The organism is Massilia sp. TSP1-1-2, assembly GCF_049896185.1.
In the GTDB taxonomy this organism is placed as follows: Bacteria; Pseudomonadota; Gammaproteobacteria; order Burkholderiales; family Burkholderiaceae_D; genus Telluria_A.
Genome location: NZ_JAFCTU010000002.1, coordinates 169984 through 227654, shown reverse-complemented (window position 1 = coordinate 227654; position 57671 = coordinate 169984). Strand labels below are relative to the sequence as shown.

The following is a 57671-nucleotide window of genomic DNA, read 5'->3' as shown; positions in this document are numbered from 1 at the left end:
CCAACGATCACCCGCATTTCCAGCGGCGGCGGTCCGTTGGTGTCGCCGTTGTTGATGGCCCACAGGCGAAACGCCGGCAGGTTGACGGCAACGATGGGGCCATTCGAAAAATCCGGCAGCCAACGCAGGCGCTCAAGCGTCAATTCCAACTGGCGCACGCGCTGGCTCAGTGGCGTATTCATCGCGGCAACGGTGTCGGGACCGAGGATGCCGTCGTCCAGCAGGCCGTGGCGTGCCTGGAAACGCTTGACTGCGGCGGCCAGGTCGGCGCCGTATTTGTCGTCCGGCGCGCTGGCCGCTCCCGGCTCGTCGCCCACCAGCAGCAACAAGGCGCGCAAGGCCGGGGCTGCCGGATAGGATGCGCCGACTTCGATCTTGTCGCCCTTGGCAATCGGCGGCAGGCTGGTGACGGGCGCCTTGGCCAATTGACGGTAATGGGCCAGCGTGTGCTTCATGTATTTGTAGAGCGCAATGCGCGGCTCGGCCTTGGCGACGGCGGCGGCCAGCGTATTTTGTTCGACCGCGCCGCGCAGTTGCTCGACCGGATCAAACGCGGTCAGGCGCGGATCGGGCGTGGCGCTGTGGTATTCGGAACGCACGCGCCCTACGCGCAGGTCGGCCATGTATTGCAGCATTGCGCGCGTCAGGGCGACGTCGAGCGCGGCGTCGTCCAGGCTGGCGCTGCGCACTTTTGCGGCCAGTCCGTCGGCATCGTAGTCGGCCGGCGACAGGCCGTGCACGGCCGCTTCCTGCAGCAGCACCACGGCGGCGGCGGCTTTTGAGAGGTTAGCGCCCAGCCACACCGGAGCGTAGGCGCGCGGCGCGTAGAAGCGTTCCAGCCAGTCGCGTTGGTCATAGGTGAGCTGGCCGCTTTTCTGGGCCTGCTTGGCCGTTGCGGCCAGCACGCGGATGTCGTCCGGCGTCCCGGCGTGGACGGTGATGCTTGCAAGCGAGAACAGCACTGCCAGTGCCAGGGACGCGAAGGGCTTGGAGGAGGGTGTCATGCGTGTTTCTTAAGGGAAAAACAAGATTGTAGGCCATACCGTCCGGCTGCGCTACGCCCATTGCGCACGAGGTCGTAAAATGGGCGCCGCTTGTGCCGAATGGAGACAGCGTGGCGGCCGTACTGAATGATTGCCTCGGGTGCAGGGCGGTTTGCCCCATGTTATTCTGTTGCGGCAAGCTTCACTCAAGAACGCAAAGGATAGTATGCAGGGCAAAATAGCAGTTGTGTTGGCGGTCGCTACGGCGGCCTGGGGTTCGGTCGCGCAGGCGCAGGACGTGATCCGGATCGGCCATGTGGCCGCCACCTCGGGCGCCATCGCGCACTTAGGCAAGGACAATGAAAACGGCGCGCGCATGGCGGTCGACGAGTTAAATGCCAAGGGCGTGCTGATTGGCGGCAAGCGCTACAAGATCGTGCTGCAGGCCGAAGACGACGCCGCCGATCCCAAACAGGGCACCACGGTCGCGCAAAAGCTGGTCGACGCCGGCGTCAATGGCGTCATCGGGCACGAAACGTCGGGCACGACGATACCGGCCTCGCGCATTTATTTCAATGCCGGCATTCCCCAGATTTCGCCCTCCGCCAGCAACCCCGCGTACACGCGGCAAGGTTTTGGCACGGCGTTTCGCAATGTTGCCAACGATGAGCAGCTCGGCGCCGCGCTCGCCCGTTACGCCGTGCAAAACGGCAAGGCGCGCCAGATTGCCGTCATTGACGACCGCAGCGCCTACGGCAAGGGCTTGAGCGACGAATTCATCAAGAACGTCAAGAAGTCGGGTGTGGCGCGCATCGTGTCGCAGCAATACACGACCGACAAGGCGAGTGAATTTAGCGCCATCCTCACTGCCATCAAGGGCAAGCAGCCAGACCTGGTGTTCTTTGGCGGCATGGATGCGGTGGCGGGGCCGATGCTGCAGCAAATGAAAAAACTGGGCATCAAGGCCAGCTTCATGGGCGGTGACGGCCTGTGTTCGGATTCGATGGCCAGGCTCTCGGGTGACGCCATGGCGGACGGCCAGGTAATTTGCGCGGAAGCGGGCGGTATTGAAGCGGCGCAGCAAAAGGGCATGGATGACTTCAGGGCCGCCTACCGGAAAAGATTCGGCATCGACGTGCTGACGTACGCGCCATACGCCTATGACGCCTTGTTGACAATGGTCGACGCGATGCGCCAGGCCGGTTCGCCCGATCCGTCGAAATATCTGCCTGTGCTGGCCAAGATCCGCCACCAGGGGGTGACCGGCACCGTCGCCTTTGATGCGCGCGGCGACGTGCAAAATGGCGTGCTGACGATTTATACCTTCAAGGGCGGGAAGCGCCAGCGCGTCGCTGTCATGAAATAGCGCGCGAGAAGGAAAACGCAGCGCTCGCGTGTGAGCGAGCGGAACTTATAATGTTCGCCACGGTCTAACCTTGTTATTCGAGGGGGTGACTGTATGGACGACGTACCGCGCTCTAGTAAATGTAAGCTTCCAGCGTTCATCCGCGACAATATTGAGTCGATTCTCGTCGAATGGGAGGCGTTCGCCAAGGGCATACTTTCGGCGCGCCACATGGACGAGGCCGCATTGCGGGACGACGCCGGCGCCATGCTGCGGGCAATCGCCGATGATCTTGAACAGCCCCAGACGTCGGGCCAGCAATTCGAAAAGTCGCGGGGGCGCGCGCCCCCTAACACGCTTGAGAGCGCCGCTGAGCGGCATGGTTCCGCCCGCGTGGCAAGCGGCTTTAGCCTGGACGAAACCATTTCTGAATTTCGGGCCTTGCGCGCCAGCGTCCTCAAGCAGTGGGCATGCGCGAACAGAGCAGCTGAAACGGCCTCGTCCGACGAAGCGCTGCGCTTTAACGAAGCCATCGACCAGGCGCTGACTGAATCGCTGGAGCGCTACGCACTCGACAAAGACGAGCACACGCGGCGCTTTGACACGCTGCTGTCATCCTCGCCCGACTTGCAGTTCATTCTCGATATCGACGCGCATTTCCTGTATGCCAACATCACCTTGGCCAAGCTGTTCAATGCGCAGGTTGATGCCATCCTCGGCAAACCCATCCGCCGTTTTTGCAGGGACTTGGCGCCCAAGTTCGAGCGCGACATCGCGCACGTTGTCGACAACCACGAGTCTTTGCGCGGCGAATTCACCTGCCATGCCGACCAGATGGAACCGGTGACGTACCGCTACGTACTGCTGCCGGTCATCAATGAGGCTGGGGTTGTTGAGTCCGTGACTGGCAGCGCACGCAATATTTCCGAACTCAAGGCGTCGGAAAACAAGTTGCTGCGCAATGCATATTACGACTCGCTCACGGAATTGCCCAATCGCATGCTGTTTCGCGACCGGCTCGAGCAAGAGGTCCGCTACGCGGGGCGCACCGGCCTCACGCTGGCCTTGTTGTTCGTCGACCTTGACGGTTTCAAGGGGGTCAATGACCGCTTCGGTCACGCGGCGGGCGACCAGGTATTGCGAGAATCAGCGCGCCGCATTGGCGCCTGCGTGCGCGCCAGCGATACCGTAGCCCGCCTGGGCGGCGACGAATTTACCGTCATCATCACTGACGTGCGGAAGATCCCGCACATCGAGGTGCTGGCCCAGCAAATTCTCGCCAGCCTGGGGCGCCCGATTGCGCTGCACGAACATAGCGCGGCTATCTCCGGCAGCATCGGCATCACGCTCTATCCGCAAGACGCGCTATTGCCCGACGACTTGCTGCGCAATGCCGACCAGGCCATGTTCGTGGCCAAGAAAGCCGGGCGCAACCGTTTCAGTTTTTTTACCAAGGCCATGCGCGACTCGGCCTGGGCGCGCCTGCGCGTGATTGACGAATTGCGCGAGGCAATTGCCTGCCATCAGCTCGCCGTGTATTACCAGCCGATCATCGACATGGGCACCGGCGCCATCGTCAAGGCCGAGGCACTGGTGCGCTGGCATCACCCGCAGTCGGGCACGCTTCTACCGGCCGCCTTCATCGGCCTGGCCGAAGAGACGGGGCTGATCGGTCAGATCGATGCCTGGGTGCTCCAGGAGGCGGTATGCCGGGCGCGCCAATGGAGCGACTTGCTGGGCCGGCCGTTCCAGGTCAGCGTCAACAAGTCGCCGGTGGAATTTACGGACCGCTCGATGATGAAGCCCGGTGGTCCGGACTTGCAAACGCTGACCGAAGCCGGGGGCAGCGTCGCCGTGGAAGTGACCGAGGGCGTGATGCTCAACGAATCGCCCGGCGTGCGCGAAAAACTGCTCGCGCTGCAACAGGCCGGCGTGCAGTTTGCGATCGACGACTTTGGCATCGGCTATTCGTCGATGTCTTACCTGAAAAAGTTCAATGTCAATTTCCTCAAGATTGACCAGAGTTTCGTGAAGGACATGGTGAGCAGCTCGGAGAGCCGCATCTTTGCCGAAACCATTGTCATGATGGCGCACCGGCTAGGCTTGAAAGTCATTGCCGAAGGGGTAGAGACCTGCGCCCAGCGCGACTGGCTCAAGGCGGCGGGTTGCGATTACGCCCAGGGCTTTCTGTACTCCGAAGCAACCAGCGCCGAGTGTTTCGCGCAAATGCTGACGGCTGCGCATTAGGAAACGGGTGGTGCGCCAGGCGCTGTTGGCCAATGTTCTTGGCGACGGCGCCTCTGGTGATGTCAACGTGCTGCTGCAAGGAGCGTAGGAGCGTAGGTCGGATACGCGCAGACCTGGGCGGCCCCCTTATCCGACGTGCGTTGACGCGACGCATCTCGGATAAGGGGCTGCCCAGGCCCGCGCTTGGCCGACTTACAGTCCGGTCCCGATAAAAATCCGCAGAGCCATGCGGCAATGGTGGGGAAAAGCTAACCCGTCAATGGCGTGCAGCCTTGCGCGCCCTCAGCTTCCCTGGCTGGGCGCGCCTTGCCGACAAGGGCATTCCAAACGCAAGCCGTGCAAGGTCGGCGCGCTGCCAACGCGGGTTGCCTGCATCAAATCTTCCCTTGCGTAAGTCTTTCCGTAAGACGACAATCTTGCTCCAGCATGATAAAGGAGTCGGGGTGAGAATGTCGGTAGCAAGAATGTTGGTCATGGTTGCGGCAAGTTTGCCGCTGTTGGCAATTGCAGCAAATCCGGGTGCGCCCTACCAGGTAGTCGGTATCGCAGACGGCGACACGCTGACCGCGCTCAGCGCCAGCCGCGAGCGCATCAAGTGCCGGCTGTACGGCATTGATGCGCCGGAGAAAAAACAAGCGTTCGGCCAAGCATCGAAATTGTCCTTGTCCGAGCTGTCGTTCGGCAGGACGGCCTACATCGATGTCGTCGGTCGGGACCGCTATGGCCGCGCCATTTGCAAGATTGCCGTGGCCGGGGTGGACGTCAACAAGGAACAGATTGCGCGCGGCATGGCGTGGATGTACCGCCGCTACGCGAGCGATCGCAGCTACAGCGACGCCGAACTCAAGGCCCAGACCCGCCATGTGGGCATTTGGCGCGACACGCAGCCTGTGCCGCCATGGGACTTCAGGCGCAAAGGCGTGCGGCGCACGCTGTAATCAGGACCCCGGCCACGCGCCCGGCGCGCCCCGGCGATGTGAGGGCGGCATCGGCCTCCCCAATCAAGCCGGGCAAGCAAAGGCTTGTTGCCGTGCTGGGTAATATGCCGAAGCCTTGATGTAAGGCGGAAAAGCGCAAACCTCGCAATCCGCCACGCGATACCGGGCACGCATGGCGCAATGCGCACTTCGTCCTTTTGCGCCCTACGGTCTTGATTGGCTCATACCTCGGCCAGCAGCATGTGCACGAATTCACCAGCCGGCACCGCCTTGGAAAACAGAAAACCCTGCCCGAAATCGCATTGACCCTCGACCAGGAATGCTCGCTGTTCCACCGTCTCGATGCCTTCGGCAATCACTTCCAACCCCAGTTCGTGCGCCATGGCGATGATCGAGCGCACGATGGCGCGGTCGCCCAGGCTGGCGCCAATATCGCGCACGAAGGATTGATCGATCTTCAGGTAGTCGACTTCAAATTTTTTCAGATACGCAATCGACGAGTATCCCGTGCCAAAATCGTCAATCGCCACCTTGATCCCCGCATCGTGATATTGCAGCAACGTGGCCGATACGCTGGGCGAAGCGTCCAGCAGCAAGCCCTCGGTAATTTCGACCGAGACGCTACTGCCCGTCAAGCCCAGTTCGTGCAGATGCGCGGGCCAGTTCACTTCATCGAGGCGTGAGACGAATTGCACCGGCGACTTGTTAACGCTGACGGGAAACGGCGCACCAGTGCGCTCGCCCCACGCGCGCGAGCATTCAGCTGCCTGGCGAAACACCCAGTCGCCAATTTCACTGATCAAGCCAGTTTCTTCGGCGAAGGCGATGAAGCGCACCGGCTCGATCATGCCCAGCAGCGGGTGTTGCCAGCGCAGCAACGCTTCCGCCTTGACCACGCGCCCACTGCGCAAGTCGATGATCGGCTGATAGTGCACCTGCAACTGGCCACGGCGCAGCGCGACGCGCAAATCGCTGATCAGGCGCAGCCGGTCGTTCGCTTCGCGCTGCATGGAGGGCGTGAAGTAGCTGAAATGGTTGCGCCCTTCGTTTTTGACCACGTACATGGCCTGGTCGGCATTGCGAATCAGGTTTTCGGCGTCGGACGCATCGTTCGGATACAGCGTGACGCCAATGCTGGCCGACAGGTAGATCACCTCGTTGCCAAACAAAAAGGGCTTGCTGAGTGTTTCATTGATTTTCAGCGCGACCGGATCGACGTACAGGTTCGTTTCCAGTTCGGTCAGGATGACGGTAAATTCGTCGCCGCCCAGCCGGGCCACGGTATCGGACTGGCGCACGCAGGCGCAGATGCGACGCGCCGATTCAATCAGCACCTGGTCGCCCACCGTGTGGCCGAGCAGGTCGTTGGCTTCCTTGAAACGGTCGAGGTCGATGAACAGCAACGCCAGCGGCAGGCCGTTGCGCTGCGCCTTGCGGATTTCATGGTCGAGGCGGTCACGAAACAGGCGCCGGTTCGGCAAGCGTGTCAGCAGGTCAAAGTTGGCATGCTCCCACACAATTTCCTCGGAGCGGCGCTTGTCGGTGATGTCGGTAAATGTTCCCGTCATGCGCTGCGGTAAGTTGCTGCGCGGATGGCGGTTGACCACGGTACCGCGCGAGAGCACCCAGCGCCAGCCACCTTCCGGGCTGCGCACTCGAAACTCGATGCTGAACGTGGCGCGCGAACCGGCCAAGCAAATATCAATCTCGGTACGCACCCGGTGCTGGTCGTCCGGATGCACCAGCTGCTCGAGCAAGCTGTAAGGGGCGAACGGCCCCGGTCCGTCGAGTGAGAGGATGGCGCGCGCCCGGTCTGAATAGACGACCTGGTTCACGGCGAGGTCCCAATCCCAGATGCCGTCGCCCGAGCCTTCAATCGCCAGCTTCAAGCGCTCATTGCTCACCAGTAATTCTTGCTGTGCACGCACTGCTTCGTCAATGTCGAGCGCGATGCCCACGTGGCCGGCATAGTTGCCGTCGGCGAAGAACCAAGGTGCCGCGTGCGCTTCCATCCAGTGCCATTGGCCGTCGGCAAAGCGGATTCGGACCCGGCGCTGGACTGCGGCGCGCTGGGCGATCGCACCGTCGAGCACGTGCAGCGTGTCGGCGCGTTCGTCCGGGTGCAGAATGTCGCGCCAGCCGGCGCCCAGCAAGTGCTCGGTAGGAATGCCAAGCAAGACCTGGTGGCGCGGGTTGACATAAATGGCCGCGCCGCGCGTGTCGAGCTGCCAGATCAGCGCAGACGACGCTTCGGCCAGCGCGCGAAATCTGGCCTCGCTCTCGGCCAGCGCGTCTTGCGCCCGCTGGCGCTCGGTCAGGTCGACGGTGACGGCCAGGATCTGGTAGCCGTCCGCCTGCCCGCTTGCCTGGCCGCTTGCCAGGCGCGAGACAATGCTGTTGGCCGCAACCAGCTCGCCGTTGGGACGCACATAATGCTTTTCCACTGATTCGGAAACGCCGCTTGCAAGCATGCGTCCGACCGCCTGCATTGACTTGTTCAGGTCGTCGGGGTGGGTTACGTCGGCGATGCCCAGCGTTATCAGCAGTTCCGCAGGCCGGCCCAGCATGCGGCACAAGGCTTCATTTACGCGCAAGAACTTGCCTTCAAGCGAGATGAGCGACAGTCCCACCTGGGCTTCGGAAAAGATGGCCGACAGCTGGCGTTCACTGTCGCGCAGCAAACTTTCAGCGCGCGCCCGGTCGGTGGTGTCGAAAAAGATGGCCAGGGCACCGGCCGGCCGGGCGTTGTCGTCGTGCAAAGGTGAGAAATTGATCGAGAACCAGCATTGCTTCAAGGTGCCGTCCGGCCGGCGCGAGCGCAGTTCCTGTTCGCTCCAGGTAAAGCCGGCATCTTCGTCGCGCGCTGTGCGCATGCCGCGCTTGAAGGCTTCGCTGGCGGGCCACGGGTCGTCAGGGTGCTCGTCGAACGACAGTTTGTGCGCCATTTTGGTGAGCGGCATGCTGGCGTCGTTATTGATCAGTACGCCGTCCTCGCCCCACGACAGAATGGCCGGAACTGTCATTTGCAGCAGCATGTCGACCGCTCCCATCAAGCTTTGCGGCCAGCATTCGAGGGGGCCGAGGCTGGTGGCGGCCCAGTCGCGTGCACGGATTCGCGATGCCATCTCGCCATGATAGGAGGGCCAGTTTTTCATTGTGCACGCGCATTTGTTGCGCATTTGTGGGTTAAACAGGGTTAGACACGCCAGCTGCGTGATTTACTCATGTCACAGGCGCAAACGCGCCAGTATTTTCAATCGTGACGACCGCAGCTTGTTTCGGCAGGTGCTCAAGGAGCGGCGCGCGAACGCCAATCGTTGCGCCGGGGGCACCCGTCCTTGGTATAGTCGAGCCTCCGACATGTAAAATGGGCCAGTCATGAACGATCCGCTGCACGACGAAGGCGACGATGGCGCGCTGCTGCGCGAACTGGCGCTCGATCAATTGGGCGCCGAGCTTGTCAAGATGGAAGGGCGCGTTTTTGTGCGCTTTTCCGGCTGGGTGGAGGCGGGCGGCCTGCGCGTGCCCTACCACCTGGTGCCCGCGCACGGGGTGCTTGCCAAGCCGAGCAAGTGGCGCAAGCTCGAACGCGACGCCAAGGCGCGCCTGCTGTCCGAGCGCATCACGGCCGCTGCGGTGGGCGCGCTCAACGCCAGTGTCGAGCATTTTGTCGATGACATTGCCGCGCGCTGCGAAGACGTCAACCTCGACGCCGCCGTGTTCCTGGGCCAACTGGCCGAACTCGAAACGTCCGAGCCCGCCTCGTACGTGTTCGAGCGCATCGGGCAGCGTCTTGAGCACGCCATCGAGCGCGCCCAGGAAGAGCGGCACGCCGCGCGCACCAAGCAAAGCATCAATTTGGCCGAGTATCCCGATTCCTTCGAGGTGGCGCGCCGCATGCCGCGCAAGTTCATTGCCTTGCTGGGCCCGACCAATTCGGGCAAGACGCACCGCGCGATGGAAGCGCTGGCCAAAGCCGCCAGCGGGGCCTACCTCGCGCCGCTGCGCCTGTTGGCTCTTGAAAACTTTGAGCGCTTGCAGCAAGCCCGCCCGCATGGCGAGGCCTTGAAGGTCAGCCTCGTTACGGGCGAAGAGCGCCGCCTGGCCGAAGGCGGCACCCACGTGGCCAGCACCGTGGAAATGCTCGACACCCGCACCCGGGTCGACGTGGCCGTGATTGATGAAATCCAGATGCTGGCCGACCGCGACCGCGGCTCGGCCTGGACCGCGGCCGTGTGCGGGGCGCCGGCCTCGGTGGTGTATCTGGTCGGCGCACCCGAAGCGCGGCGCGCCATCGAAGCGCTGGCCGCGCGCCTGGAAATCCCGCTCGAAGTGCATCTGCTTAAGCGCATGGGGCCGCTGTCGATGGAACCGAGCGCCGTGCGCAAGCTGCGCAACGTGCAGCGCGGCGACGCCGTGATCGCCTTTTCGCGCCGCGAAGTGCTGATGTGGCGCGACATGATTACCGAGATGGGGCTGTCGGTGGCCACCGTCTACGGCAACCTCGCGCCCGAAGTGCGGCGCGCCCAGGCCGAACGCTTTCGCGACGGCTCGGCCGACGTGGTGGTGGCCACCGATGCGCTGGCGATGGGCTTGAACATGCCGATCGCGCGCATCATCATGACCACCACCGTCAAGTACAACGGCGTCGAGGAAGAAGAAATTTCAGCCTCGCTGGCGCGCCAGATTGCCGGGCGGGCCGGGCGCTACGGCGTGCACGAGGCGGGTCTGGTGGCCGGCTACGACGACGACACCCATGAAGTCATGCGCGCGCTGCTCAAGGAGAAAATCGCACCGCTCAGCGCCACCGGGTTTTCGGTCGCGCCCTCGCTCGAACACTTGCACCGCATCGCCGCAGTCACCGGCGAGACGTCGCTGGCCAAGCTGCTCAAACGCTTCATGCACAACATCGACGTGCCGGACGGTTTTTTCTTTCCGCGCATCACCGACGAGCAGGCCGAGCGCGCGCTGTGGCTCGATACGCTGCCCTTGTCCGTGGCCGAAAAATTCATGCTCTCGCTGGTGCCGGTGTCGACCAAGGTGCCGTCGCTGCAGCGCGCCTGGGAGCAGTGGGCCCAGGCGCTGGCCAAGAAACGCGTGTCGAAACTGCACACCGATCAGGGGGACTTGCAGGGCCGCAATTTGCAGGAAGTGGAGGACAGCTGCCGCCTGTATTCGGCCTACGCCTGGTTGTCCTACCGCGCGCCCGAGTACTTTCCCAGCGTAGAAGTGGCGCAGTCGCTGGCGCGCGCCGCCTCGGAACGGGTCGATTCGATCCTGCATGCGCAAAATGCGGCCGCGCGCAAGAAACACGATAAAAAGTTTCGATAAGCTGGAACAAGGCTTGTCCTTCCAGCGATGGGAAGCTTTAAAGTAGCCACAAATCCATACTGCAAAGGACTGACATGAACCTGATTCGAACCGCCGCTGCCATCGTCTTGGTCGCTTGCAGCACGGCCGCCCTGGCCGCGCCTGCCGTCGCTGACGGCGAAATCCGCAAGGTCGACAAGGACGCGGCCAAACTGACGATTCGCCACGGCGAGCTGAAAGACCTGGGCATGCCGCCCATGACCATGGTGTTCCGGGTGCAGGACAAGGCCATGCTGGGCCAGGTGGAAGCCGGCGACAAGGTGCGCTTTACTGCCGCCAAAGTCGACGGCGTGCTGACCGTCACCACGCTCGAAAGCGCCAAATGACATCGCGCCCGGGCGCTGCGGCCATGCTCGTGCTGGTGATAGCCGCGCTGCACGGCCCGGCTGCCCAGGCGCACGCGACGCTCAAGCGATCCGCGCCGGCCGACGGGGCGGTGCTGGCGCGCGCACCCACGGAAGTGTCGATCACATTTAACGAAGCGCTGGAAAAGCTTTTTAGCGGCGCGGTCTTGCGCGACAGGGCAGGCAGCCTGGTCGGCAACGCCAAGGCGGCGCTTGACCCCGCCAATCCTGCCGTGCTGCGCCTGGCCGTGCCGCCGCTCAAGCCGGGTCGCTATGTCGTCAAGTGGACTGCGGTGGGACATGATGGGCACCGCCAGCACGGTGCCATCCGGTTTAGCGTTCGCTAAGGCATCGTCATGGACGCCGTCGGCCTGCTGCACGCCGGCTCGGTCATGCTCATCAACGCGGTACTGGCGTGGCTGTGCGGCGCGCTGCTGGCCAGGCGCTGGCTGCGCGAAGGGCCGCAAAGTGGCCAAGCCACCATTGCGCGCGGCGAACGCTATGCCTTGCTGGGCGCGTGTGTGGGCGGGGCCGGGGTGATGTGGTCGGCCTTTGCCGACATGGCCGGCGTGGCGCTGGGCGAGGTCGGCACGGTCGCGGCCGACATTCTGGCCGCCACCCATGCAGGACACGCTTACCTGCTTACCTGCTTACCTGCTTGCCGTGGCCACGCTGGTTTTGGCGGCGCTGGGGTGCGTACTGCGCCGGTCGACACTTTGGGCGGGCATCTTGCTTTGCATCTTCGCGCTCAGCCGCGCCCAGGTCAGCCATGCCGCCGGCAGTGGCCTGTTCGGCGCCGCCATGTTGATCGACGCCTTGCACTTGCTGCTCGGTGCCGTCTGGGCCGGCAGCGTTTTCGTGGCCGCGTGGGTCGTCATGCCCGCATGCGGGAAGGCACCCCCGCTGCACTACATGCAGCGTCTGTCGCGCGCCGCAGCCCTGGCCGTTGCCGGCATTGTTGCCAGCGGTTTGTTCGGAGCATGGCAGCGGCTGGACGCGCCGCAGCGCTTGCTCGATCACCCTTATGGCGCGGTGCTGTCGATAAAACTTGCCCTGTTTGCTGGCACGGCTCTGCTTGGCGCCTGCAATCGCTTCATTGGCTTTCCGCGCGCGAGCAGCGACGGCGGCGCGATGGCGCTGCGCGTGTTGCGGGTGGAATCGGGCTTGCTGCTCGGGGCTTTGGCCGCAGCCTCGTTGCTCACCCTGCAGCCAGCGCCTCACTAATAGCTCGTCCACCAAGCAAAGCACCGTAACTGAGCCACAATGCATCATCCCACGCGCGCGTGGGATGATTGCAAAGCAAGGAAAGGCGAGTTGCTTACATGGTAATTTCAGCCTTGCGTGCAGAAATTTGCTGACCCAGCATGGCCAGGTCCAGGCCGGCTTCTCGCGCTTGCGTGAACATTTCCTCTTCCTCTTCCTTGACGTGGTGCTCGATCATTTCGGAGAGGACTTTGACCTTGGCGTCGAACAATTCTTCGCTCGCTTCCATTTCCAGGATCTGGGCAATCAGGTCTTTTGCTGAGGCGTGCTCGACAACGGCCTCATCGACCATATCTTCCTTGTCCTTGCCGGCGGCGCGCACGGCCGGATAGAAAATTTCTTCTTCTGCCGTCGCGTGCTTGGTCAGTTCCGTGCAAATCTTGATAGCCAATTTTTTCTTGCTGGCCATGGCGCGGTCGCCCAGCGCTTCGTACTGTTCGAACATCGCCTTGACGTTCTCGTGGTCTTGCGTCAGCAGTTCGATGGCATCGATGCCTTCTTCCGACGTTGGCATGTTTTTCTGGGTGTTGCTGGTGGCCGTAGATGAGGTTCGCATAATGGCTCCTGTTGTAATGGCTGAAAACGTGCAAACGAATGTATCGGATGACATGTTTTGTGGCAGAACTTCATGGTAGGCGAACTTAAAATGACAATCAGTAGGCGCACTTGCAGTGCGCGCGTAGGACTTTATCCAGTGCCCTGGCCGCTACACTTTAGAAAAATGCTGTACGTCAATAGCACGAGGCTCAGATATACTTGCTCGTTGGGATTAATTAAACATGACAGGGCAACGACAGTGGACCAACAACGCAAGCCAGTAGAACGTGCACGCGAGGCAGCCGCCCGCGTTTTTGGCGCCGCCGGCATCATGTTCAAGCATCGTTTTGCTCGCCTGCACGCTTTCCTGATGGCCCGTCCGCCGTTCCAGCGCGCCGCCCTGATCGCGGGCGGCGGCGCGGCGCTCCTGTTTGCGCTGGTATTGCTCTACGTGCTGTGCCTTATTCCCCTCACGCCGGGCATCAAAGACCTCAAGCAGGCGCGCGCGGCCAAGGCCTCGACCCTGGTGTCGGCCGACGGCAAGCAATTGGCCAGTTTCGACCAGGGCTTGCATGAGCGCGTCAAGCTCGACCAGATTTCGCCGCATGTGCTCACCGCCCTGGTGGCCACCGAGGATCACCGCTTTTACGACCACATGGGGATTGACTTCAAGCGCACCCTGGCCGCCGTGGTCTACAGCCTGAAGGGCGACGCGCAGGGCGGTTCGACCATTACCCAGCAGTTGGCGCGCAATATGTTTCCTGAAGAAATAGGACGCTCGCGCAACATCAACCGCAAGCTCAAGGAAATGATTACCGCGCTCAAGATCGAAGCGACCTACAGCAAGACCGAGATCCTGGAAGCGTACTTGAATACCGTGCCTTTCCTGTACAACACCTTCGGCATTGAAACGGCGGCCCAGACATATTTCGACAAGCCGGCCGCCAAGCTCGACATCCTGGAAAGCGCGACCCTGGTCGGCATGCTCAAGGGGACCAGTTACTACAATCCCGTCACCAACCCGGAGCGCTCGGTGGAGCGCCGCAACGTGGTGCTGGGGCAAATGCTCAAGCACGGCATCATCGACGCCAAGAGTTTCGAGCGCCTCATCAAGCGGCCCTTGCGCCTGCATTTCGCGCGCCTGCCCGAGCGCGCCGGCACCGACACCCACTTTACCGCCTACGTGCGCAAGTGGCTGATCCAGTGGGCCGACGAGCACGACTACAACCTGCAGCTCGACGGGCTGGTGGTCTACACCACGCTTGACCATGAACTGCAAACGGCCGCGCTGAGCGCCGTCGAGCGCCAGGGCACGGCGCTGCAGATGGTGGCCGACGTCGAGTGGAGCAGTCCCGACGGCGGCTCGTCGGCCTCGGCCGGCTCGTACGCCGCGCGTCACGGCGGCACCACCCCGTTCGAGTATTTCTGGCGCTCCAAGGGTAACCTCATCAGTGCCTTCGTCCGCGAAACGCCAGAATACAAGGCAGCGGTCGACGGCGGCGAAGACAAGCTGGTCGCGCTCAAGCGCCTGAAAGCGGACCGCGCCTTCATGGCGCAGCTGCGGCGCACCAAGACGCGTCTGGAAGCCGGTTTTGTCGCACTAGACCCAAGCAGCGGCGAAGTGCGCGCCTGGGTCGGCAGCCGCGACTTTCAAAAGGATCAGTTCGACCACGTGGCCCAGGCCCAGCGCCAGCCCGGTTCCACCTTCAAGCCTGTCGTCTATGGCGCGGCGCTGGAAAAGGGCATCTCGTCGGAAAAACTGTACCGCGATGAAGTTATGAATATCAAGGCCGGCGACGGCACTATCTGGCGCCCGACCGACATGAGCGGCTCGAACGGCGGCATGATGAGCCTGCGCGAAGGCTTGATCATGTCGAAAAACACGATCACCGCCCAGGTCATGCAGGACGTGGGCCTGCCGAGCATCATCAAGCTGGCCCAAGATCTCGGCATCAAGGACAGCAAGCTGGCCTCGGTGCCCTCGCTGGCGCTGGGAACGAGCCCGGTCACGCTGCTGGAAATGGTCAGCGCCTACAGCACCATCGCCGCGGTGGGCGAATACCGCAAGCCCATCTTCATCAAGCGCATCGTCGACCGCACCGGCAAGGTGGTGGCCGAATTCGGCAGCCAGGCGCCGCAGCGCGCCATGACCAACGATTCGGCAGTCATGCTCATCGACATGATGCGCGGCGTGATCAACCGCGGCACCGGCACGGCGGTGCGCTACCGTTTCGGCATTACGGGCGACGTGGCGGGCAAGACCGGCACCACGCAAAACAATGCCGATGGCTGGTTCATCATGATGCATCCGCAACTGGTGGCCGGCGCATGGGTGGGCTTTAACGACAACCGCGTGACGATGCGCAGCAGCTACTGGGGGCAGGGCGGACACAACGCGATTCTGGTCGTGGGCGACTTTTTCAAGACGGCGCTTGACAGCGGCAAGCTCAATGCCAGCGCAGCCTTCCCGGGCGCCATCCGACCCGAGCCGCGCCAGGACGCGGAGCCGGAGGGCATTAATGAAGAAGGTGGCGAGATGCAGCAAGATGGCGTGGCGCCGCCGGCGCCGATGATCGAAGAAGAAGAACAATTCGTGCCCGAGGGGCAGGAGCTGCCGCCGCCGTCCGAGGAAGGGCAGCAGTTGCCGCCGCCAAGACCGCAACCGCAGCCGCAGCCGGGTGAGCGCGCCGATTCGTTCTAGTTTGCGCTTGCAGCCTGCGCCACGCGTGGCGGGCAGGCCTGCACCGCTTTCGAACCTGCACGCACGAGCGCGTGTGGGCGGCATGGCGGCCAAAAACATCCATAGCGCATGAAATTAGGGCTGAGCAACTGTGGATTGCTGTAGTATGTATTTCAAGAAGGCATGCTCGTGCGGGCGGGCTGCGCCGGGGCCCGCCTTGTCGCTCTGGCCTTGGCGGCGCGCCATGGCGTCGCTACAATCGATGGTATTGGTGATGAGTAACAGTGAACCCATGAGCAAGCCTCTTTTGTTCGGCCGCGCCCGGCTGAACGCGCTGGTGACCGCGCTGGTATTTGGATTTGCCGTTGCCCCGGCGGCGGCCGCGACGCTGACGATGGCCTGCGATTCCATCGGCCACGGCAACACGGTGTGCAAGGAGGGTGTCAAGGCGTGGGAGCGCAAAAGTGGCCATACGGTCAAGATTTTGTCGCTGCCGGCCTCGTCGTCGGAACGCCTGGTCATGTATCGCCAGTTGCTGGCCTCGCAATCTCCGCTGCTCGATGTCTTGACCATCGATATCGTCTGGCCGGGGATCCTGGCCGAATCGCTGCTCGACCTGAGCGCGCCGGCGGCCGCCAGCATCAAGGAACACTTTCCCGCCATCGTCAAGAACAATACAGTGGGGGGCCGGCTGATCGCGATGCCCTGGTTCATCGATGCCGGGCTACTTTATTACCGCAAGGACTTGCTGGAAAAGTATCAACAGCGCGTCCCGGGCACCTGGGCCGAGCTGGCCGCCACGGCGCGCTTGATCCAGGATGCCGAGCGCAGCGCCGGCCGGCCCCGGATGTGGGGCTATGTCTGGCAAGGCAAGCCGTACGAAGGGCTTACCTGCGATGCGCTGGAGTGGATTGTCAGTTATGGCGGCGGTTCCATCGTCGAGCCGTCGGGCGCGGTGACGGTCGACAACCCGGCCACCATTGCCGCCTTGCGCATGGCAAAACAGTGGATCGGCGCTATTTCGCCACCGTCCGTCGTCAGCGCGCGCGAGGAAGAATCGCGCGCCATGTTCCAGGACGGTAATGCCGTTTTCTTGCGCAACTGGCCCTATGTCTGGGCCGTGGTCAACGCGCCCGACAGCGCGGTGCGCAACAAGGTGGGTATCGCGGTGTTGCCGCGCGGCCCGCACGGCGCGGTCGGCACCACGCTGGGGGGCCATCAACTGGCCGTGTCGAAGTTTTCCCGCAATAGTGCGCTGGCAATCGACCTGGTGATGTTCATGACCGGCCGGGACGAACAAAAGCGGCGCGCCATCTTGCTCGGGCGCAGCCCGACGATCGGCAGTCTGTACCAGGATCCCCAATTACTGGCCATCAATCCCTATCAAGAGATTCTACGTGCCGCCGCGGCAAGCGCGACCCCGCGGCCTTCCACCGTGACCGGCCGCAAATACGAGCAAGTCAGTGCCGAGGTCTGGAAGACGGTGTCCGGGGTGTTGGCCGAAGGCAAGGATCCGGCGACCGGCGTCAAGGCGCTGGCGAGCACACTGAACGCGATGCATAGCGGAGCGGCATGGTAAACGTGGTCAACACGCGTGCGGCAAACACGCGGGCGGGCAGCGCGGTGCTGACACGGCCGGGCGGCGTGGCCGCCATGAGCACCGGGGTGCTGGTGAGCGCCTTCGCGCTGACGATGGCCCTGGCGTGGCACTGGCATCTGGTGCGCCTGATCCAGTGGCACCCCGCTCATGCGCCGATCCAGTTCAACGCCGCACTGGGTTTATTGACGAGTGGTCTGGGCTTGATGGCGCTGACCGCGCGCGCGCGCCGCGGCGCCATGCTGTGCGGGGTGCTCGGCATGCTGCTCGGCTTGCTGACGCTGGCGCAGTACGCCTTTGGCGCCTCCCTGGGCATCGATACGCTTTTTCTGGAACCCTATCTGACGGTGCAAACCTCCACGCCCGGACGGATGGCGCCCAACGCGGCCGTCTGCCTGGCGCTGTCCGGCTTGTCGCTGGTTTGCCTTGCCCGGCGCAACACGCTCGCCACGGCCTTCGGCGCACTGGCGGCCATGCTGTGCGGCGCGGTGGCCGTACTGGCCGTGGCCGGCTACGCGGCGAACGTGACGATGGCCTACGGCTGGTTTGGTTTCACGCAGATGGCGCTACCCACCGCGCTGGCGTTCGTGCCCCTGGCCTGTGCCTTATTGCTGCACGGCGCTGCGCGCTGGCGCACGCACCCAAGGCTGCGGCTGGCCTGGCGGCCGATGTTGGTGGCCGGCGCGATGAGCGCCATGACGTGCGCCATGTGGTTCAGTTTGCTCGACGCGGAACGCGCCCAGTTGCAGCGCACGGGGCGGGAGGAAATGGCCAGTTTTGTCGCGCGCGTGACTACGCCGGTCGAGTCGCGCATCGCCGCGCTGGGCCAGATGCAGCGCCGCTGGGAGTTTCGCGGCGCCACCCCGCGCGCCGAATGGGAGGCTGATGCGGCCGCGCTGCAGGAGGCGCCAGGATACTTCCGCGCCATCGAATGGGTCGACCCGGACCGGATTGTGCGCTGGGTGGTGCCGCAGCAGGGCAACGAGGGTGCGCGCGACGTGGATATGGGCGACCAGCTCAGTGGCCTGGCGGCGCTGGAGGTGGCGCGCTTCAAGCGCTCCCTGAACGTGACAAGCGTGTCTGTCTTGCCGCAGGGCGGCGACGGCTTCATGGCGATCCAGCCATTGTTCACCGGCGCGCGCCTGGACGGCTTCATGGTCGGCGTATTCCAGGTGCAGTCGATGCTCGAACGCGCGGTCAGCCAGGGCGAGTTCGCCAAGGGCTACGCGGTTCAGGTGTTCGACGGCGAGCGCAAGCTGTTCGGCCAGCAAGATGACCTGTTGCCCGATGCGGCTGTGGTCCACGAAAGCGCGCTGCAGTTTCAGGACGTGCTCTGGCAGGTGCGCATGTGGCCCACGCCCGCCTTCGTGGCGCGCCAGTCGTCCTCGCTGCCCTGGACCGTGCTGGGCACCGGGCTGTTCGTCGCCTTGCTGCTGGCCGTGATCGTGCTGCTGATCCAGGTGGCCGACGAGCGCGCCTTGAAACTGCGCGTCGAGATCGGCGAGCGGGTCAGGGCCGAACAGGAAAACGTGCTGCTGATTTCGGAGCTGGAAGTCGTTTTTGCCAACGTCATCGTCGGCATTGCGCTGATCAAGGACCGGCACACCGTGCGTTGCAATGTGCAGTACGCCCAAATTCTCGGCTATCGGATGGACGAGGTGCTTGGAAAAGCGGTCCTGCCGAGCCACCCGAGCGAAGTGGCGGCGCGCGCGATGGGCACGGCCGTGGCCAGTGCGCTGGCAGCGGGCCATTCATTTACGGCCGACCTGGAACTGACGCGCCAGGATGGCAGCCTGTTCTGGGCCGCTTGCTTCGGCAAGGCGCTCGACCCGAACAACATCGATAAGGGCACGGTCTGGGTGCTGGAAGATATTTCAGCTCGCAAGTCGGCCGAAGAGCAGCTGATCTATCAAACGCAGCACGACGCGCTGACCGGGCTGGCCAACCGTGTCATGCTGAGCGACCGGCTCAACATGGCCGTTAACCACGCCGCCCGCCACAAGCACCAGATGGCCGTGTGCTACATCGACCTGGACCGTTTCAAGTACGTCAACGACACCTTTGGCCACGCGATCGGCGACCAGTTGCTGCTCGCCGTCGCCCAGCGCCTGCTGGGATCGGTGCGCGACACCGATACCGTGGCCCGGCTGGGGGGCGACGAATTTGCCGTGGTGCTGTCCGAAGGCGTCGATCCAGAGCTCGTGGCCACGGTGCTGCAGCGCGTTCTGGACAATCTCTGTGCGACGCTGGAACTGGGCGGCCATCCGATCACCGTCAGCGGCAGTATCGGCGTGGCCATCTATCCGCAGCATGGCCTCGATTCGCAGACCTTGCTCAAGCACGCCGACGAGGCGATGTACCACGCTAAAAAGGCCGGCAGGAACAACTGGCGCGCCTTTGAGCCGGCCGAAGCGGACAGCGTGACGCCGCAAGCGTTGCCCGGCTGAGGGGGAGCGCGGCAGCGCACAAGCGTTACCTGAGCAAAAAGTTATGTCCCGAGCGCGCCGGCGGCGCCTGCGTTTCATCCTTTAACGCCACGCCCGACAGGCCACGCCCGCGCGCCTGGTCGAGCAGGTAATGGAGCTTGAAGGCTGCCTCCCGGTAGCTCACGCCCGCGGCGCGGACATTCGAGATGCAGTTACGGTGCGCATCGGTCAACCCCGGTCCGGGCTGCCACGTCATGTACAAGCCCATGCTGTCGGGCGAACTCAAACCCGGCCGCTCGCCGATCAGCACCACCACGCAGCGCGCGTTGAGGATCGCGCCAACCTGGTCGCCAATGGCCACGCGCGCCTGCTGCACGATCACGATCGGCGCCGTCCCCCAGCCGTCCGGCGCCAGGCGCTCTTGCAGCGCATCGATGAAAGGCGCCGCGTGCTGCGCCACCGCCGGCGCCGACAGGCCGTCGGCCACCACCAGCGCCAGTTCGCACGCCGCCGGCGCGGCGGCGGCCAGCGCCGCGCACGATGGCGCGTCGAGCTGGCGCCCCAGGTCGGGTCTTTGCAGGTAGGTCGCCCGGTCGGCGCAGGCGCTGTGGGCCGCCAGCACCACGCGGCCAGGGCGTGCCAGCGCGGCGTGCAGCGCGGGCACATCGAGCGCCATGTGCACCGCGTCGCGCGCGCGCGCGTGCGCCAGCTGGAACGCGAGCTGCGCGCCGGTCGGCATGCTCACGCCTGCGCGGCCGAGCGCAATGCGCGCCTGCGTCAGCGCGCGCAGCTCGCGCCAGGGATTGGGCGTGACGGGCGTGCTCATAGCCGCAGCAGCGCTTGCGCGAACGGCGCGGCAACGGTGTCGCCAAGCTGCGCGGGACCGGCGCCGGTAAAGATGCCCGCCTGGTGCAGCCAGGCTTCGAACTCGGGCGCGGCGCGCAGGCCCAGCACCTGGCGCGCGTACAAGGCATCGTGAAACGAGGTGCTCTGGTAATTGAGCATGATGTCGTCCGACCCGGGCACGCCCATCACGAAATTGCAGCCGGCGGCCCCCAGCATGGTCAGCAGCACGTCCATGTCGTCCTGGTCAGCTTCGGCGTGATTGGTGTAGCACACGTCGCAGCCCATCGGCAGGCCAAGCAGCTTGGCGCAAAAGTGGTCTTCCAAGCCGGCGCGGATGATCTGCTTGCCGTCGTACAGATACTCCGGCCCGATGAAGCCGACCACCGAATTGACCAGCAGCGGCGCGAAGCGGCGCGCCACCCCATAGGCGCGCGCTTCGCAGGTTTGCTGGTCTACGCCGTGATGGGCGTTGGCCGACAGCGCGCTGCCCTGGCCGGTCTCGAAGTACATGACATTGTCGCCCACCGTACCGCGCCCGAGCGAGAGCGCGGCGCTGTGCGCCTGCGCCAATAGCGCCAGGTCGATGCCGAAAGCGGCGTTGGCCGCCTGGGTGCCGGCGATCGACTGGAACACCAGGTCGACCGGCGCGCCGCGCTCGATCGCGGCGAGCGTGTTGGTCACGTGGGTCAGCACGCACGACTGGGTGGGAATGGCGTATTGGTCGATGATGGCGTCGAGCATGGTGACCAGCGCAATCACCTGGTCGACATTGTCGGTGGCCGGGTTGATGCCGATAACGGCGTCGCCGCTGCCGTACAGCAGACCATCGACGATGCTGGCGGCAATGCCGCTGGCGTCATCAAGCGGGTGGTTCGGCTGCAAGCGCGTGGCCATGCGGCCTTCCAGGCCGAGCGTACTGCGAAAGCGGCTCACCACGCGGCACTTTTTTGCCACCAGTACCAAGTCCTGGATGCGCATGATCTTGGACACGGCGGCCGCCATCTCCGGCGTGATGCCGGCCGCTGCGCGCGCCAATGCGGCGCTGTCGGCTTGGTCGCCCAGCAGCCAGTTGCGCAAGTCGCCCACGGTGAGGTGGCTGATGAAAGCAAAAGCGGCCGTGTCGTGGCTGTCGATGATCAGGCGCGTGACTTCATCGTCGGCATAGGGAATGACGTGGTGCTGCAAAAAGACGTGCAAGGGAAGTTCGGCCAGCGCCATCTGGGCGGCCACGCGCTCTTGGGCCGACTGCGCGGCCAGGCCGGCGAGTTGGTCGCCCGAGCGCAGCGGCGACGCCTTCGCCAGCAGATCTTTCAGGTCGCGAAACAGGTAGGTTCTGGGACCGACCATGTGCGAAAACTGGTGTGTGGTCATCATCAAATCCGTTTTGCCCGGTAGAGGCAGGATAGCATGGCGGCTCCGGGAATAGCCAAAGATGCCCGCTTGTTCGGGGGAAAAAAAGGGGCCGCCAATTCATTTTCCCTCCACAACGGCGCCGTGAGCGTTCAGCAATGGCGGCAATACGGCCCTGTCCTGCAGTAGAATCCGGGTCGGGCAAGCCGGTGTTCGTGTTGATGACTGTGTTTTTAGATATATTCGGCATCGATCATTTGCAGCCTTCTTGCCCCATTTTTCGAAACCTTCGGGCTGGTACATCGACGCCGGCGTTGCGCTTGCATTTCCTCACCCCATTTGGATTTGACGATCGATGAGAAGCCTTGAGCTTATGTTATTGGCGGCCGATTTTCTCGCTTTCTGCTTCTTGGCGTTGGCGCGGATGCGGACGTGGTTTTTGATTCGCCATGCGTCCGTCCTTGCGTTGGTAATTGCAGTGGCGCAAGTGCTAGCAGAGGGTCCGCGCTGGCAAATGGCCCCTGCTTATTTGCTGACGATTGTGTTTGTTTTGCTTCGCTTGCTCCTCCACTTCAGTGGCGCCGGCGCGGCCGTGGCTGGGACACGACCTTTTTCTGCGCTTGGGGAAACCGCCCTCTGGACCGGTTTGCTCGCGCTCGCAATCGCTGTTCTACTGCCCGTGCTGGTCCCCGTGTTCGGCTTTGCCCCGTCATCGGGGCCCTACGGGATCGGCACCTTGACTTACCACTGGCTGGACGCCTCCCGTTCCGAAGTCTTCGGCGCCGATTCGCACGTTCGACGCCAATTGATGGTGCAGATCTGGTACCCGGCGAAAGCGAGTCCTGCCATCGCGCGTTCGGGCTATATGAACGATGCCGACGCTGTTACAACGGCTTTCGCGCGGGTCCACGACAAGCCCGCGTTTCTCTTTGGTCACGTAAAGTATGTTGGTTCCAACGCCATGCCGGCGGTCCCGCTAGCTGTCGATCAGCACGCCTACCCGGTCTTGCTGTTTTTAGAGGGGGCGACAGGCTATCGCCAGATGAACACTTTCCAAGTTGAACATCTCGTTTCACACGGCTATATCGTTGTCGCCATAGACCAGCCGGGTGTCGCCGCAACTGTCGTCTTCCCCGACGGTCATCAAGTCGCCGGTCTGACTCCGGCGCAATTTCGTGCCACGGTGGGACCGAGCTACTTGCCGAGCCGGACTAATTCGGCGCAAACCAGCGTGCTGCTTCCGGACGGCAGGACCTTGCATGACCGCAGCATTATTCCTTACCTGACGCAAGATGTGGCCTTTGCACTGGATCAGCTTGCAGTACTGAACCATTTCGATTCAAACGGTGTCCTTACGGGCAAGCTTGATCTGCATCGTATCGGCATCTTCGGCGTTTCGCTGGGCGGCATCGTCGCCGCTGACGCGTGTCGCATTGATGCGCGCCTGCGTGCCTGCCTGATCATGGATGCGGCCATGCCAACCGAGGTTGTCAAGACGGGACTTGCGCAACCGACTATGTGGATAACACGCGATGCCGCCAGCATGCGGCTCGAACGGCGGCAAACTGGCGGTTGGCCGGAAGCAGAGATCGCTGCCCATCAGACCAGCATGCGTGCGGCCTACGACAGCCTGACGGGTGCAGGCTACTTCGTACGTGTACCAGGGATGTTCCAAAGTAACTTTGCCGATATGGCAATCTGGACGCCGCTGTCTCCCTCACTGGGGCTTAGCGGGCCTATCGGTGCGCGCCGCGGGCACGAGATCATCAATGCCTACTCGTTGGCGTTTTTCGACCGGCATTTGCTGAGCCGCCCGGCAAGCCTGCTCGCTGAGCCGGCGCAACGCTACCCCGATGTGCTGGTCGAGTCGCGCCTGCCATGACGAATTGCTGCTGGTGTTCTGGGTGCCCCGTTGAACGGGCGCACAGCGATACATGACGCGCCACTGGCAAAAAGAACTTTGCCCAGTGCGACGCTGTTTCGACGCCCAGGTCCGGTTCGGGATGCGGCGGGAATGGCACGTGCCACGGAAGGCGACAGGCTGCTAGGCCTGGCGCAAGTGCATGCTCAAGTCAACCGGGAACATGCCAAACTCCATCCTTTCATCGGCCTCCTTGCCATCCGGCGTATCGATTCTTTCGATGTGAAACCGGCCCAGGATCATGGCGATTGCCACCTTGATCTCCAGCAGCGCAAGATAGCGGCCCGGACACATGCGCGGCCCCGCGCCGAAGGGCAGGGTGATGCGCTTGTCGGCGCCAGCCACATCCGGGCGGCTAAGCCAGCGCCGCGGGTCAAATTGCATGGCGTTGGGAAAGTGGCGATCAGCGACGCTTTCATGGCGCAGCACGCACCACACCAGCGTGCCCGCCGGCACATCGACGCCGGCGATGGTACTCGGACGCAAGGCTTCAAGGGGAATGAACGGGGACACCGGTTTCAAGCGCATCGATTCCTGAATGCAAGCGTCAAGGTAGTCGAGGCTATCAATCTGGGTGACGGTCAGCGCGCCGGTATCGGGCGCGAGGCGCCTTACTTCCTCCTGCGCCTGGCGCAGTGCGTCCGGGTTGCGCGCGAGCTGGTACAGCAGCCAGGCGATGCTGTTGGCGGTCGTATCCTCACCCGCCAGCAGCATGGTCGATACATTGCCGGCGACAATGTCGTCATCCACGCCGCTGTCGCTGCGGTCGGCCGCCGCCAGCATGGCTTCGAGCAGATTGCCCGGCTGCTCGCGCCGGGCCGGTTCTGCCTGCAGGCGCGCCCGCGCGACGATGATCAATTGATTGACCGCTGAGCCGATGGCGGCAACGCTGCGTTCGAGCCTGCGGTCTTGCGGCAGCTTGAACCAGCGCCAGTACGGTATCAGGGCCACGCTGCGGCGCGCCAGCGCCGGCAGCAGCAGGTCGAGGTCGCGCTGGATCACGTCGTCGCCGCCCTCGATGGTGTTGACGTCGGTGCCAAACGCCAGTCCCGCGATGATGTCAACCGTATAGCGCTTGAGGTCGGGCCCGAGCGCGATCGGCGTGCCGTCGCGCGCCGCCGTTTCCCAGCGCCGCTGCAGGCGCAGCGCCACCTTCACGAGCGAAGGAAAATACGCCTTGACGGCCTGCGGCGCAAAAGCGGCCATCACCATGCGGCGCTGGCTGCGCCACGCTTCGCCTTCGGACGTCACCAGGCCGTGCCGCCCGCCCATTTCTTCCGACACCAGCGCGGTGACGGCGGGCCGCCGGAATCCATCCGGACGGTCGCGCAAAATCGCGCTCACCGCCGCGCCGTCGGCCACGACCAACACATTGCTGCGGCCAAAGCGCACCCGGAAAATGGGGCCGAACTGGCCGCTCCAGCGTTCCATTGTCTGGTGCACGCGCAGCCGGTCGATCTGCAGCATATTGCCCACCAGCGGCAGCGCGCGCGGCCCGGGCAGCTCGTCGATGCGGCGCCCGACGGCGCCCGGCTCGCCGCTTTGCAAGGAGGCTGTCATGAGGGGTCGCTCCGCTTGGCGGCGCGCGCTGCGTCCAGCGCTTCAAGCGCTTCGCGCGCGACCCGCTTGTCCAGGCGCTTGCCGGCATCCTTGGCGTAGGTGCGGCAGCCGGCGGGGTCGATAAAGGCGTTGCGCGCGGCGCTGCGCTTGCCGGCTTTTTCAAGCGTCCCGGTAAAGTCCGGGTGCACCGACACCACCACATCGCACGGCAAGGCGGCAACCTTGGCGATACTGGCCCGGAACGCGCGCGTCAAGTCGGCCCGCGCGCTGTCGCCGGTAAAGTGAAAGCCCTCGCTCGAGACGGGATTGAGGCTGTCGACATACACCACGTCCAGGCAGCGCTTGCCTTCGCAGGATTTCCAGCTCCAGGTGGTCCCGCCCGGGGTATGCCCGGGCGTCAGGTGGGCCGTGATGGCAAGCAGGCCGGTGCTGACGGTTTCGCCGTCGGCCACTGTGCGCACGGCGGCCGGCACGGGAATGGGCGAAGATCCGCCGGGCGAATACTGCGGGTCGTCCCGCCCTGGCGTACCTGCTTTGAGCACTTGTGCGCCCGAGGCGCTGGCAAGCACTTGGGCGCCGCTGGCGCGCTGCAAGGCGGCAATGCCGCCCGCATGGTCGGCATGCGCGTGCGAGTTGGCGATCAGCTTGACGTCTTCGATTCGAAAGCCCAGGCTCACGATATTGCGCGCGATTTGCGCCGCCGATTGCGGCAAGGCGCCGTCGAGCAGGATGTGGCCGTTGGCACTGGTGATGAGCAACGCCGACAATTCGCGCGTGCCCACGTACCAGGTATTGCCATAGATGTTAAACGGCGCCTGCGGCTGGTTCCAGGCCGCGCACTTGGGGCACGTGGTTGCTTCCTGGGCGAGCGCCGGTCCGAAGGCGGCCAGCAGCAAGGTGCAGGCCAGCGCGCGCGCCCTTGTCGCTGTGTTCCGGTATGCAAAATTCAAGGTCGCCGCTCCCCATGTTTGTAAAAACATGATTATATGACAAGCTTGAGCAGCCGGCGCCAAGTGTTGAGGCACGGCCTTTCTGGCGCCGGCGCGCAGGTCAAAAGCTGTAGCCGATGTTGAGCGAAACCGACTCACGCTTGGGGCCGCCATAGCTATGCTGGGGCTGGCGTCCAAAGCGCTCCAATTCCAGCGTCACCGTCACTTTCTGCGTCATGGCATATTTGATGCCGATGCCGGCGTACAGGCCGGTCGTCGATTCGTGGCCGCCCCGTGGTCCGTCAAAATGCAGGCGGGAGTGGGCCAGCCCGAGTTTGGTCACCAGTGACCATCGATCGCTGATGGCCATGGTAGCTTTGCCCGCGATGTACACCAGGTTGCCCTTGGCCGTACCGAGCGGCCTGAAAGACGCGTCCTGGGCATTGTAGTCGGGCGTGCCGGGCAAGCCTGCTTCCACCCCCCAGGTGTTGGTAAAGTCATAGCCGCCGAACAGCTTGAGTGCGCCTTCGTTGCCCTTCGAAACGCCACCGTCGTAGGCGTGAATGCCCAGCCCCACGTACGGACCTGCGGCGTAAGCGGGCGCGCTCAGCGCCGCGCCAATGAGGCAGGCGAACAGGTATTTTTTCATCGTTGTGATCCTTGATTCATTGGTTCGCAATTCACAATAAATTGCGAGGCCGCAAAGGTAACATTGGACGAATTGTAATAATTGCCTATTCGCAAGGTTCTGTTCTGCGGTACTTTTCCGCCCGAATCGCAGTACCTTTTAGCCGGCTGGATCGAGCAGATCCTGACGTGGCAAGGCCCAGGCGGGCACGTTGGCCGGGCATGGCACATGCGCGAACGCGGCCGGATCGAAAGTCGAAAAATTTGCCCCGGCGCCCCGCGCGAAGCGCGCGTCGCTGGCAACGGCGCCGGCCAGCAGCGGCGCGCGCGCAAAGCGCATCCAGGCGTGAAAGTGGCAGTTCGCGGCCAGGCCGCGCAGTGAGGCCAAGCTGGCGTCCGTCGGCGTAGCCAGGCCGATTTCCGCATCCAGCGTTGCGAGCACGGGTAAAAAGGCGGCCGGACACGCCTGCACCGGCAGCAGGGCCGGGGCGAGGCTGAGGAGCCCGCGCCGAATGCGATACGTGCCGGCGTCGTCAAAGCGCTCGACCGTGACGAACGACCAGCACGCGGGGTTGGCCGGCAACGGCGTCATTGCCGCGTCAAGCAGGCGAGCGGTCGGGGCCAGGGCGTGCAGGCGCTGCGCCACATGCTCGCGGCCCACATGCGAAGCGACGCCCTGCAAGGCGACAAAGGCGCCCGCCACGAGCACGCCTGTTGCCAGGCCGGCGCGCCCGGTCGCGCCGGCACGTCCTTGCAGCAAGGCGATCGACGCTGCGGCCAGTCCCAGCGCCAGCAGTGAGGCCCAATGCAGAAAGCCGGCAACGCAGGTCCAGGCCAGCACGCCGGCCAGTAGCGCGCCCAGCGCAAAGCGCAGGGGCCGCGCCGGCAGCATCATCGCCAGCGGCACCCCGAAGCCGATCCAGAAAACTGGTTCGACGATGAACACCATGTCGCCATACAGCCAGCGTGCGTCGAACGGGTAAAAGGGATGCACGCCATACGAATTAGCATAATCCATCAGCAGGTGCAGGCCCAGGCCGATGACGGTGGCGCCCACCAGAGCGGCGCGGGCGTTCGCGCTTGTGCGCAGCAAAAGGCGGGCCGAAGGCCACAGCAGCCAGACCAGCGCAATGAGCAGCAGCGCCTGCGGCGCCGCGTACAGCAGCGTATGGGTGTGGCCGCGGTGATGCAGCAGGTAGCCGAGCGGCGCCGGCAACAGGCCGGTAAGCACGAGATCGAGATCGGGCAGGTTGGCCGCCACAGCGCCAGCGACCAGCACCATGCGGCGGCGCAGCGATTGGGCCTGCGCGTGCGGCTCCGGCGCCAGACTGCGGTGCAGCAGTTCGGCGACGGCAAGGCCCGACAGTGAGTGACTGATGTTATCCATGATGCTGAGCTATTGTTGTAGGTGTGTGGGTCGAGCGGTTATCAGACCTGCAACTAAAACCCTTCCTTGCTTGGCGCTCTGTCTGCCACCGTTGGTCGATGTCGGAAGGCGGCTTCGCCAATTGTCTGGAGTCGGCGGCACTAGACTGCATGAGCCGCTGTTTGGTCGCATAAGCGCATACTGGCCGCATACCGCATGATAGACCGGCGGGCCGTGCGATCGTCATGCGCCGCGACCTGAGCTACGGATTGCACGGGGAGCGCTGGGGAGCGCTCCAGCGCGTTAGGCGCCGTGCAAGCGCGTACGACACCGGTCGTACTCGGTCAGCAATCGCCGCAACACGGCGCTGGTTCTGCCTCGTGACAGCGCGATGCGCTCGAGGTGTAATGCCAGTGACACTAGCATATCGCGAATGCTGAAACCTGGACATGCTTATATCCACATTGCATCTTGCTCGCGCCAAGCTGCGTCGGCTGCATCTGCCCGCATTGGCTTGAAGTAGTAGTAGCCTTGTACAAAATCGGCGCCCATTTCGCGTAATAACTCAACCTCGGCGGCTGTTTCCGCCCCCTCGGCTACGACCTCCATACCCAATATGTGCGCAAGCATCATGACCACTTCGGCAATCTGGCGCTTGTCATCGTGCAGGTCCATCTGGCTGACGAAGGAACGATCGATCTTCAAGGTGTCGATCGGCAGGCGCCGCAATTGGCTCAGTGAAGAATAGCCGGTACCGAAATCGTCGAGTGACAGCTTGACGCCCAGTTGCTTTAACTGCAGCAATATGCTCAGCGCGCGCTCAGGGGCGGCCATGATCGCGCTTTCCGTCAATTCCAGTCTCAGGGTGCCTGCAATGATGCCAGTCTCGTTCAGGGTCTGTTCAACGAGCGCGACCAAACCTTCGTTCGACAGTTGCAGGGCCGATAGATTCACACTCATCGTCATCGACCGTCCGCTCTCATGCTGCCAAGTGCGCAGCTGGCGGCATGCATGCTGCAGGATCCAGGAACCCATCGCGCTGATCAAGCCGATCTCTTCGGCAACCGGGATGAATTCGGTCGGGCCGACCGCACCGTACACGGGGTGGTTCCAGCGTAGCAGCGCTTCGAAGCCGCGGATCAGGCCGTCGCCGGGGGTGACAACTGGCTGGTAGGCCAGCCACAATTGACCCCGGTCCTGCGCCAGACGCAGTTCCGACTCCAGCCGCAACCGACGCAAGGCTTTCTGCTGCATGATGGTGTCGAACATGACCCAGCGCGCCCGGCCCTGCTGCTTGGCGTAGTACATGGCAATATCGGCGTCGCGCACCATGTTCTTCACGTCGTCGTAGCCGCTGGCGCTTTGGGCAATGCCGATACTGGCCGTCACGATGACCTGCTGCTCATCGAGCATGAAGGGCTGCGCCATGACGCTGATCAGCCTTTCTGCAACGCGCACCGGAACTTGCTCGCTGCTGATATTGTCGAGCAGAATAATGAATTCGTCGCCGCCAATGCGGGCCACGATATCGGCGCCACCATCATCTGCATCACCGCGCGTTATCAGATCGGTCTGGCGCAGCGCGGAAGACAAGCGGTTGGCCGTGGCGATGATCAATTGGTCGCCTGCCTGGTGCCCCAAGCCGTCGTTTACCGCTTTAAAACGGTCCAGATCAACGAATAGTACGCTGAACTTGTAGCCTGGCACACGCGTGGCGCGTCGCTGAGCATGCTGCAGGCGAGCGAGAAATAGCGTACGGTTTCCCAGTTGGGTCAGCGAATCGTGATGCGCATCGTGCATCAGCTTGGTCTTGGTGCGGTTGCGTTCGACGACGCGTCCGAGTTGAATGCCGATTTGGGCCATCAACCGCAGCAGTGCTTCATCAGGCGTCTGGAGCTTCATGCTGAAAAATTCGAGCACAGCGACGACATCGGTGCCGATCATCACAGGAAACGCAAACAGTGAGCTCAGGCCTGCGCGCATCGCTTCCGGCAGGCGCGGATAGGCATCTGCATCATCAGAGCCGACATTGATCCACGCCGGCGCACCGCTTTCAGCGACCCGACCAGGAAGGCCGATGCCAGTGCCGAATGCGATCGATTCAGTGAGCGCACGCAGGCCGTCGTACTTGCCTGCGCTTTCGTCATGCCAAGTGCTCGTCGAGTGAAGCGGACGGTCGATGCCGTCATCGGACAGCAGCAAATGGCCCAGTGGCCAGAACGCAAATTTGCATACTGCCGCCAGAGCGTGGCACATCGCGTCTTCCACGCTGGTAGCCTGGTTCGCTGCCGTAGCAATCGTTTGTAGCAGGGCAATTTCCTGCTGTCTTTGAAACAGGTCGCGCAGACCGCGTTCGGCGATCGCTTCGGCTTCAAGGCGCGCTGTCGTCGCGCGCAGCAGGCGCCGGTTCAGGCGGGTGATTTCGGCGTTGAGCGCCGCCGTGTCATCGATGTATTCGGACATGGAACACACACTTGACGGCGCCTTCATGCATGCATTGTTGATGCTCGATGTCGGCCTGCTCATGGAAATGCTCGGCGGAGCCTTTGATGAAACCTTCTGCCAATGCGCACAATTTGCGCGGCGAGCTATAACCGATCACCAAGTCGCCATCCTCGCTGACCCCGAAATCGAACACCGGCGTGATCGCACCCGGATACAGTTTGTGCACTTCTGGGTGAATGATGTCGTTCAAGGTAAGCAAGAAGCTGCGCGTAGCGGCATGCTTGCTGAAAAAATCGGGATGACGGGCAAACAGCATGGGCATGGCGCGGTGGCCAAACCAGCGCAGCACATCGGGGGGCGGCAGCTTGAGCGCCTTCGAGGCAACATCGACCAGGGCGATGATCTCGGCGTCCGCGTAGCTGCCGAGCGAAGTGTAGGCGCCCGACAGTTTAGCGTCATCGAGCAGCTTGTCCCAGGTCGCTGCGCCGAACTCCGTGCTGACGGCTTGCTCAAGCAGATTGAAAATGACACCTTTCATCGTAGCCTCTGGTGTGATGACCAAAGTAATCATATAGCATTTGAGAAACTATGATTGAAATTGTTTCTAGTTGTCCCCCCGCGTTGGCAAGCGGCGTTGCGCTGCGCCAGGTTGACCACGTCTGATGCGATCACTGCAAGGCCGCGCCGCAGGAACGGCAATGCAATGGAATTGACACGCCGATGACAACGTTGACGCCCGGGGTGCAGATGCTCCACTGGGAGGCGCAAGCTGCCAATCGTGCGCGACAAGCCGGGAAATGCTGCACAATGCATGCATGAACACGATGATGTTTTATCGTGGTTGACGCGGTCATGTTAGCTGCGCGGCCACAAGCTGGCGTCGATGCGCAAGTCCAGTTGCTGCTCGTTGGCATCAGTAGCAGCGGCGTGGCTGTGCCGATCGAGTCGGTCTTGCGTGAAGACGGCTATGGCGTGAGCGGCGCAACCGATGTAGTCGCTGCTTCGGCGGCCATCTCCTTGTGCTCCCCCAGCCTGATCGTTCTCGATTTGGCGTCAGGCGAAGCGAACGGCTATGCGTGGGTGCGATCGCTTAAAGCAAATCTGGCAACCGTACAGATTCCTGTGCTGGTGGTGAACTCCCACGCGCATTCTGGCGCCTGCGTGAACGCGCTGAAAGCGGGTGCCGATGTTTTCCTGATGCAGCCACTAAGCGCTGATGAACTGCGCCTTCAGGTACGCAATCTGTTGCGGTTGACCGAAAAAGCGTTTCTCCCTGTGGATGGAGAGGCGTTAGTGCTGAGGCCAGCGCGCGCGGGCGCGCTTAACCCTGCCGGGGCGGATCGATTAAGCAAGGGAGCGCGGCAAGTTGCCATTCTCGATGCGCTGCCGGTCACCGTCGCCTTGCTCGACCGGCAGGGCATTGTCGTTTCCGTTAACCAGGCCTGGCGTAACTTTGCCGATCTTAACGGGATGGCCCCAAGGTGTAATTTTGGCGTTGGGAGCGACTATCTCGCCATCTGCGAGCTCGCAGGTCTGTCTGAGGAGGATCGGAGCCTGGATGCGGCCTGCGGCATCCGAGCGGTGCTCAGTGGCGCAGCGCATGATTTTTCGATTGAGTACCCTTGCCATACCGAGCAACAGCAGCGCTGGTTCATGATGACGGTTTCGCCCCTCGGCGACGGTGCAGAGGGCGCGGTCGTCATGCATATGGAGGTGACTCAAAAGTACCGCGCCGAACAATCGTTGCGCGCCAGCGAAGCGCAGTTCCGCCAAATGGCCGACAACATTCGCGATGTCTTTTTTCTTTTTGATGCCACAACGTGGCGGGTGCTCTATGTCAGTTCGGCTTACGAAGAAATTATCGGGCGCAGCTGCGCCAGCTTGTATGCCGATTCGCATTCATGGACCAGCGCGATGTTGCCGGATGACTGTGCACGTATCGCCACTGCCTACACCACACATCGTAAAAGCACGAACGCACGCTTTGATTGTTTCTTTCAAATCCGGCGCCCGGATCAGAAAGTGCGCTGGATTTTCATCAAGGTGTTCTCGATCCTGGACGCCGGCGGCATTGTTACCCGTATTGCGGGAGTGGCACAGGACATTACGGAAAGCAGGGAGGCGGGGCATGATTTGCGCGAGAGCGAACACCGCTTCCACGAGTTGTTGAATAACTCGAGCTTACTATCGGTGATGCTCGACCTCGAGGGCAAGGTCACATTTTGCAATGAAGCCTTGCTGCGCCTGACCAGCCGCCGGCTCGATGCCGTCATCGGCGGCGATTGGTTCTCTATCTTCATGGCTGCCGATCATGCTGAGGCAAGGAAGCACTTTCTCGACTTGCTGTCAGATAGTCCAACAACGCTGCGCTATGAAGATGAAATCCTCAGGGAAAATGGTGAGCGGCGCCTGATCTGCTGGAACAGCTCTGTGCTACATGATCACAATGGCAAGGTGATCGGCACCGCAAGTATCGGCGAGGACATTACCGAGCAAAGAAAATCCGCGACGAAAATTCTTAGTTTGAATGCTAACCTGGAAAAAATGTCGAGCCAGCTATTGCATGCGCAGGAGCAGGAACGCATCAGCCTGGCGCGCGAACTGCACGACGAACTGGGCCAGCGCCTGGCGCTGCTAAAAATTAACCTGCACCACCTGCGCCGCTTTCTGTTCGAGCCCGATGCGCACGCGGCCTGGGCGGTACTCGACGCGGCCGTGCTGACCTTGATCGCCCAGATTCGGGTCATCTCGGTGTCCTTGCGACCACCGGCGCTCGATTACCTCGGCCTTGAATCTGCGCTGGAGCAGTTGTTGAAGCGCCAATTTGCAACAGGCGACTGCGGCTATATCTTTGAATATGCGGGCTTGCCGGCCAAGCTCGCGCCGCCTATTGAAATCGCCGTCTATCGCATTGTGCAGGAAAGTATTACCAACGTCGTACGCCATGCCAATGCGACCTGCGTTGTGGTGGAAGTGAACGGCGGCGAAGCCGGACGTGAGCTTGAACTGATTATTCGCGACAATGGCGTTGGCTTCGCTCATCACGCAGGGACCCAAGTACAGCGTGCCGATGGCAGCCGCGGTGGTCTGCGCGGCATGCATGAGCGAGTTGAACTGCTAGGTGGCACGTTCAATGTTGAATCGTCGGCCAGCGGCGGCACCCGCGTCATCGTTGTTTTCCCGTTGCAAGCGTGCTGATGCCCAAGACGACCATTTTGCTGGTTGACGATCACGTCTTGGTGCGGGCGGGCATTCGCAGCCTGATTGATCAGCTAGACGACTATGTCGTGATCGCCGAGGCCTCAGAGCCGGACGAAGCCATGCGGCGCGTGGCCCGCCAGATTCCCGATATTGTGGTGACCGACATCACGATGGGCGAGCACAGCGGCCTCGACCTGATACGCGTGCTCAAGCAGCAGTTCCCCCAAGTGGCTACGATTATTCTAAGCATGCATGCGTCTGAGGAAATGGTGACGGAAGCGTTGCGGCAAGGCGCATCGGCCTACCTGTTGAAGGAATCCGCGCCGGCTGAACTGGAAATTGCGCTCAATGCGATTGTACGCCGCACCAAATATTTGAGCCCGGCCGTATCGACCAAAATGATCGAGCGATTTGTCTTGGCCCCAACGGGCGAGAAGAAGCAATTCCAGTTGCTGACGGCTCGCCAATTGCAAATCCTTAAATTGATCGTTGCCCGGAAAAGCACCAAGGAGATTGCTTTTGACCTCGACTTGAGCGAGAAGACCGTGGCGGCGCATCGCTCCCAATTGATGGAGCGACTTGGTGTACGGGACGTCGTCAGCTTGGTACTGCTCGCGGTCAAGAACGGGCTGGCAGACGCCGAGGGCTAAGGCCCGCGTTATCAGGTAGGACACGTGGGCCGGCGAGAAAAATCCTTGTTGTACCCAAGAATTAACCTTAATTCCGCGTGGAAACTTTAATTGATAATAACAGCTCAGTGACGGCGGTATGCCCCATGGCCTAGACCAGCTAGCGTTTTAAACGGATCGCCCAAGCTGCTCTGATGTGTCAGCCTGGTTGACATAGGGGCGCCGTCCCTCGCGCCGGCGTCGACGTGCACCGGTCACGTTACACCGCCCACAAAGGACTTTCATGGACGATTTAATACGGTATTTCTCGACAGAAGATTTTATGCCGCACGGCCATTGCTACTTGTGGGAACCAGTTTTACTCTGGCTGCATGTGGGCTCCGATACGCTGATTGCACTTGCCTACTTTACTATTCCGTTGACATTGATCTACTTTGTTCGTCGCCGCAAAGATTTGCAATTTAACTGGATATTCGTGTGCTTTGCCGTTTTCATCCTCGCCTGTGGCACCAGTCACGTGATGGAGGTCTGGACCGTATGGCATCCCGCATACTGGCTCTCGGGGGCAATCAAGGCAATCACGGCACTGGCATCGATTCCCACCGCTATTTTGCTGGTCAAGTTGATACCCTTCGCGCTTGCGCTGCCCAGTCCCTCGGCGCTGAGCGCCAGCAACGAACAGCTGCGACTGGAAATCGAAGACCGCATCCGCATCGAGTCGATGCTCAGTCAAAAGAACCTTGAACTGAGCGCGCTGAACGACGAGCTCAAGGCGTTTAGCTATTCCGTGTCGCACGATTTGCGTGCACCACTGCGCAGCATGGACGGTTTTTCACTTGCGCTGCTCGAGGATTACGATCAGCAGCTCGATGCAAGCGGCAAGGACGCCCTGCAGCGAATCCGGAATGCCAGCCAACGCATGGGGCAGTTGATTGACGACTTGCTACGCCTGTCCGATGTGGGGCGTGTCGAGCTCAAACTTGCGAACCTCGACTTGAGCGCGCTATGCACCGGTATCGCCGCCGAGCTGACTGCGGAACATCCAAAGCGCCAGCTCGAATGGGTGATCGAACCAGGCATGCACATGCACGGCGACAAAGCGCTGTTGCGGATCGTGCTGCAAAACCTGATCGAGAATGCGTGGAAATTTACTGCCAAGGTGGCCAAGCCTGTGATTCGTATCGGCAGCACCGCGCAGCCAGGCGGGGGGGTGTACTTTGTGGCCGACAATGGTGCTGGATTCGACATGCGAAATGCGCCAAAACTGTTCGGTGCTTTTCAACGCCTTCACCATACGGCCGACTTTCCTGGCACCGGCATTGGCCTAGCGCTGGTCAATCGCATTATTCAGCGCCATGGTGGCCGCATCTGGCCCGAGGCCGAGGTGGGCCATGGCGCGACGTTCTATTTTTCCACCAAAGAGGTTGAGCATGGCACAGCATCCTGACGTGCTGCTGTTGGTCGAGGACAATCTCGATGACGTGGCGTTGACCTTGCGCGCATTCCGCCTGGCCAAAATGACCCATCCGGTAATTGTGGTGCATGACGGCGGTGAAGCGCTCAACTATTTGTTCGGCTGCGGCCAGCAAGCCTTGCCCAAGCTGGTTGTGCTGGACCTGAAACTGGTCGGTCTCGGCGGCATCGAGGTGCTCAAAGCGATCCGCGCCGACGCCCGTACCCGTCTGGTCCCGGTGTTGATCCTGACCTCGTCGATGCTCGACGACGACGTGGTGGCGTGCTACACGCTGGGCGCGAACAGCTACCTGGTCAAGCCCATCGCTTTTTCGCAATTTGTCGAGATGATGATCGCCATTACAAGCTATTGGCTGACTTTGAATCACAACGCGCCAGCGCAGGTCCGCGCATGAGGCGAGCGCTCAAGGTGTTACTTGTGGAGGACTCGGAAGACGACGCCGCACTGGTCATGCGCGCGCTCAACAAGGCGGGCTTTGACCTGAGCGCGCAGCGCGTGCACGACGGCGCAGCGCTTGCCGAAGCACTCGCCGATCCATGGGATGCGGTTCTTTCGGATTTTTCCATGCCTGGCTACAGTAGCTTGGAGGCACTGAGACTGTGCCGAACGCTGCATGGCGACATCCCATTCATCCTCGTTTCCGGCACCGTCGGCGAGGAAATGGCGGTCGCGGTCATGAAGGCGGGCGCCAATGATTACGTCATGAAGCACAATCTGGCACGCCTGGGACCAGCCTTGCTGCGCGAACTGGACGATGCCAGCGCGCGTGCCAGCCTGCGCCGCGCGCAGTTGGACCTGATCGATAGTGAAAAACGCTTTCACGCGTTCATGGATGCGAGTCCTTTCGTCGCATCGATCAAGGATCATGATGGCCGCTATCTTTACATGAACAAGGGATGGAGTACGGCTTACGGGGTGGCGAGCGAACTGCGGATCGGCCGGACGGATGCGTCCGCGCAGCCTGGTAGCGGCGTCATGTCGGGCGTGCGTGACGAACAGGTGCTGGCAGACGGCGCCATCATTGAAACCATTGACGAGTTTCACCAGCCCGATATGGAGATGTCTTACTGGAAACGTACCCGATTTCCCTTTGTCGGCGCGTCAGGACAGCGTTTGCTTGGGGAATTTTCAACCGACGTGACCGCGCTCAAGGCGTCGGAAGAGACGATCCACAAGCTCGTCTTTCTCGATCCCTTGACAGGATTGCCGAACCGGCGCTTGATGCAAGACCGGCTTTCCCACGCCTTGGCACTGACCGAGCGCAGCACACAGTATGGTGCGCTGCTGTTCCTGGACCTGGACAATTTTAAAACACTCAACGACACGCTTGGGCACGACGCTGGTGATCAGATCTTGAAGCAGACTGCCGCTCGGCTGGGCTCGGCCATGCGGGCGCACGACACCGTCGCCCGCGCAGGCGGTGACGAATTCGTTATCATTATCGAGCGCTTGAGCTGCATGGAGGCCGTCGCCGCCAACGAGGTATATGCCATCGCGTGCAAGATCATCGGCTTGATCAATACACCGTACGTGCTCAATGGTGGCGAGTACAGCATCTCTGCAAGCATTGGCATCACCCTGTTTTGCGACACCCGTTGTTCACCCGAGGAATTGATGAAGCGCGCCGACATTGCGATGTACAGCGCCAAGGCAAACGGGCGCAACACCCAAATGATGTTCGATCCCGCGATGCAAACGCGCATTGCGACGCGCAACGCGCTGGAAGCAGATCTTCGCCAGGGCCTCAAGCGACGTCACTTTTTGCTTTACTATCAAGCGCAAGTCGATAGCGCCGGAGAACTTTTCGGAGTGGAAGCTTTGTTGCGCCTACAACACCCAGAAAGAGGATTGGTCCTGCCGGCAACATTCATCGGCCTGGCCGAAGAAACCGGCCTTATTTGCGATTTGGGCTATTGGACACTGGAAACTGCCTGCGCCCAATTGGTCGACTGGTCGCATGATTGTGCACGCGCCCAACTGACCATCGCCGTGAACGTCAGCGCGCGTCAATTTCGCGATATCAATTTTGTCGAGCGCGTACTCGACATCGTTGATCACAGCGGCGCCAACCCGCATCGACTCATACTCGAGCTGACGGAAAGCTTGTTATTGGATCAGTTGGAGAGTTCAATCGGCAAGATGGTCGCACTGCGTCAGCACGGTATTCGCTTTTCTCTGGATGATTTCGGCACAGGTTTTTCTTCACTGTCTTATCTGAAACGCTTGCCGCTATACGAGATCAAGATTGACCGGTCGTTCGTCCAGGACGTGATTGATAACGCCAACGACGCTGTGATCGTGCTCTCGATTATCGACTTGGCCCACAATTTTGGCATCGAAGTGATCGCCGAGGGCGTGGAAACCCTTGCGCAGCGTGACTTCCTCTTGCGCAGTGGTTGCACGCGGCTCCAGGGATATCTATTTGGACGCCCCGAACCGCTGGCTAAACTGAACTATGGCCGCTTCACAGCTGAGACAGTGGCTTTCCATGAACCATGTGCAGGCTAAGACCAGGTCGACCTTGCCCGATCGGCCAAGACAGTTAACGCCAGTTATAAGATGCGAGCGTGCCCAAGGCAATATGTCGGGCATCGCTCATGATGATGAAAACCACGAGCGGTGCGAGAGCGCCAGGAAGCAAGCGCCGTCGTACGCTGATCCCGCAAGACGGTGTAGCCGCCTCATGCGAATGACAGCGCAGGTGGGGTAACGCTGGCGTCGGCCGTGCGCGCGCCCGTCATCGCCTGCAGCTGGACCGCCGTGAGGTTGAAAACGGCGTGCGGATGGCCGGCTGCGGCCCACACGCTGGGGTAATTGAACAGCTTGCGGTCAATCAGCACCAGCGACGCGGTCGGGTGCCCGATGGGGCATACGCCGCCAATCGCGTAGCCGGTCTTTTCCTTGACGAAGCGGGCGTTTGCCTTGCCGATCGGTCCCACCAGCGCCGCGACCTTGGCTTCGTCCACCCGGTCGGCCCCGCTGGCGAGAATCATGACGGCCACGTCGTCGGCCAGGCGCCGGAACACGATCGCCTTGGCGATCTCGGCCACGTTACAACCCAGGCTGCGCGCCGCTTCCGCAGACGTTTTACCCGATTCGGGCAGCATCACGATGGGCTTGTCATGCTGCATGGCGCCCAGCAGGGCGGCAACGCGCTGCACGCTGTCAGGAAGCGTTATGTCGTTATTCAAATTTTTCTCCTCGTCGACAGTTTAAGTTTCATTATGCAACAGGGGGCACAGTAAACAATGGGTGGTTGCGGCATGCACACGGTTAACGGTAAGCTTGCCGTGACACCGGCACCACCCTTTCTAAGGCGGCACACCATGGTTTCTCCGTCCCGATGAAGATCGACTCCCGAAGCGGGCGCGGCGACATCCGCAAACAGCAGGCGCTGCGCTTGCGCCGGCTGGTCCTGGGCGCGGTCTCTTATTTGTTTACGCTGGCCCTGGTCGTCATCTACTGGTACCTCGGCTATTTTGCCATGCCGGTCGTGCTGACGTATGCCGCCATCGTGCTGGCCTTGAACGCCTTCTTTTTTGCCGCCATCAAGACCAGCGTCAATTTGCGCCTGGCCGATCCGAGCATGACGCTGGCCATTCACGGCCTGTTCCAATTCCGCCTGCGCGACTTTGTCGTTCTGACGCTGGTGATGGGCGGCTATGCGGCGCTGATCGTGCCAAGGAAGAAGGGGCGCAACCGCTGCCAGGTCGCCGCGCCCGGCGCTTTTCCCACACCATTGACCAGCATTGAGGAGACTACATGAAGCATATTCGTCCATTCCCGGCGCCCAGCCGGTCTGCCATCGGCGCCTTGCTGGCGCTGTGCATCGTTGGTTTGAGCGGCTGCGGCGGTGGTGGTGGGGGCGGGGGTGGGGCAACTTTGCCGCCGCCACCGGTGGTGGTGCAGCCGGGTTCTCCGGGCGACTTTGGCGGCAAGCAGCTGGCGAGCGTGGCGCGCACTGGCGTGGCCGGCAACTGGGGCTACACCGCGCCGGACGGCGCGCGCTATGCACTGATGGGCACCGCCAAGGGCATCCTGGTGCTCGACCTGCGCGACAGTGCCAACGTGCGCGTGGTCGACGAGATCGACGGCCCGACCAATACGCCGTCGCCCGGCGTTTACTGGCGCGAGATGCGCGTCTACGGCACCCATGCCTACATCGTCTCGGAGCAGGACAATGTGCGCGGCGGGGTCATGATCCTCGATTTGTCGGCGCTGCCGGCCTCGGTGCGCTTCGTGAAAAGCTTCGCCCCGCGCGACGGCACGCTGCGCGCGCACACGATCGACATCGATACTGCGCGCGGCCTGGCGTACCTTCAGCGGCCCGTCAGCGTCGCGCCTCCAGCGCCAGCGCCCATCAGCGCGCCGCTGCTCGATGCGCCCGCGCCAGCAGTGTTCGGCGGCGCCATGGCGGCGGCCCACACCGAGGGCGAACATGAACATGGCGGCCCGAGCGACGGTTCGGTTGAAGTGTGGGACCTCAAGACCGATCCTGAAAACCCGCGCTACATCACCACCTTCAACCTGAACAAGTCGGTGCACGACATGACCGCCGTCGGCAACCTGGTGTACGTGGCCGAGGGCACGGCCAACAGCTGGTCGATCTGGGACCTGACAACGCCCGCCGCGCCCAGGCTCTTGGTGCGCTGGGTGGGCACGCCGGGTAACTTCGCGCACAACATCTGGCCGAGCGGCGACGGCACTTTTGTGGTGACGACCGAGGAAGTGCCCGCCGGCCTGCCGGCACGGGTCTGGCGCTTGAATGGCGCAGCCGCGCCGACCCAGCTCTCGACGTTCAAGGTGGGCACCGGCACGCCGCACAACGTGATCATGGAGGGTAATATGGCTTACCTGAGCCACTACACCGAAGGCGCAGTGGCGGTCGACCTGTCCAACCCCGCCGTGCCCAAGGTGGTGATGCGGGTCGATACCAGCGCGCTGGCGGGCCCCGGCTACAGCGGCTGCTGGGGCGTCTATAAATTTCCCGGACTGCCGCTGCTCACGTGCAGCGATATCGAAACCGGTTTCCACCTGATCAGCATCACACCTTGAAAGCGCCGCATGCAATTTGAAACACTCGCCGTCAGCCTCGACGGCCACATCGCCACCATTGCCCTGAACCGCCCCGAGAAAGCGAACGCCATGAACCTGGCGATGTGGCACGACATCCGCTCGGCCTTCAAATGGGTCGATGCGACGCCCCAGGCGCGCGCGTGGCGATCCTCGAAGGCGAAGGCAAGTGCTTCACCTCTGGGATCGACCTGAAGATGATGATGGGCCTGGGCGCGCAGATCGAGGACCAGTGCGAAGGGCGCATGCGCGAAGCGCTGCGCGCCGTGATCGTCGACTTGCAGGACACCTTGAGCAGCCTGGAACGCTGCCGCAAGCCGGTGCTGGCGGCCGTGCACGGCGCCTGCATCGGCGGAGGTATCGATCTGATCACCTGCGCCGACATGCGCTACTGCTCGGCCGACGCGTATTTTTCGATCAAGGAAATCGATATCGGCATGGTCGCCGACGTCGGCACCTTGCAGCGCTTGCCGCGCCTGATCGGCGAGGGCATCACGCGCGAACTGGCCTACACGGCGCGCCGCGTGGAGGCGCCAGAAGCGCGCAAGATTGGCCTGGTCAACCGCGTGTTCGGCACGCGCGAGGAACTGGGCGCGGGCGTGCGCGAGATCGCCGCGGCGATCGCGGCCCGCTCGCCGCTGGCGATCCGCGGCACCAAGGAGATGATCAGCTATGCGCGCGACCATACGGTGGCCGACGGCTTGAATTATGTCGCCACCTGGAATGCGGCGATGCTGATGTCCGAAGACCTGCAAAAGGCAATGATGGCGAACATGAGCGGGCAGGCGGCCGAGTTTCGCGACTAAAGTGGCGGCTGCGGGGCTGCACGGCTGCAGCACTGCGTCTGGCGCGTAAATTGCTAATGACAAGGGAAAGCGCATTCTCGCGCCTCACTTTATTATTGCAATAATGCCAACAAGCCAGACGCCAACACCGCGCACACTGCGCATCGTCGTCGTCAACACGGTCGTTCTCGACGGCGACGAACAAGACCACGCGCTGGCCGCCCAGGTCCGGCGCGGCAACGCCTTGCGCATCGGGCTGCTGGAGTCGGGCTACGATATCGTCGCCTCGCTGCCGGCCGACATGTACCTGCCCGAACGGATCGCCCAGCTCCAGCCGGACATGATCATCATCGACGCGCAGTCCGATGCGCGCGACGTCCTCGAACACATCGTCATCGCCAGCCGCGACGAGCGGCGCCCCATCGTGCTGTTTACCGACGACGACACCACGCGCAGCATGGATGCGGCGATGGCGGCGGGCGTCTCGGCGTACGTGGTGGCCGGCCTGCACAGCGAGCGTATCAAGCCGGTGCTCAACGTGGCGCTGGCGCGCTTTCGGCAAGAGCAAAAGCTGCTGGCCGAACTGGAAGACACGCGCCACAAGCTGGCCGAGCGCAAGGTGATCGACCGCGCCAAGGGACTGCTGATGAACAGCGCGCGCTTGAGCGAAGAGCAGGCGTACCAAAAGCTGCGCAGCATGGCGATGAACAAGAACATGAAGCTGGCTGACATCGCCCAGCGCATCCTCGACGTGGAAGACTTGCTCGGCTGACCTGGTGCACGCCCCGGCGCACCATTTTGGGATTATGTTGCACCGCAATGTAGCGCCGCGGGCAAAGGTACTGTCAATATGCCCCGCCTTACCCTGGCACGCGGATTGCTAACCATAGCTTATCGGATCAATGGCGATCCCCTGAATAATTTGCGCTGATCTAACGACGGATTGGCAGGACAACGGCGTCCGACCAGCTCCGGTTTTTCATGACCGGGTCCTGGCCGGACGCCATTTTGTTTTCTACACGGGATAGATCATGGCCACCAAAGCAAACAGTATTGCGCTTTTCACTTTCAACACGCCGCAGATGCGTGCCTTTCACCTGACCTGGATGGCGTTTTTCGTCTGCTTTTTCGCCTGGTTCGCCTGCGCACCGCTGATGCCCATCATCAAAGGCGAATTCGGCCTGACCATGGGACAGGTGGCCAACATCAATATCGCCGCCGTCGCCATCACTATCCTGGTGCGCCTGATCATCGGCCCGATGTGCGACCGCTTCGGTCCGCGCAAAGCCTACACCGCGCTGCTTGCGTTAGGCGCCATTCCCGTGCTCGGCGTGGCCGCCTCGCAAAGCTACGAGAGCTTCCTGTTTTTCCGTCTGGGGATTGGCGCGGTGGGCGCAAGTTTCGTGATCACGCAGTACCACACGTCCGTCATGTTCGCCCCGAAAGTGGTGGGCACGGCCAACGCGGCCGCTGCCGGCTGGGGCAACGCGGGCGGCGGCGCAGCGCAAGCGCTGATGCCTTTGCTGGTGGGCGCGCTCGTCATGGCGGGCGTTTCCAGTACGCTCGGCTGGCGCGTGGCGCTGGTGGTGCCGGGCGTGCTGATGATCAGCATGGCCTTCGTCTACTGGAACTTCACCCAGGACTGCCCGTTGGGTAACTACGACGCCATGCGCAAGGCCGGCATCCCGATCGAAGGCGGCAAGAAGGGCGGCTGGTCCAGCTTCAAGGCGGCCAGCGCCAACTACCGCGTGTGGCTGCTGTTCGTCACTTACGGCGCCTGCTTCGGAATCGAGATCTTCATCCACAACGTGGCGGCCGTGTACTACGTCGACCATTTCGGCCTGTCCTTGAAGTCGGCCGGCCTGGCTGCCGGCAGCTTCGGTTTGCTGGCCCTGTTTGCCCGCGCGCTGGGCGGCTGGCTGTCCGACAAGATGGCGTTGCGCGGCAACCTCAATAGCCGCGTCACGCTGCTGTTCGTGATGATGATCGGCGAAGGCCTGGGCCTGTTGTGGTTTTCAAAAGCCGACAACGTGACCTTTGCCGTCATCGCCATGCTGGTCTTTGGCCTGTTCACCCACATGGCTTGCGGTGCGACGTACGCACTGGTGCCGTTCATCGACAACAAGGCACTCGGCGGCGTGGCCGGCATCATCGGCGCCGGCGGCAACGTGGGCGCGGTGGCGGCGGGCTTTCTGATGAAAGGTACCGGCGACATCCAGCAAACGCTCGGCATCCTATCATTCATGGTGCTGCTGTCGGCCATTTGCGCCATCGCCGTGCGCTTGACGGCTGCGGTCGACGCCACGGTTGACGCCAAGGTTGACGCCAAGCTTGGTGCCACAGCGGCCATCGCTCAAGGAAAACTGGCATGAGAATCATCGTCATCGGCCACGGCATGGTGGGCCACAAATTTCTCGAGTCGCTCAATAGCAGCAACGTGCCCGATCTTGAAGTCACGGTCTTGTGCGAAGAGCCGCGCGCGGCCTATGACCGGGTGCACCTGTCCGAATTTTTCGCCGGTAAATCGGCAGACGACCTGTCGCTGGTGCCGTCGGGGTTTTTCGACAACGGCAACATGCTGCTGAAGGTCAATGCGCGCGCGGTGGAAGTGGACCGCGCCGGCAAGACCGTCACGCTGCGCAGCGGCGAGGTGCTCGAATACGACAAGCTGGTGTTTGCCACCGGTTCTTATCCGTTCGTGCCGCCGCTGGCCGGCAAGGACCGCAAGGACTGTTTCGTCTATCGCACCATTGAAGACCTGGAGAAGATGCTCGAATGCGGCAAGCGCTCCAAGACCGGCGTGGTGATTGGCGGGGGCCTGCTGGGCCTGGAATGCGCCAAGGCGCTGGTCGACATGCAATTGCAGACCCACGTGGTCGAATTTGCGCCGCGCCTGATGGCGGTGCAGGTCGACGACGGCGGCGCGCGCGTGCTGCGCGCCAAGATCGAAGACCTGGGCGTGACGGTCCACACCCACAAGAACACGCTGGAAATTGTCGATGGCGAGGAGGGCACGCACCGCATGCGCTTTGCCGACGGCACGCATCTGGACACCGACATGATCGTGTTCTCGGCCGGGATTCGCCCGCGCGACCAGCTGGCGCGCGGCTGCGGCCTGGCGGTCGGCGCGCGCGGCGGCATCGCGATCGACAACAGCTGCCTGACGTCCGACCCGGACGTGTATGCCATTGGCGAATGCGCGCTGTGGAACGGCCAGGTGTTCGGCCTGGTGGCGCCCGGCTACGACATGGCGCGCGTGGCGGCGCGCCACATCGCCGGCGAGCAGGCGGCCCAGTTCACCGGCGCCGACATGAGCACCAAGCTCAAACTGATGGGCGTGGACGTGGCCAGCATTGGCGACCCGCACGGCGCCGTTGCCGGCAGCCGCTCGTACCAGTTCATGGACGAGCGCAAGCAGGTGTACAAGAAGATCGTCGTCTCCGAATGCGGCAAATACCTGCTTGGCGGCGTGATGGTGGGCGACGCCGCCGAATACGGCACGCTGCTGCAGATGATGTTAAACAAGATCGAGCTGCCGGAGTCGCCCGAGTTCCTGATTCTGCCTTCGTCGGACGGCAAGGCCAGGCCCGCCCTGGGCGTGGACGCCTTGCCCGACAGCGCGCAGATCTGCTCGTGCAACGATGTCTCCAAGGGCGCAATCTGCGCGGCCGTGTGCGGCGGCGCCACGACCATTGGCGCGCTCAAGAGCTGTACCAATGCCGGCACCTCGTGCGGCGGCTGCGTGCCGCTGGTCACGCAGGTGATGAAGGCCGAGATGAAAAAGCAGGGCATGGCGGTCAACAACCACCTGTGCGAACACTTCCCGTATTCGCGCCAGGAGATTTTTCACCTGGTGAAGGTCGGCCAAATCAAGACCTTCGGCGACCTGCTGGCCGCGCATGGCAAGGGCCTGGGTTGCGACATCTGCAAACCGGTGGCGGCCAGCGTGCTGGCCTCGACCTGGAACGACTTTGTGCTCAAACCCGAGCACGCGGGCCTGCAGGATTCGAACGACTACTTCCTGGGCAATATCCAGAAAGATGGCACCTATTCGGTGGTGCCGCGCATGGCGGGCGGCGAAGTGACGGCCGACGGGCTGATTGCGGTGGGCACAGTGGCCAAGAAATATGGCCTGTACACCAAGATCACGGGCGGGCAGCGGGTCGACCTGTTCGGCGCGCGCGTCGAGCAGCTGCCGCTGATCTGGGAAGAGCTGATCGCGGCCGGCTTCGAGTCCGGCCATGCGTATGGCAAGTCGCTGCGCACGGTCAAATCGTGCGTGGGTTCCACCTGGTGCCGCTACGGCGTGGCCGACAGCGTCGGCTTTGCGATTGCACTGGAAAACCGCTACAAGGGCTTGCGCACGCCCCACAAGATCAAGTTCGGCGTCTCGGGCTGCACCCGCGAGTGCGCCGAAGCGCAGGGCAAGGACGTGGGCTTGATCGCCACCGAGAAGGGCTGGAACCTGTACGTGTGCGGCAATGGCGGCATGAAGCCGCGCCACGCGGAGCTGATCGCGTCGGACCTGGATGAAGCGAGCGTGGTGCGCTACATCGACCGCTTCCTGATGTTTTATACGCGCACCGCCGACCGCCTGCAGCGCACCAGCGTCTGGCGCGACAACCTCGAAGGCGGGCTCGAATACCTGAAAGACGTGATCATCAACGACAAGCTGGGCCTGGCCGCCTCGCTTGAAGCGGACATGCAGCACGTGGTCAACACCTACGCCTGCGAATGGAAAGCGGCAGTCGAGGATCCGGCCACGCGCGCGCGCTTTCGTACCTTCGTCAACAGCGACAAGGAAGACCAGAACGTGGTCTTCATGCCGGAGCGCGGCCAGATCCGCCCCGCCACCATTGAAGAGCGCAAACGCGTCATTCCCATCGCCGTCAAAACAGCCTGACTGGAGCATCACATGCATCGCGATATTCAAATGGACAACTGGACTGCCGTCTGTGCGCTGGACGCCATCGTGCCCAACACCGGCGTGTGCGCGCTGATCGGCGGCGAACATGTGGCGGTCTTCAACGTGGCCGCCGGCGAGCAGCGCTTTTATGCGATCGGCAATTTTGATCCGAACAGCGGCGCCTCGGTGCTCTCGCGCGGCATGGTCGGCAACCTGGGCGAACGGATCGTCGTCGCCTCGCCCATCTACAAGCAGCACTTCGACCTGGCCACCGGCGAATGCCTGGAAGCGCCGGAGCATTCGGTGGCGAGCTACCGCACCCGGATCGAGGGCGGCAAGGTGTGGGTCGCATCGTGATCCGGCTGCCCGGGAAAGTCGCCTTGCCGCGCGCGGCCGCGGCCCAGAAGCGCGACGCGGCGCGCCAGACCCCTGCGCCGGCGCGTCAGTCGCTGGTCGTGATCGGCAACGGCATGGCCGGCATGCGCACGGTCGAGGAGTTGCTCAAGCTGGCGCCGGACCTGTATGACATCACCGTCTTCGGCGCCGAGCCGCACGGGAACTACAACCGCATCCTGCTTTCGCCGGTGCTGGCCGGCGACAAGAGCATGGACGACATCATGATACATACCCGGGCATGGTATGCCGAAAACGGTATCGCATTGCATGCGGGCGACCCGATCGTCCACATCGACCGCCGCCGGCGCCTGGTGCGCGCCAAGTCGGGCCGCGAAGTGTGGTATGACCGGCTCCTGATGGCGACCGGCTCAAACCCGTTCATCATCCCGGTGCCGGGGCACAAGCTGGCCGGCGTGATCGGTTTTCGCGACATCAATGACGTCGACACGATGCTCGCAGCGTCCAGGAGCGGCGGGCGCGCGGTGGTCATCGGCGGCGGCCTGCTCGGGCTGGAGGCGGCCAACGGCCTGCAGCGGCGCGGCATGCACGTGACCGTGGTGCACGTGACCGACAGCCTGATGAACATGCAGCTCGATAAACCGGCCTCGCTCATGCTGCGCCATGCGCTGGAGGCGAAGGGCCTGCATTTCATGCTTGAGGCCCACACGTCGGAAATTGTCGGCGACCAGCGCGTGAGCGCCGTGCGCTTCAAGGACGGCAGCCAGATCGCGGCCGACCTGGTGGTGATGGCCGCCGGCGTGCGCCCCAACATCGCGCTGGCGCAGGAAGCCGGCCTGCACTGCGAACGCGCGATCGTGGTGGACGACACGCTGCAAACGTACGACCCGCGCGTGTACGCGGTGGGCGAATGCGTGCAGCACCGCAGCGCCATCTTTGGCCTGGTGGCCCCGATCTGGGATCAGGCCAAAGTCTGCGCTGAACACCTGGCCCAAAAAGGCCACCGCCGCTACGTACAGGCAGCCACCGCCACCAGGCTCAAAGTGACCGGCGTCGACCTGTATTCGGTGGGCGACTTCATTGGCGGCGAGGGCAGCGAAGACCTGGTCTTGCGCGACCCGCGGCGCGGCGTCTACAAACGGCTGGTCCTGGCCGGTAACCGCATCGCCGGCGCCGTGTTGTACGGCGACGTGCAGGATGGACCCTGGTACTTTGGCCTGATCCAGAACCGTACCGATATCTCGGCCATGCGCAGCCGCCTGCTGTTTGGCGAAGCCTTGTGCGCGCAAGCTGCCGCTTGAGTAGCCCAGCTGCCGCATAACCTGTCCCCCCCGCCCCCGGAGCATTGCATGAACCTATCCCCCATCCCCCTGGCCATCAAGAGTACCTGCCCGTACTGCGGCGTGGGTTGCGGCATCACCGCCACGCCCTTGCCGGACGGCGCCATCGCCATCGCGGGCGACGCCAGCCACATGGCCAATCGCGGGCGACTGTGCGTCAAGGGCGCCGCACTCGGCGAAACGCTCAGCCTGGACGGGCGGCTGCTGCATCCGGCGCTGCGGGACAGCGAGGGCGTGCTGCGCCAGGCCTCGTGGGACGACGCCATCGAACGCGTGGCCACCGGTTTTGCGGACATCATCGCCGAGCATGGACCCGATGCGGTGGCGCTGTACGTGTCGGGCCAGTTGCTCACGGAAGACTACTACGTCGCCAACAAGCTGATGAAAGGGTATGTGGGCAGCGCCAACATCGACACCAATTCGCGCCTGTGCATGTCGTCGTCGGTGGCGGGGCACAAGCGCGCGTTTGGCGCGGACCTGGTGCCGGGCTGCTACGACGACTTCGACGAAGCCGACATGATCGTGCTGGTGGGCGCCAACAGCGCATGGTGCCATCCGATCCTGTTCCAGCGCATCGCGCGCCTGAAAGAGGCGCGCCCGGAGGTGCAGGTGGTCGTCATCGACCCGCGCCGCACCGCCACCTGCGAGATCGCCGACCTGCACCTGCCGGTCAAGCCGGGCACCGATGTCTGGCTGTTCAATGGCCTGCTCAGTTACCTCGCGCGCAGCCATGCCTGCGACGAGCGCTTCATCGAGCAGCATACCAGCGGAATGGCCGAAGCGATGGTCGCGGCGGACACCGAGCTGCTCGACGTGGCGCGCACCTGCCGCCTCGATCCGCACGACCTGCTCGCGTTCTACCGCCATTTCGAGGCCACCACCAAGGTCGTGACGGCGTTTTCGCAAGGCGTGAACCAGTCTTCGGCCGGCACCGACAAGGTGAACGCGATCATCAACTGCCACCTGGTCACGGGGCGCATCGGCAAACCGGGCATGGGGCCGTTTTCACTGACCGGGCAGCCCAATGCCATGGGCGGGCGTGAAGTGGGTGGGCTGGCCAACATGCTGGCCGCGCACATGGAGCTGGCCAACCCGGCGCACCGCGCCATGGTGCAGGAGTTCTGGCAGTCGCCCCGCATCGCCGGCAAGGCCGGCCTGAAAGCGGTCGACCTGTTCCACGCGATCGAGCAGGGCACGGTCAAGGCGGTATGGATCATTGCAACGAACCCCATGGTGAGCCTGCCGGACGCCAACCAGGTCCAGCGCGCGCTCGAAAAATGCGAGCTGGTGGTGGTGTCCGACATCGTCGGCACGACCGACACCAGCGCCTTTGCCGACGTGCTGCTGCCCGCTTTGGGCTGGGGCGAAAAAGACGGCACGGTCACCAACTCGGAGCGCTGCATTTCGCGCCAGCGCGCTTTCATGCCGGCACCCGGCGAGGCGCGCGCCGACTGGCGCATTCTGTGCGATGTGGCGCAGCGTATGGGCTTTGGCGGCTTTGACTTTGAATCGGCGCACGCGGTGTTCGACGAACACGCGCGCCTGTCGATCCACCGCAACGAAGGCGCGACGGTGCGCGTGTTCAACCTGGCCGGGCTGGCCGGCATGGACGCTCGCCAGTACGAACAGCTGGCGCCAGTGCAGTGGCCGGTGACCCCCGAGGGCGCGGGCACTGCGCGCCTGTTCCAGGATGGGCGCTTTGCGCACCCGGACGGCAAGGCGCGCTTTGTGGCGACGGCGCCGCGCGCCCCGGCCCACGCCGTCTCGCCTGAATTTCCGCTGGTGCTCAATACCGGCCGCGTGCGCGACCAGTGGCACACCATGTCGCGCACGGGACGCGCGCCGCGCCTGGCCGAGCATACGTCGGAGCCGTTCATCGACATGCATCCGCAAGATGCGCTGCGCTACGGCGTGCGCGAGGGCGAGCTGGCGCGCGTGAGCAGCGAATGGGGCGCGATGGTGGTGCGCGTGCAGCATGGCGGGGGCATCGCGCGCGGCGGCGTGTTCGTGCCGATCCACTGGAATGGGCAGAATGCGTCGGATGCGCGGGTGGGCACGCTGGTCAATCCGGCGGTCGATCCGGTGTCGGGCGAGCCTGAATTCAAGCATACGCCGGTCAACGTGGAGCGCTTCGGCGTCAACTGGCATGCGTTTGTCTTGAGCCGCAGCGAGCTCAATCTGGACAGTGTGGCGCACTGGACGCGGGTGCAGGGACGCGGCTTTGTGCGCTATGAACTGGCAGGGCGCAAGGCCATGCTTGAGCGTAGCGCGTGGGCGCGCGAGCTGCTTGGCGTGGTGGACGCCGACGCCGACTGGCTCGATTACGAAGACAGCAGCGGTGGCGTGTACCGGGCCGTGCACGTGGTCGGCGAGCGCATCGAGCAATGCATCTTTTTGTCGCCGCGGCCTGACTTGCCGGCGCGGGCCTGGCTGGCCGAATTGTTTTCCAAGGAGACGTTGACGCCGGGCGACCGCGCCGGCGTGTTGTCGGGCCAGGCGCTGGGCATGCGCGCCGACGCGGGCGCTACCGTATGCTCGTGCTTTGGCGTGGGCCGCAACATGATCTGCGACGCTATCATCAAGAACGACCTGAAAACCGTGGCCGAGGTCACTGCCTGCGTAAAGGCGGGTGGCAATTGCGGCTCCTGCGTACCCGAGATCAAGGTGATTCTGGTGGAAACGCGGGTGCGGGAGACGGCGTAAGGGCGGCGCTGTTGCAAGCGCCGGGGCCGTTGGCCGTCGCTCCGTCAAACCTTTTTGACGAACTCCGTCTTGAGGCTCATGGCGCCGAAGCCGTCGATCTTGCAATCGATATCGTGGTCGCTGTCGACCAGGCGAATATTCTTGACCTTGGTGCCCATCTTGACGGTCCCGCCGCCACCCTTGAGCTTGAGGTCCTTGATGACGGTGACGGTGTCGCCATCTTGCAGCACATTGCCTGCCGCATCCCGATATACCTTCGCTTCATCGGCGGCGAACGCCTGGGCTTGCCATTCGTGGCCGCACTCGGGACACACGTAACCGCCGCCATCCTCGTAAGTGAATGCGCCATTGCATTGGGGGCAGGGTGGGAGTGTGCTCATCGGACTATCCTTCGACAAAGGCGCCAGTATACGCTTCGATTCGCGCGGGCCGGCGAATCATTTGGCCGCGCCATGGTCGAACCAGATTGGACAAGCCGAGGGGACGAACATGGTCAACGCAGTCGTCAGGATTTTTGATGCTTTTGAACGTGCGCAAGTCGCGCGCGAAGCCTTGCTGGCCGAAGGCTTTGAAGCGAGCGACATCCTGGTCAGTGTCGCCAATGATGAGGCGGGGCCGGTGCATGGGAATTTCACGGTCGGCAATTCGCCAGTTGAGAGCGATAGTCATACCTACGAGCGCAATTATGCCAATCCGGCGCGCAACGTCCACTGCATCATGACGGTGGCCGCGGCCGACGCCGCGCTGGCCGGCCGGGCCGATGCGATCCTGGCGCAGCATGGCGCCCGCGCCATCGATGACCCGGCTTCGCGGGCAAGCCTGCGGTAGCCGCCGGCAAAGGTGCTGGCGGGGCAGTGGCGGCGCTACATTAGCATCATTGGCGACGTGCCTGGCTCGGTGGCAGTGCCCGCTTTGCCGAGCGACCGTCGCCGCGCCAGCGTTGCCGGAAAGCGCGGCGCGGCCTCTCTGCGTAGCCTGATCCAGCACGGTAGGGCGGATAAGCGAACGCGCAATCCGCCACGCGCCGCCCGGGACGCACCCAGTTGGGCGGATAAACGAACGCGCAGTCTGCCAGCGCTGCCCGATCCACCACCCCGTAGGGCCATCGCGAGCAGTTCTAAAAAATGGCTCACCAGAATCGTGTGCGAGGACGACGTGGCTCTGCAGCACTGTCGTCCCTTCGGCAACATCCCCGGCAGGGCGGATCGGCCAACAGCGTCGCTTCGCCCTCCCGGCAGCGGCCTGCGTCGCATTTGCCAAAAAGTGTTGGACTATGGCCCCGGTCTCACAAGCGGTCCCGCCTCAGTGCAGGAACTTGCTGGTGGACGCCGCGTTCTTGCTCCCGGCCCGCATGATGGCGCCGCGTTCGACGAGCGACTTCATGCGCGTGAGGTCTTCATCCATCTGGCGTTTGGGGTCTTTTCCCAGCAGCGACGCCAGTGCATGGCCCAGTGCGCCGGCCGGCGGCCGGTACGCCATGCGCACCGTGACCCGCGTGCCACCGTAAATGGGTTCGAAACCGATGGCGCCCGACTGCTGCACTTCTGCGCCAGGCTCGCTCTCCCAAGCCAGCCGCCGCGGCCTGCTATGTTCGGTCAACACGGCGTTCCAGGCAAACTGACTGCCGGCCGGACCCTTGACAACCCAGTGGGAGCGACCTTCGCCCAGGTCTTGCACATCGATAACGTTTGACATGAAGCGCGGGAAATTTTCGTAGTTGGCAAACAGGTCGAACACCTGCTCGACCGGCGCGTCAATGCGGATAGTTTGTTCCACCTCGACGTTTTGTCCGCCTGCGCCGGCCGCCAGCTTGAGCAAGGGCCGCTTGCCAGTGGCGCGCACCAGCAGCGCCAGTCCGGCCAGTCCCATGGCCATGCCGATCGGGGAGCGCGGCGCCACCAGGCCCGCCAAGCCCAGCACGCTGGCGCCCGCTAGCGTGCTGCCGCGCATGGCGCCGCGGCCGGATGCCTTGCTTGAAGTGTCGCCGCCCGCGTAGGGGCGCCTCTCGGATTGGTAGGCGGACTTTGGGGTGCGCTGGGCGCCGTGGGGATCGGTTGAGTGGGCATCGGAGTGAGCATCGGTTTGGGCAGCCGAATGGTCAGCGGAACGGGGCCTGGAATGGTCATCTGAATGGTCAGCGGAACGGTCAGCGGAATAGCCAGCAGAATAGCCAGCGGCATGAGCGTTATCGGAGTGGCCGTTCGGCTGCGCCTCGGTGCGCGTGTCAGCGCCGAAAGCACGTTGCAACGCCTCGGCGCCTTGGCGCAGCATGCCGCTTGCGCGTTGCGACACGCCGTCAGTCAACTGCGCAGCAGGCTCCCGGCGCGCGGCATGGCAGGCAGCCCTGCTGGCGCCATGCATCACCTTGTCGAGCGCGTCGCCGGTCTTGCGGCCGAGCCTGCGCAGCTTGTCGCCCGACTCGGCGCGACGCGGTGCGCCGCGCTCCGGGTCGAGTATATACATGGCAAGGGCGCCAATGGCGGCTCTGGCTATCCACTTGCCCAGTTGCAGGTCCTGGTCGGTCGCGTGTTTCATCGTTTCCTCCTTGATGTGATTGTCGATTTGCGTGTTGTTCATGAATGGCTGGCGCGCTCGCGCGGTTCCTGCTCGCACCAGGCTTGTGCCAGCAGGTCGATGACCTCGTCGTCCGTGGTCTGGTCGAACTGGCGGTACCACTGGCTGACGGCGCGAAACGGGTGCGGGCGGACCAGGCAAATAAGTTCGTCGACCTCAGCGGCGAGAACGGCGCAGGTGTCGGCGGCGCCCACGGGGACCGCCGCCAGCAGGCGGGCAGGAGCCTGGGCGCGGGCGAGCGCAATAGCGGCGCGCATGCTTGAACCGGTAGCCAGGCCGTCGTCGACGAGGATGACGGTGCGCGCCGCCAACGGAGGGGCAGGGCGACCGCCCCGGTAGCGGCGCTCCCGGCGGTCGATTTCAGCGAGCTCGCGGGTGCACATTTCCTCAAGCATGGCAGGTGTGATGCCGGCATGCTGCAGCACGCCACGCTGCACGACGCGCACGCCGCCACTGGCGACCGCGCCGATTGCGAACTCTTCCTGGCCGGGCATGCCCAGCTTGCGCACCAGCAGGATGTCAAGCGCCAGCCCAAGCGCATGAGCGACCGCGAAACCGACCGGCACGCCGCCGCGCGGCAGCGCCAGCACGATGGCGCCAGGATCGATTGCGTGCTCATGCAGGGCAAGCGAAAGCTGCTTGCCCGCGTGTGCGCGGTCCCGGAACGGTTTGATCATGGCCATGCTTCTTTGACAGCGGGCCTGCACACCGGTTGCATCGACAATGATAAAAAGGCCCGCCGGGCAGAAATGCCGAGCGGGCCTGGTGTCAACGGGGCGGCAATTACTGGATGGTGATGCGGGTTGCCGCGCTACCTTGCTTCTTGGGCAGCGTGAGAGTCAGAATGCCGTTTTCCATGCGCGCTTGGGTGCCGGCCTCATCGACCTCCACGGGCAGCATGAAGGTGCGCACGAACTTGCTCGCGCCGCGCTCTGCATACAACACGTTTTCGCCTTCACGCTGCTCCTGCTCGCGCCTGGACTCGCCTTCGATCGTGACGCGCTGGTGCTCGATGGCGACCTTCACGTCTTCCTTTTTCACGCCTGGCAATTCGGCCTGCACTTCAAAGGACCGGTCGGTCTCGCTGACGTTCAGGCGTGCACTGACCGTTCCTTCGGCGGGCCACTGCCCGAGTGCGCCACCGTGCGCGAATGGCGCCAGCATTTCTTCGAACATATTCTCGACCAGTTGCCCAAACCGGTCGTCTAGCGCGCGCGGCCGATAGCCGGCCATTGCCGACGGGGTACGCCGGATAATGTTGTTCATCATGACCTCCTTTCGTAAGCGTATGGACAGGAACATGGGGAGAGTGCACGGCAAGTGCACGGGGGGCGCAGGGGAATACTGGCTCCCGCAGCATCGTTATAAGTCGCGCCAGGCCCGGTTTCAAGGGCCATCGCGCAAGGTGGCGAGCATAATGGCGCGTCTTTGAGCGAGCGCAAACCACACGCGTAGGCGCCGATATAACTGGCTTGCGCGCTGTCGAACTTGCGGGAGGAAAAAGCCATGAGTGAAACCCTGTTGTGGTCCTGGTGGCTGTTGGGCTTGCGCGGCATGATCGCCGTGCTGTTCGGCATTGCGGCCATCGTATGGCCCGCGATCACGCTGATCACCCTGGCGGCGCTATTTGCCGCCTTTGCGCTGTTGGCCGGCGCTGTCTGGGTCTTCGGCGCCGTCCAGCACCGCAAGGCCGACCGGCGCTGGTGGGTCATGCTGCTGCTGGGTGCCTTCAGCGTGGGCGCCGGCATCATCGCCGCGCTGCATCCGGGCGTGACAACGGTGGCGCTGATCTTGCTGATGGGCGCCAACGCACTGGTCAGCGGCACGCTTGACATCGTTGTCGCTGTACGTGTGCGCAAGTTCATGAAGGGCGAACTGCTGCTGATATTAAGCGGCATCGCCTCCATCCTGTTCGGCATGGTCGTGCTGCTGTTTACCACCGGTGCCGGCGCGCTGGCGCTGGCGTGGTTGACCGGTTTCTATGCCATCGTGACGGGCGCATTGCTGCTTGCACTGGCGCTGCAGGTGCGCGCGTGGTTGCGCCTCAACGGCGGGCGCAGCAGTGGGCCGGCGGGGGCGGTGTAGGGCATGGCGCTTGGCCGCCTCCGCGGACTTGCTTCAGCCTAACTGAGCGCTGTGAAATGCCAGATGGTCTTCCATGAACGTCGAGATGAAATAGTAACCGTGGTCATAGTCCGCGTGGCGACGCAGCTCCAGCTTTTGCCCGGCCTTGCGGCAAGCCGCTTCAAACCTGTCCGGGTGCAATTGCTCGGCCAGGAACTTGTCGCCCAAGCCCTGGTCAATCAAGATACCCTGGGGGAAGGGCGCCTGCATGCTGGCCATTAGTTCGCTGGCGTCGTACTGGCGCCACGCGGCGTGGTCTCCGCCCAAATAGTTGCTGAAAGCTTTCTCGCCCCATGGACAGTGCATGGGCGCGGCAATCGGCGCAAACGCCGACACCGAGCGAAATAGGTCGGGCCGGCGCAGCGCCAGCACCAACGCGCCGTGCCCGCCCATCGAGTGGCCAAACACGCCGATGCGCGCGGCATCGGCGTTCAGCTCGGCCACGACCAGCGCGTGCAGCTCCGTGATGTAGCTGTCCATGCGGTAGTGGCGGCCCCACGGTTGCTCGGTGGCGTCAAGGTAAAACCCAGCGCCGGCGCCAAAGTCCCACGCTGCCGTTTCGCCTTCGATGCCAGCGCCGCGCGGGCTGGTGTCGGGCGCGATCAGCATCAAGCCTTTGCGCGCGGCCACGCGCTGGGCGCCGGCCTTGGTCATAAAGGTTTCTTCGTTGCAGGTCAGGCCGGCCAGGTAAAACAGCGCCGGCAATGCACCGGGACCTGTTGAAGGCGGGATGAACACCGAAAAACGCATCGGCAGCCCGATCGCGCTTGATGCGTGGCGATAAAAGCGCTGGACACCGCCAAAGCAGGCGTGTTCACTGATCAGTTCGAGCATAGATGTTCCAGGCATGGTTTTCTCAGAGATCAAGCGTCCCGACAAGGACAATGCACCAGTATGCCTTTTTGCCCGACCCCTTGCCAGCCCCGGCCTGCTCAGTGGGCGCGGCCGAGGTTACGGTCGACCACTTGCTCGACCTCGGCAAAGTCGTTTCCGGTGACCTTGAGCTGATTGGCGATGAGCGTATAACGGGCGCGAATTTCCAGTTCGCGCGGCGTCTGCTCGCCGGGCAGGCGGGTGGCGTCCGGCACCGCGCTCGCCGCTTCTATGGACAACAGGTGCGTATTGCTGGCCCAAGCTCCCAGGCGCACGCCTGCGTAGAGCATCTTGGCCTGCAGCTGCGAACAACCGCCTGCAAGGCAAGCAAAGTAAAACATGGCGTCGGATTCGGCGCGCAGCACGCCTTCGCGGCCGACGGCGGCGTCATGCACGAGCGCTGCGCGCCGGTAGTTGCCGGTGTACGGGCTACCCACGGACGACCATAGCGTGCGCGGAATGCTGGCGCCATTGATGACGGTGCCGGCCGGAACATCCCAGCGGCGCCCGTCCTGGTCGAGATACCAGAAATCTTCGATCACTTGCATGTCGCGGTCGTCGCCGCGGTCGGACAGCCACATGGTTTTGGGATTACCTGAAAAAGCACCATAGCTCATTATTTTTCTCCAATTGGGTGTTAAACCGATTACACGACTTGCAAGGACAGCAGCGGTACACTCACCGGAGCCATTCCCCGTTTGAACGCGCGCACGGCGCGCAGTTCACGGACGGTAGCATAATTGCCAGCATCGTCACGACCGCGCCAACGGGCGCCGCGCCCATACTGCCAGAGGCGCCGCGAAAAATAGTCATGCACCAAATCTCCGCCGGGGTCAGTTCCCCCATTACGACACGGCCTCG

46 protein-coding genes (1 of these 46 running past the window's edge) are annotated in these 57671 nt (G+C 63.1%); 28 read left to right on the top strand and 18 right to left on the bottom strand.

The features are described 5' to 3' along the window. Positions 1-1004 carry the 5' portion of a L,D-transpeptidase family protein gene (locus ACP7BV_RS02920; RefSeq protein ID WP_426101322.1) on the bottom strand. 652 nt of this gene lie to the left of the window's left edge, so only the first 1004 of its 1656 coding nucleotides appear in the window; it begins with the start codon at positions 1002-1004; its stop codon lies beyond the left edge, outside the window. A 205-nt stretch (positions 1005-1209) separates the two neighbouring features. On the opposite strand from ACP7BV_RS02920, the gene ACP7BV_RS02915 reads away from it, so the two are divergent. The 3 genes from ACP7BV_RS02915 (at position 1210) to ACP7BV_RS02905 (ending at position 5513) form a co-directional block, all read left to right on the top strand. Continuing rightward, positions 1210-2349, top strand: coding sequence for a branched-chain amino acid ABC transporter substrate-binding protein (locus ACP7BV_RS02915; RefSeq protein WP_426101320.1), 1140 nt, complete (start codon positions 1210-1212; stop codon positions 2347-2349). A gap of 93 nt (positions 2350-2442) precedes the next feature. Further along, the gene (locus ACP7BV_RS02910) at positions 2443-4575 is read left to right on the top strand and encodes a putative bifunctional diguanylate cyclase/phosphodiesterase (protein ID WP_426101318.1); all 2133 of its coding nucleotides are present in this window, start codon (positions 2443-2445) and stop codon (positions 4573-4575) included. Between the two features lie 473 nt (positions 4576-5048). After that, a complete protein-coding gene (locus ACP7BV_RS02905) occupies positions 5049-5513 on the top strand; it encodes a thermonuclease family protein (RefSeq protein ID WP_426101316.1) in 465 nt (154 codons plus the stop codon). A 221-nt stretch (positions 5514-5734) separates the two neighbouring features. Here ACP7BV_RS02905 and ACP7BV_RS02900 read toward each other — a convergent pair whose 3' ends face one another. Then, on the bottom strand, positions 5735-8638 hold the full coding sequence (locus tag ACP7BV_RS02900) for an EAL domain-containing protein (RefSeq protein ID WP_426101314.1): 2904 nt from the start codon (positions 8636-8638) through the stop codon (positions 5735-5737). Between the two features lie 253 nt (positions 8639-8891). On the opposite strand from ACP7BV_RS02900, the gene ACP7BV_RS02895 reads away from it, so the two are divergent. From ACP7BV_RS02895 to ACP7BV_RS02880, 4 genes are all read left to right on the top strand, one after another. Continuing rightward, positions 8892-10844: a helicase-related protein gene (locus ACP7BV_RS02895; protein WP_426101312.1), complete on the top strand. Its 1953-nt coding sequence runs from the start codon at positions 8892-8894 to the stop codon at positions 10842-10844. Positions 10845-10918: 74 nt separating this feature from the next. Further along, positions 10919-11209, top strand: a complete 291-nt coding sequence (locus ACP7BV_RS02890) for a copper-binding protein (RefSeq protein ID WP_426101310.1) — start codon at positions 10919-10921, stop codon at positions 11207-11209. After that, a complete protein-coding gene (locus ACP7BV_RS02885; protein WP_426101308.1) occupies positions 11206-11574 on the top strand; it encodes a copper resistance CopC family protein in 369 nt (122 codons plus the stop codon). The genes ACP7BV_RS02890 and ACP7BV_RS02885 overlap by 4 nt, the downstream gene beginning before the upstream one ends. 274 nt (positions 11575-11848) lie before the next feature. After that, positions 11849-12451: a copper resistance D family protein gene (locus tag ACP7BV_RS02880; RefSeq protein WP_426101306.1), complete on the top strand. Its 603-nt coding sequence runs from the start codon at positions 11849-11851 to the stop codon at positions 12449-12451. A gap of 94 nt (positions 12452-12545) precedes the next feature. Here the strand turns inward: ACP7BV_RS02880 and ACP7BV_RS02875 are convergent, their stop codons facing one another. Further along, positions 12546-13046 (bottom strand): hemerythrin domain-containing protein, encoded by a 501-nt coding sequence (locus ACP7BV_RS02875; RefSeq protein ID WP_426101304.1) that lies wholly within the window; start codon positions 13044-13046, stop codon positions 12546-12548. 240 nt (positions 13047-13286) lie between these two features. Between ACP7BV_RS02875 and ACP7BV_RS02870 the strand changes: the two genes are divergently transcribed. The 3 genes from ACP7BV_RS02870 (at position 13287) to ACP7BV_RS02860 (ending at position 19751) form a co-directional block, all read left to right on the top strand. Continuing rightward, positions 13287-15728, top strand: a complete 2442-nt coding sequence (locus ACP7BV_RS02870; RefSeq protein WP_426101302.1) for a penicillin-binding protein 1A — start codon at positions 13287-13289, stop codon at positions 15726-15728. Between the two features lie 271 nt (positions 15729-15999). Then, complete coding sequence (locus ACP7BV_RS02865; RefSeq protein ID WP_426101300.1) at positions 16000-17286, top strand: ABC transporter substrate-binding protein; 1287 nt, start codon at positions 16000-16002, stop codon at positions 17284-17286. Then, positions 17280-19751: a diguanylate cyclase domain-containing protein gene (locus ACP7BV_RS02860; RefSeq protein WP_426101298.1), complete on the top strand. Its 2472-nt coding sequence runs from the start codon at positions 17280-17282 to the stop codon at positions 19749-19751. Before ACP7BV_RS02865 ends, ACP7BV_RS02860 begins: the two co-directional genes overlap by 7 nt. Positions 19752-19776: 25 nt before the next feature. Here the strand turns inward: ACP7BV_RS02860 and eutC are convergent, their stop codons facing one another. After that, positions 19777-20556, bottom strand: a complete 780-nt coding sequence (eutC, locus tag ACP7BV_RS02855) for an ethanolamine ammonia-lyase subunit EutC (protein ID WP_426101296.1) — start codon at positions 20554-20556, stop codon at positions 19777-19779. After that, positions 20553-21947 (bottom strand): ethanolamine ammonia-lyase subunit EutB, encoded by a 1395-nt coding sequence (locus ACP7BV_RS02850; protein ID WP_426101412.1) that lies wholly within the window; start codon positions 21945-21947, stop codon positions 20553-20555. Before ACP7BV_RS02850 ends, eutC begins: the two co-directional genes overlap by 4 nt. A 352-nt stretch (positions 21948-22299) precedes the next feature. Between ACP7BV_RS02850 and ACP7BV_RS02845 the strand changes: the two genes are divergently transcribed. Then, entirely contained in the window at positions 22300-23808 is a 1509-nt protein-coding gene (locus ACP7BV_RS02845) for an alpha/beta hydrolase family protein (protein ID WP_426101294.1), read from the top strand. 162 nt (positions 23809-23970) lie between these two features. Here ACP7BV_RS02845 and ACP7BV_RS02840 read toward each other — a convergent pair whose 3' ends face one another. The 6 genes from ACP7BV_RS02840 to ACP7BV_RS02815 form a co-directional block, all read right to left on the bottom strand. After that, entirely contained in the window at positions 23971-25407 is a 1437-nt protein-coding gene (locus tag ACP7BV_RS02840; RefSeq protein WP_426101292.1) for a cytochrome P450, read from the bottom strand. Continuing rightward, positions 25404-26357 carry a subclass B3 metallo-beta-lactamase gene (gene bla, locus ACP7BV_RS02835; protein ID WP_426101290.1) on the bottom strand — a complete coding sequence of 318 codons (954 nt, stop codon included), beginning with the start codon at positions 26355-26357 and terminating at the stop codon, positions 25404-25406. Before bla ends, ACP7BV_RS02840 begins: the two co-directional genes overlap by 4 nt. A gap of 100 nt (positions 26358-26457) precedes the next feature. Next, entirely contained in the window at positions 26458-26985 is a 528-nt protein-coding gene (locus ACP7BV_RS02830; RefSeq protein WP_426101288.1) for a porin family protein, read from the bottom strand. Positions 26986-27123: 138 nt separating this feature from the next. Continuing rightward, positions 27124-28350 carry a metal-dependent hydrolase gene (locus ACP7BV_RS02825; protein WP_426101286.1) on the bottom strand — a complete coding sequence of 409 codons (1227 nt, stop codon included), beginning with the start codon at positions 28348-28350 and terminating at the stop codon, positions 27124-27126. A gap of 432 nt (positions 28351-28782) precedes the next feature. Beyond that, positions 28783-30792 carry a putative bifunctional diguanylate cyclase/phosphodiesterase gene (locus tag ACP7BV_RS02820; RefSeq protein ID WP_426101284.1) on the bottom strand — a complete coding sequence of 670 codons (2010 nt, stop codon included), beginning with the start codon at positions 30790-30792 and terminating at the stop codon, positions 28783-28785. Then, entirely contained in the window at positions 30773-31312 is a 540-nt protein-coding gene (locus ACP7BV_RS02815) for a heme NO-binding domain-containing protein (protein WP_426101282.1), read from the bottom strand. The genes ACP7BV_RS02820 and ACP7BV_RS02815 overlap by 20 nt, the downstream gene beginning before the upstream one ends. Before the next feature lie 299 nt (positions 31313-31611). Between ACP7BV_RS02815 and ACP7BV_RS02810 the strand changes: the two genes are divergently transcribed. From ACP7BV_RS02810 to ACP7BV_RS02790, 5 genes are all read left to right on the top strand, one after another. Next, positions 31612-33972, top strand: coding sequence for a PAS domain S-box protein (locus tag ACP7BV_RS02810; RefSeq protein WP_426101280.1), 2361 nt, complete (start codon positions 31612-31614; stop codon positions 33970-33972). Next, the gene (locus ACP7BV_RS02805; protein ID WP_426101278.1) at positions 33972-34625 is read left to right on the top strand and encodes a response regulator; all 654 of its coding nucleotides are present in this window, start codon (positions 33972-33974) and stop codon (positions 34623-34625) included. The genes ACP7BV_RS02810 and ACP7BV_RS02805 overlap by 1 nt, the downstream gene beginning before the upstream one ends. Positions 34626-34887: 262 nt before the next feature. Further along, the gene (locus tag ACP7BV_RS02800; RefSeq protein ID WP_426101276.1) at positions 34888-36051 is read left to right on the top strand and encodes a sensor histidine kinase; all 1164 of its coding nucleotides are present in this window, start codon (positions 34888-34890) and stop codon (positions 36049-36051) included. Beyond that, a complete protein-coding gene (locus tag ACP7BV_RS02795) occupies positions 36035-36472 on the top strand; it encodes a response regulator (protein WP_426101274.1) in 438 nt (145 codons plus the stop codon). The genes ACP7BV_RS02800 and ACP7BV_RS02795 overlap by 17 nt, the downstream gene beginning before the upstream one ends. Then, positions 36469-38586, top strand: coding sequence for a putative bifunctional diguanylate cyclase/phosphodiesterase (locus ACP7BV_RS02790; RefSeq protein ID WP_426101272.1), 2118 nt, complete (start codon positions 36469-36471; stop codon positions 38584-38586). The genes ACP7BV_RS02795 and ACP7BV_RS02790 overlap by 4 nt, the downstream gene beginning before the upstream one ends. 173 nt (positions 38587-38759) lie before the next feature. On the opposite strand, the gene ACP7BV_RS02785 is transcribed toward ACP7BV_RS02790, so the two are convergent. Next, positions 38760-39209 (bottom strand): YbaK/EbsC family protein, encoded by a 450-nt coding sequence (locus ACP7BV_RS02785; RefSeq protein WP_426101410.1) that lies wholly within the window; start codon positions 39207-39209, stop codon positions 38760-38762. Positions 39210-39421: 212 nt separating this feature from the next. Between ACP7BV_RS02785 and ACP7BV_RS02780 the strand changes: the two genes are divergently transcribed. The 10 genes from ACP7BV_RS02780 (at position 39422) to ACP7BV_RS02735 (ending at position 51239) form a co-directional block, all read left to right on the top strand. Beyond that, complete coding sequence (locus ACP7BV_RS02780; RefSeq protein WP_426101270.1) at positions 39422-39844, top strand: hypothetical protein; 423 nt, start codon at positions 39422-39424, stop codon at positions 39842-39844. After that, positions 39841-41133: an LVIVD repeat-containing protein gene (locus tag ACP7BV_RS02775; RefSeq protein ID WP_426101268.1), complete on the top strand. Its 1293-nt coding sequence runs from the start codon at positions 39841-39843 to the stop codon at positions 41131-41133. Before ACP7BV_RS02780 ends, ACP7BV_RS02775 begins: the two co-directional genes overlap by 4 nt. A 9-nt stretch (positions 41134-41142) precedes the next feature. Then, positions 41143-41346: a hypothetical protein gene (locus ACP7BV_RS02770; RefSeq protein ID WP_426101266.1), complete on the top strand. Its 204-nt coding sequence runs from the start codon at positions 41143-41145 to the stop codon at positions 41344-41346. Continuing rightward, the gene (locus ACP7BV_RS02765; protein WP_426101264.1) at positions 41295-41957 is read left to right on the top strand and encodes a crotonase/enoyl-CoA hydratase family protein; all 663 of its coding nucleotides are present in this window, start codon (positions 41295-41297) and stop codon (positions 41955-41957) included. The genes ACP7BV_RS02770 and ACP7BV_RS02765 overlap by 52 nt, the downstream gene beginning before the upstream one ends. A 103-nt stretch (positions 41958-42060) precedes the next feature. Next, positions 42061-42708 (top strand): ANTAR domain-containing response regulator, encoded by a 648-nt coding sequence (locus ACP7BV_RS02760; RefSeq protein WP_426101262.1) that lies wholly within the window; start codon positions 42061-42063, stop codon positions 42706-42708. 259 nt (positions 42709-42967) lie between these two features. After that, positions 42968-44308 carry an MFS transporter gene (locus tag ACP7BV_RS02755; protein ID WP_426101260.1) on the top strand — a complete coding sequence of 447 codons (1341 nt, stop codon included), beginning with the start codon at positions 42968-42970 and terminating at the stop codon, positions 44306-44308. Then, on the top strand, positions 44305-46839 hold the full coding sequence (gene nirB / locus ACP7BV_RS02750) for a nitrite reductase large subunit NirB (protein ID WP_426101258.1): 2535 nt from the start codon (positions 44305-44307) through the stop codon (positions 46837-46839). Before ACP7BV_RS02755 ends, nirB begins: the two co-directional genes overlap by 4 nt. Before the next feature lie 12 nt (positions 46840-46851). After that, complete coding sequence (gene nirD, locus ACP7BV_RS02745; RefSeq protein WP_426101256.1) at positions 46852-47199, top strand: nitrite reductase small subunit NirD; 348 nt, start codon at positions 46852-46854, stop codon at positions 47197-47199. A 23-nt stretch (positions 47200-47222) separates the two neighbouring features. Further along, positions 47223-48497, top strand: coding sequence for an NAD(P)/FAD-dependent oxidoreductase (locus tag ACP7BV_RS02740; protein WP_426101408.1), 1275 nt, complete (start codon positions 47223-47225; stop codon positions 48495-48497). Between the two features lie 48 nt (positions 48498-48545). Further along, positions 48546-51239 (top strand): molybdopterin-dependent oxidoreductase, encoded by a 2694-nt coding sequence (locus tag ACP7BV_RS02735; RefSeq protein ID WP_426101254.1) that lies wholly within the window; start codon positions 48546-48548, stop codon positions 51237-51239. 44 nt (positions 51240-51283) lie between these two features. Here ACP7BV_RS02735 and ACP7BV_RS02730 read toward each other — a convergent pair whose 3' ends face one another. Continuing rightward, a complete protein-coding gene (locus ACP7BV_RS02730; protein WP_426101252.1) occupies positions 51284-51619 on the bottom strand; it encodes a zinc ribbon domain-containing protein YjdM in 336 nt (111 codons plus the stop codon). 109 nt (positions 51620-51728) lie between these two features. On the opposite strand from ACP7BV_RS02730, the gene ACP7BV_RS02725 reads away from it, so the two are divergent. Beyond that, a complete protein-coding gene (locus tag ACP7BV_RS02725; protein ID WP_426101250.1) occupies positions 51729-52067 on the top strand; it encodes a hypothetical protein in 339 nt (112 codons plus the stop codon). Positions 52068-52541: 474 nt separating this feature from the next. Here ACP7BV_RS02725 and ACP7BV_RS02720 read toward each other — a convergent pair whose 3' ends face one another. The 3 genes from ACP7BV_RS02720 to ACP7BV_RS02710 form a co-directional block, all read right to left on the bottom strand. Then, positions 52542-53816 carry an SRPBCC family protein gene (locus ACP7BV_RS02720; RefSeq protein ID WP_426101248.1) on the bottom strand — a complete coding sequence of 425 codons (1275 nt, stop codon included), beginning with the start codon at positions 53814-53816 and terminating at the stop codon, positions 52542-52544. Beyond that, the gene (locus ACP7BV_RS02715; protein ID WP_426101246.1) at positions 53813-54490 is read right to left on the bottom strand and encodes a phosphoribosyltransferase; all 678 of its coding nucleotides are present in this window, start codon (positions 54488-54490) and stop codon (positions 53813-53815) included. The genes ACP7BV_RS02720 and ACP7BV_RS02715 overlap by 4 nt, the downstream gene beginning before the upstream one ends. Positions 54491-54596: 106 nt before the next feature. Beyond that, the gene (locus tag ACP7BV_RS02710) at positions 54597-55082 is read right to left on the bottom strand and encodes an Hsp20/alpha crystallin family protein (RefSeq protein ID WP_426101244.1); all 486 of its coding nucleotides are present in this window, start codon (positions 55080-55082) and stop codon (positions 54597-54599) included. A gap of 237 nt (positions 55083-55319) precedes the next feature. Between ACP7BV_RS02710 and ACP7BV_RS02705 the strand changes: the two genes are divergently transcribed. After that, positions 55320-55898: an HdeD family acid-resistance protein gene (locus ACP7BV_RS02705; RefSeq protein ID WP_426101242.1), complete on the top strand. Its 579-nt coding sequence runs from the start codon at positions 55320-55322 to the stop codon at positions 55896-55898. Positions 55899-55931: 33 nt separating this feature from the next. On the opposite strand, the gene fghA is transcribed toward ACP7BV_RS02705, so the two are convergent. Together fghA and ACP7BV_RS02695 are read right to left on the bottom strand one after the other, a co-directional pair. After that, entirely contained in the window at positions 55932-56771 is an 840-nt protein-coding gene (gene fghA, locus ACP7BV_RS02700) for an S-formylglutathione hydrolase (RefSeq protein WP_426101406.1), read from the bottom strand. Positions 56772-56869: 98 nt separating this feature from the next. Then, positions 56870-57427, bottom strand: a complete 558-nt coding sequence (locus ACP7BV_RS02695; protein ID WP_426101240.1) for a DUF1353 domain-containing protein — start codon at positions 57425-57427, stop codon at positions 56870-56872. Positions 57428-57671: the final 244 nt, after the last annotated feature.

Excerpts from the sequence above, each read along its gene's own strand:
- ACP7BV_RS02915 (WP_426101320.1), top strand. The coding sequence starts at position 1,210 with ATGCAGGGCAAAATAGCAGTTGTGTTGGCGGTCGCTACGGCGGCCTGG.
- ACP7BV_RS02910 (WP_426101318.1), top strand. The coding sequence starts at position 2,443 with ATGGACGACGTACCGCGCTCTAGTAAATGTAAGCTTCCAGCGTTCATC.
- ACP7BV_RS02905 (WP_426101316.1), top strand. The coding sequence starts at position 5,049 with ATGGTTGCGGCAAGTTTGCCGCTGTTGGCAATTGCAGCAAATCCGGGT.
- ACP7BV_RS02900 (WP_426101314.1), bottom strand. The coding sequence starts at position 8,638 with ATGGCATCGCGAATCCGTGCACGCGACTGGGCCGCCACCAGCCTCGGC.
- ACP7BV_RS02895 (WP_426101312.1), top strand. The coding sequence starts at position 8,892 with ATGAACGATCCGCTGCACGACGAAGGCGACGATGGCGCGCTGCTGCGC.
- ACP7BV_RS02890 (WP_426101310.1), top strand. The coding sequence starts at position 10,919 with ATGAACCTGATTCGAACCGCCGCTGCCATCGTCTTGGTCGCTTGCAGC.
- ACP7BV_RS02885 (WP_426101308.1), top strand. The coding sequence starts at position 11,206 with ATGACATCGCGCCCGGGCGCTGCGGCCATGCTCGTGCTGGTGATAGCC.
- ACP7BV_RS02880 (WP_426101306.1), top strand. The coding sequence starts at position 11,849 with ATGCAGGACACGCTTACCTGCTTACCTGCTTACCTGCTTGCCGTGGCC.
- ACP7BV_RS02875 (WP_426101304.1), bottom strand. The coding sequence starts at position 13,046 with ATGCGAACCTCATCTACGGCCACCAGCAACACCCAGAAAAACATGCCA.
- ACP7BV_RS02865 (WP_426101300.1), top strand. The coding sequence starts at position 16,000 with ATGAGCAAGCCTCTTTTGTTCGGCCGCGCCCGGCTGAACGCGCTGGTG.
- ACP7BV_RS02860 (WP_426101298.1), top strand. The coding sequence starts at position 17,280 with ATGGTAAACGTGGTCAACACGCGTGCGGCAAACACGCGGGCGGGCAGC.
- eutC (WP_426101296.1), bottom strand. The coding sequence starts at position 20,556 with ATGAGCACGCCCGTCACGCCCAATCCCTGGCGCGAGCTGCGCGCGCTG.
- ACP7BV_RS02850 (WP_426101412.1), bottom strand. The coding sequence starts at position 21,947 with ATGACCACACACCAGTTTTCGCACATGGTCGGTCCCAGAACCTACCTG.
- ACP7BV_RS02845 (WP_426101294.1), top strand. The coding sequence starts at position 22,300 with ATGTTATTGGCGGCCGATTTTCTCGCTTTCTGCTTCTTGGCGTTGGCG.
- ACP7BV_RS02840 (WP_426101292.1), bottom strand. The coding sequence starts at position 25,407 with ATGACAGCCTCCTTGCAAAGCGGCGAGCCGGGCGCCGTCGGGCGCCGC.
- ACP7BV_RS02830 (WP_426101288.1), bottom strand. The coding sequence starts at position 26,985 with ATGAAAAAATACCTGTTCGCCTGCCTCATTGGCGCGGCGCTGAGCGCG.
- ACP7BV_RS02825 (WP_426101286.1), bottom strand. The coding sequence starts at position 28,350 with ATGGATAACATCAGTCACTCACTGTCGGGCCTTGCCGTCGCCGAACTG.
- ACP7BV_RS02820 (WP_426101284.1), bottom strand. The coding sequence starts at position 30,792 with ATGTCCGAATACATCGATGACACGGCGGCGCTCAACGCCGAAATCACC.
- ACP7BV_RS02815 (WP_426101282.1), bottom strand. The coding sequence starts at position 31,312 with ATGAAAGGTGTCATTTTCAATCTGCTTGAGCAAGCCGTCAGCACGGAG.
- ACP7BV_RS02805 (WP_426101278.1), top strand. The coding sequence starts at position 33,972 with ATGCCCAAGACGACCATTTTGCTGGTTGACGATCACGTCTTGGTGCGG.
- ACP7BV_RS02800 (WP_426101276.1), top strand. The coding sequence starts at position 34,888 with ATGGACGATTTAATACGGTATTTCTCGACAGAAGATTTTATGCCGCAC.
- ACP7BV_RS02795 (WP_426101274.1), top strand. The coding sequence starts at position 36,035 with ATGGCACAGCATCCTGACGTGCTGCTGTTGGTCGAGGACAATCTCGAT.
- ACP7BV_RS02790 (WP_426101272.1), top strand. The coding sequence starts at position 36,469 with ATGAGGCGAGCGCTCAAGGTGTTACTTGTGGAGGACTCGGAAGACGAC.
- ACP7BV_RS02785 (WP_426101410.1), bottom strand. The coding sequence starts at position 39,209 with ATGCAGCATGACAAGCCCATCGTGATGCTGCCCGAATCGGGTAAAACG.
- ACP7BV_RS02780 (WP_426101270.1), top strand. The coding sequence starts at position 39,422 with ATGAAGATCGACTCCCGAAGCGGGCGCGGCGACATCCGCAAACAGCAG.
- ACP7BV_RS02775 (WP_426101268.1), top strand. The coding sequence starts at position 39,841 with ATGAAGCATATTCGTCCATTCCCGGCGCCCAGCCGGTCTGCCATCGGC.
- ACP7BV_RS02770 (WP_426101266.1), top strand. The coding sequence starts at position 41,143 with ATGCAATTTGAAACACTCGCCGTCAGCCTCGACGGCCACATCGCCACC.
- ACP7BV_RS02760 (WP_426101262.1), top strand. The coding sequence starts at position 42,061 with ATGCCAACAAGCCAGACGCCAACACCGCGCACACTGCGCATCGTCGTC.
- ACP7BV_RS02755 (WP_426101260.1), top strand. The coding sequence starts at position 42,968 with ATGGCCACCAAAGCAAACAGTATTGCGCTTTTCACTTTCAACACGCCG.
- nirB (WP_426101258.1), top strand. The coding sequence starts at position 44,305 with ATGAGAATCATCGTCATCGGCCACGGCATGGTGGGCCACAAATTTCTC.
- nirD (WP_426101256.1), top strand. The coding sequence starts at position 46,852 with ATGCATCGCGATATTCAAATGGACAACTGGACTGCCGTCTGTGCGCTG.
- ACP7BV_RS02735 (WP_426101254.1), top strand. The coding sequence starts at position 48,546 with ATGAACCTATCCCCCATCCCCCTGGCCATCAAGAGTACCTGCCCGTAC.
- ACP7BV_RS02730 (WP_426101252.1), bottom strand. The coding sequence starts at position 51,619 with ATGAGCACACTCCCACCCTGCCCCCAATGCAATGGCGCATTCACTTAC.
- ACP7BV_RS02725 (WP_426101250.1), top strand. The coding sequence starts at position 51,729 with ATGGTCAACGCAGTCGTCAGGATTTTTGATGCTTTTGAACGTGCGCAA.
- ACP7BV_RS02720 (WP_426101248.1), bottom strand. The coding sequence starts at position 53,816 with ATGAACAACACGCAAATCGACAATCACATCAAGGAGGAAACGATGAAA.
- ACP7BV_RS02715 (WP_426101246.1), bottom strand. The coding sequence starts at position 54,490 with ATGATCAAACCGTTCCGGGACCGCGCACACGCGGGCAAGCAGCTTTCG.
- ACP7BV_RS02710 (WP_426101244.1), bottom strand. The coding sequence starts at position 55,082 with ATGATGAACAACATTATCCGGCGTACCCCGTCGGCAATGGCCGGCTAT.
- ACP7BV_RS02705 (WP_426101242.1), top strand. The coding sequence starts at position 55,320 with ATGAGTGAAACCCTGTTGTGGTCCTGGTGGCTGTTGGGCTTGCGCGGC.
- fghA (WP_426101406.1), bottom strand. The coding sequence starts at position 56,771 with ATGCTCGAACTGATCAGTGAACACGCCTGCTTTGGCGGTGTCCAGCGC.
- ACP7BV_RS02695 (WP_426101240.1), bottom strand. The coding sequence starts at position 57,427 with ATGAGCTATGGTGCTTTTTCAGGTAATCCCAAAACCATGTGGCTGTCC.